Consider the following 56,052-nt stretch of genomic DNA (forward strand, 5'->3'; position numbering starts at 1 on the left):
GGACGTCACCTTGAAGGAGCGTCGCCAGTTGATTCTGGTGCCGCGCGAAGCGCCGTATTCGAGCATTCACCTGGAGCACATGCTCAAGCTGTCGAACATGGGCGTGACCATCCTGCCAGCCTCGCCGGGCTTCTATCACCAGCCGCAGACCATCGATGACCTGATCGATTTCGTGGTGGCGCGGATTCTCAATCTGCTGGGCATTCCCCAGGACATGCTGCCGCGCTGGGGTGAGCACCATCTGAGCAGCGATGAATAAGCTGCTGGCGATCCTGCTGATAGTGCAACTGACCGGCTGCGCCACCGCACGCACGCTGGATGCCGCCAAACCCGGTGCGCCAGTGGTGTATGCCGGCACGAGGCTGGACCTGTACGCCCTGAACGGTGGCTGTTGTGCGATGGACCGGTTCGGCGCCGAGGCCCCGAGCTATCCCGGAGTGGATCTGCCGGCCAGCGCACTGCTCGATACGCTGCTGTTGCCGTTGTCACTGCTGACGGTGATCGGTGTAGGGTTTCAGGCGACTGGCGGACTGTAAGAATCAAAGGCTCGACCCCGCAGGGTCGAGCCTTTGAAACGTCCTACAGCGTGATCGTTTCGGGCGGAAAGACGATGTGGTTGGAGAAAACGTCCTGTCCTGCCGGCAACTCGATAATGCGTTTTCCGGCTGTCGCCACGTCATCGATCAACTCGTCATATTCATTCCGGTTCAATTCCCCTGCCCGTGTGCGTGCCTCGATGGCGTCAACGGCGTTCTGATCCGATCCAGTGGCGCGTGTCAGCGCCTGCAGATGGATGTCTTCCACTGTCGCCGCGCGAGTCATGCTTGAGTTGACCAGCCAGACGCGCCTCGACGTGAAGCCGATCGACGACATCGAAACATGACCCTCCATCTTCATGCTCGGGAACCACGTTGTGCCGTCCGCAGGGCTTCGTTCGAGTCGCGTCGGGTTGTAGACGCGATTGTCTTGCCCCGCTACGACCTCGACATTGCGGGTATCGAGCAGGTAGCAAAACTGGATGCGCTGAGCAGGGGGCGTCGAGGTACCGTTGACTGGCTGGTGCGCTCCCTTGCCTGCTATTCCCATGGTTTCATTCGCAAAGCCCATGGCGGTCTTCAGGCTGAACATTGCACTGACAGGTATCTCGCTTGTGGCACCCCTTGCCGATATTGCCTGTGGGACCATGGCCGCGGGCCGGGCTATTTCGAAAGGTGTCCGGTTATCCACTTTGAACATGGCGGGCGTATCGGTCCTGTACAGGTAGTTGTGCTTGTTGCGTTTAAAGCCGCTGATGCGCAACAGCCCTTGAAAGAAGGGATCGGTCAGGCTGGCCTTCAAGAGGCTGGTGCCTTCTCCCTGATTTCTCAGTCGGATGATTTCTGCATGGATTTCCGGCAGAAACGGATCGAAGAGTTTTTCGTTGGTCACCCGGCGGGTGCGTTCTTGATGAGTCCTGACCCACCCGGGCAGCTCATCATTGATCAGATTCTTGAACTGCCCGGTTGGCGACAACTCCTTGCACAATTTCGCCAGTTGCTGGACGGAGAGGTTGTAGGGCTGGAACCGGGCGAGAACCTGCTCTCGTGATTTGAGCGGTGAGTCAGGATTGGTCCACAGCCTCAGGTAGTCGATCAGTTTTTCGCGCCGGGAAGGGTATTTGCGTTGTTTGACCCAGTCAGGCGGTTTCTGATGAAGCGCAACGTCCCGACGAAAGCGCACGATGTCGGGCCCTTCGATCCTGTAAAGATTCCAGATGTCGACGTCCCGCCAGAAGGGGCGCAGGACGGTTTCTTGATGGATCGAATAATCGGTGGCTTTGACGACGATCAGTCCGGCACCTTCACGAAACGCCAGTTGAGTGAGCGGTCCGTGACTGTCATCCAGGCCAGGTTTGCGCTGCATCTCGACATAACCGTGAAAGTTCGACTTGTCGAGATCCCAGGTGTAGTGGCGCTGATCACCGTACGTCGTCGCAGGGGTGTCCCTCGTCTCGGAAATGTCAGGGTCTGGCTGGCGTGGCAACGGCGATTCCTGGACGTGTGTTTGGGTTGTCGACCGTTGCGGCAACGGGGATTGCTGGTCAGCTGGAGCGCGGTGCAGGGAGACCGATTCAAGGTGTTTCACCCACTCGGCGGGTGTGCGTTTCTGATGCTCCAGAAGCCGGTTGAACATATCGCGATCCATGTCCGGGCCCAGCCAGCGACGAAGCTCGTCATACAGATAAACGTTTTCCATCCGGTCTGGCCGGACTCTGGCCCACTGAGGCTTCTTGCCGGTGCTGTGGGCTTCGGTGCGAAAGCGGGTGATATCGGTGCCTTGCAGTCCGTAGAGATTCCAGATGTCGCGGTCCGTCCAGGCGGACAGCAATCGGGCTGGCTGATCGATGGGATAAGCAGGTCGCTCAACACTGACAAACGATCCGTTATCGTCCCGGAAGGCGTGGTGCGAGCGAGGTCCGACGGAATCGTCCAGCCGCATTTTCCGGTGCATGACCACGTAGCCATGGTGGTGAGTCGTGGCGCTGTCCCACACGTAATGCCGGGTGTCGATGTAAACCGGTGGCGTGTTTGATTGTGTGAGGGGCGCAAGAGCCTGTTGTGACGTGTCCTGCGAGCTGACTGCCGGTCGATGGGCCGCAGATTCGATCAGAACGCCGGTTTCGGGTGGCTCGCCAACTCGCCAGGTATTGCTTTGTGAGTCGAAATGCAGGGCCGGGCCGGAGGGGTGTGCTTCCTTTGGTCGCATGGCTCGATAGGTTCCGGCGCCGTCGTCCCAGCCCACCATGACGGTACCGGTCGAGGTGTATTGAACCTCGGCGTAAATACGCCCCCGGTAGATACGCAATCCTTGTGTCATGACGGCAGGCAAAAGCGTTCGCTCCTGTGGTGGCAGCGCGTACTCAAGAATGTTTTCGGCCGGGCGAAGGCTATCGGAGGACGTACTCTCCCGGACTGCGGGAGCCAGGTCCTGGATCAGTAACCCGGGCAATGATTCGCTTGAGGTCAGCTGTGTCGAATGCTGTTGCCCGGAGGGATTGGCGTCCGGCCCCGCAGGCCGGATCTGGCCTGGACGCTCAAGTCGCGGAGTCGACAGGGGGATCGATGTATCGGCTGGAGTGCCGGGGGCGCGGGTGCCTTTCGGTGTGGTCTTTTTGGGTGCCATCAGGCGTCCTTTCATTGATTACCTGCTGTCGGGGGCCGTCCGATGACGACATGACGGATGCAGGTGTGCTGGAGGGCACGTTATCCATGAAGGGGGAGGGGCGTGTGGTAGATAGATAGGGCGCGGTTGTCGAATCGATTCGGCTCATTTCAGAGAGCAGTTCAACACCGGATCCTCTGACTTCATTGAAAGATGATGGTCTGGATCTGCGTTGAACTGCTTCATGCGCGAACTCACTTGCCGAGTTTGCGCAGCTCATCCGATTCGACGATACGTACTCCGTCCTGCTCTTCCAGTGCAAGGCGCCACATGGCACGGGCCAGTTGGCAGGCTTCGATGCCGCGGTATTTGCCGGGAATCAATTTGGAGAACGGCGCGGCAAGCTGCTCGCCCAGGCGCGGCTCGCTGCGTTCGCCGAGCAGCAGGGAAGGTCGGCAAATGGTCAGTTGCGGCCAGTCCTGCGCGCGCAATGCGTATTCCATTTCGCCTTTGACCCGGTTGTAGAACACCGAGGACCGGCGATCGGCCCCCAGGGCACTGATCACGATCAGGTGGCGTGCACCCATTTCCCGGGCGCGCTTGGCGAATGCCACCACCATGTCCAGATCCACGGCGCGGAACGCCTCTTCGGAGCCGGCCTGTTTGATGGTGGTGCCGAGGCAGCAATAGGCGATATCGACCCGACCGGACAGTTGCGGCAGGAAGGTCTGTGGATCGCCGACCGGATTTTCCAGATGCGGATGTTCAGCCAGCGGCCGGCGTGAGGGGGCAAGGACGCGGCTGATCGTCGGTTCGTTGAGCAGACGGTCGAGCAGATGTTCACCGGTCAGTCCGGTGGCTCCGGCAAGCAGGACATGCTGAGGCGTCAAGTACATAGTGTCTCTCCCTTGATACTGTTCAGCTTAGTTGCTCTTTGTTGCTCCGTCGTTCAACGCAGCACTTTGCAAGGCTTTTCTCGCTTGCTGTTTGCGCAGCAGTTGCCAGTGTGCCAGCACGGTTTTCGGTGCCCAGATCTGCGGTTCAGAGGCCTCGAAGTTGTCCGCCAGTTCGCGCTCGGCGACGGTGGCCTTGGCCAGTTTGAAGGCTTGCTCCAGGTCGTCGGTCTGGTTCAGGGCCTGGGCGAACAGGGCGTCGCCGAAGTAGGTGAAGTTGGCCTCCTCGGAGCAACCGAACGACACGCGGTCGGCGCGCGCGGCGGTCATGATCAGCGTGCGCTCATCCTTCAGCGCCGGAATGAAACCCCCGGAATAGCACGAGGAAATGACGATGATCTTGTCGCGGTTCTTCAGCGGCGCCAGCACGGCGGCAAGTTCATCGGCGGGCAGGTCGGCCAGTTCCATGCGCGGCTGATCGAGCACCAGTTCGTGCTCGGCGGTGCCGTGGCTGCTCAGGTAGATGAAAACCAGATCTTCCGGGCCGCTGCGTTCGGCCAGGGTCTGGGCTGCGCGGCGCAGGTTTTCGCGGGTGGCCATGGGCCGGTCGCCGAGGTGGTCGCGATGATTGACCAGGCGAATCTGGCCAAACGCGCCGAAACGGCTGGTGAGCATGTTGGCCACGTAATCGGATTCGCGCAGGAACACACTTTGTTTGCCGTCGCCGCCGAGGGTCAGGGTGTACAGCTCCACTGCCGGGGTCGAGGCCGGCACATTGGCCAGCGCCTCGTCGAGCAGGCGACCCTGGGCCAGCAGGCCGAGTTCGAGGGTGTCGGGCAGCAACTTGCCGTCGGCATCGCGCACGCGCTGGCCGTTGATCCAGGTGCCGCTGAGCACGCTGCCATCGGTGAGCACCAGGGTGCCGCGTCCCGAATAGCTGTCGCTGTCGAACCCGCCGACGTAGAAACTGCCATCGGCCAGGTTCAGCCGGCCCTGACCGCTGAAGCGCCAGTCATTGAAATAGCCGATGTAGTGGCTGCCGTCGGCGCCGATCAGTTCGCCCTTGCCGGTCAGCGCGCCTTCCTTGAACTGCCCGAGCCAGACATCGCCATCGGCGTTTTCGTAGCGGCCCTTGCCGTGCAGTTGATTGTTTTTGAAGCCGCCGACATAGATGTCGCCGTCGGCACTGTTGAATGTACCGTTGCCTTCGAGCTGGCCGTTGACGAAGTGGCCGGTGAACTGATTGCCGCTGGCATCGCCGCGTTGGCCTTCGCCATTGGGTTTGCCGTGGGCGAACTGGCCCTGATAGGAGCTGCCGTCATCCAGCTCGAGACGGCCGAGCCCGGAATACTGGTCGGCCTTGAATTCGCCGCGATAGGTCATCGCATTTTCTTTGAGGGTGCCTTCGCCGTCGCGCCGGCCCAGCTTGAAACCACCGGTGTAGCTGCCGGCCGTGGTGGTCAGCGTGCCCTGGCCGTCGAACAGCCCTTGCTGGAAGTTGCCGCGATAGACCTCGCCATTGCTGCCGTGCCATTCGCCCTGGCCGTGCCATTGCCCCTTGTCGAACGCCCCGGCGTACCAGCTGCCGTTGGGGTAGTCGACCCGGCCCTGACCTTGCAGCAAGCCATCGACCAGTTCACCGCGATAGCGGCCGCCGTCGGGCAGACGCGCATCCGGCGGCAAGAGTGATTCGCCGTCGCCACACGCGGCCAGCAACAGGGTCAAGGCAAGGGGAGCAAGAGGAGCGAATGAGCGCATGGCGGGATCCGGGCAATTAGGCGACCGAGTATGCCGCAGCTATGTGACCTTATACAGCCGGCGGGGAGGAGCGGATGCGAAACAGCGTGAGCCGCTTCGCATCCAGGCGCTTAAACGAAGCAGAGCGACAGCGGTTCGGCGATGTAGGCCGGTTTGTCCGAGCCTTCGATCTCCAGGGTGGCGGTGGCCTTGAGCAGCCACTGGCCAGGTTTTTTCTCGGTCACTTCACCGAGGTCGACCTTGAGCCGGACCTTCGAGTTGACCTTGACCGGCTGGATGAAACGTACGCTGTCCAGACCGTAGTTGACCACCATCTTCACGCCTTGCGGCAGGACCAGTATGTCTTCCATCAGTTTGGGGATCAGCGACAACGACAGAAAACCGTGTGCAATGGTGCTGCCAAATGGCGTTTGCGCGGCTTTGACCGGATCGACATGGATGAACTGGTAATCCCCGGTGGCTTCGGCGAACAGGTTGATGCGCTCCTGATCGATGGTGAGCCATTCGGAACGTCCGAGTTCCTTGCCGACATAATCTTTGAGCTCTGCAACTGGAACATAGGGCATTGAGACTCTCCTTGGGTTCATCGGTTTTATAGTTTTTCAGGTGGGGGATTTGACCGCCCTGCGAACCACTGTAGATCATCATGGCGATTTGCTCAGGTCAACCGACCATGCTTTTGGCGAATGCCGATCCGTAGCGCAGGCGTGCTTATAATGCCGACGACTTGCAGGTTGGAAAGTAAGACGGAGATGACGGATGTTGCTACGCGGCCTGACGTGGCTGGTGCTGTTTCAATTGCTCGGCACGGCTCTCAATCATTTGCTGTTGCCGGTGCTGCCGGGGCCGATCATCGGCCTTTTGCTGTTGCTGGTATTCCTGATCGTGCGCGGTGAGGTCGGCGAACCGCTGAATCTTGCCGCCGGCAGTCTGTTGCGTTATCTGCCATTGCTGCTGGTGCCGCCAGCGGTGGGCGTGATGGTGTATGCCACGGCGATTGCTGCGGATTTCTGGGCCATCGTCGGGGCGCTGGTGGTCTCGCTGATTCTGTCGATGGCCTTTGCTGGCGTGCTGATGCAGCGCCTGGTCAAGCGTCATGCGCCGCATTCGGAGGAATCCTGATGCTGTTCGACTGGCAAGGTGCCTGGGCGTCGGTGATTCACCACCCGCTGTTCGGCATCGGCATCACCCTGGGCGCTTATCAACTGGTGCTGGCGGCGTTCGAGAAAACCCGCTGGATCTTTCTGCAACCGGTGCTGGTCTCGATGCTGTTGGTGATTGGCGTACTGGTTGGTTGCGGTCTGACTTACGCCGAGTACCGCAAGAGCACGGAAATCCTCAGTATTCTGCTGGGCCCGGCAACCGTCGCGCTGGCGGTGCCGCTGTATCTGAATCTGCGGCGCATCCGCCAATTGTTCTGGCCGATTTTTACTACGCTGGTGATAGGCGGCGTGGTCGCCACGGGCATGGGCGTGGCGCTGGGCTGGTGGTTCGGTGCCGATCACATGATCCTGATGACCATGGCGCCCAAGTCGGTGACCTCGCCGATCGCCATGCTGGTGGCTGAGCAGATCGGCGGTGTCGCGGCACTGGCGGCGGTATTTGTGTTGATCACCGGGGTCATCGGCGCGATCTTCGGTCCGGCGCTGCTGACTCGCCTGGGCGTGCACAGCCCCGAGGCACGCGGCATGGCGCTGGGCATGACGGCACATGCGGTCGGCACCTCGGTGGCGTTGCAGGAAAGCGATGAGTGCGGCGCCTTCGCGGCGCTGGCGATGAGTCTGATGGGCGTGGCCACGGCGGTGTTTCTGCCGTTGGCGGTGTCGATGGTGGTGTAAGGAAATGTCTATGAGTCTGCCGCTTTTTCCGCTGAACACGGTGCTGTTTCCCGGCTGCAATCTGGATTTGCAGATCTTCGAGGCACGCTATCTGGACATGATCGGCCGCTGCATGAAACAGGGCGGCGGGTTCGGTGTGGTGTGCATCCTTGAAGGCAGCGAAGTCGGCGTCGCGCCGGAAGGTTTCGCCATGGTCGGCTGCGAAGCGCGAATTACCGATTTCCAGCAGCAGGACAACGGACTGCTGGGCATCCGGGTGCAGGGCGGACGGCGCTTCATCGTGCAGCGCACCGAAGTCCAGCGCGATCAGTTGATCGTCGCCGAGGTCGAGTGGCTTGACGAAGAGCCCGAGCAACCGTTGCAGGATGAAGACGCCGATCTGGTGGCGCTGCTCAAGGCCCTGGCCGAACACCCGATGGTCGAGGCGCTGAACATGGGCATCGAAGCGGCGGGGCAGCAGTCGCTGGCCAATCAGTTGGCCTATCTGCTGCCCTTCGCCGAGGAAGACAAGATCGACCTGCTGCAACTCGACAACCCGCAGCAGCGACTGGATGCGATCCAGGCGCTGCTCGACGAGTTGCAGGGCGAGTTGTTCGCTTGAGACTCGGCCCGGTTATTCGGGCCAGACGATGTCGTTGGCGAACCACTCCTTGCCCTGATCCAGTATCAATATCGGTTTGCCTGCACGGGCAACCTTGTCGATCAGGGCGTCATACTCATGCCGGTTGAATGCCCCACTGTGGGTGCGCTCTTCAATGGAGTTGCCGAATTCTGCCTGCTCGCCAATGTCATCGACCTTCGCTGCCCGAGTGAACGTTGAATCGAGCAGCCACAGGCGCTGCGAATCGATACCCCGCTTCGAAGTCGATATCAGTGCTTCAAGTTCGTCATCGGGAAACCAGGTGCCTTTCCTCGTTGCTGCGTCATTGAGGAAGTGATTTTCTTCTCGCAGTACGACTTCCATCCTCCGAGTGTCGAGGATATAGGCAAAGACGAATTGCTGGTTGTGCCGGATTGTTGCGTAGTTCCGCTCGTCATCCAGATCCATATCCGAGACGTCGGACCATTCGTTGTCCGACTCACCCGATTCCACATCCGGCTCGCCAGGTTTTTTGCCGGGGTATTTGTTTCTCTGACTGTTGTAGCGCAGGTACTCCGGATCGGGAGATTCGGTTCCCCGGCCGGCGTATCCCTTGACCAGCTTGAGGCTGACCGTGGCGCTGATCGGTTTTTCCGTCGTTGCGCCACGAGGGTGCTTCAGACGGGGCAGCATCCGGCCATCGTTGTAGAACTCGAAGGGCGTACGCTCGTCAGCCCGGAACAGCGCAGGGATATCCGTGCGATACAGACTGTCATTGATGTTGCGTAAATAGCCCAGCTTGCCAAGGAATGCGTCGAGAAACTGGCGGCTGACACTTTCATCGAAATCGTACAGATCGTAAAGTGCGAGCTTGCCGTTTCTCAAGGGCAGGAGCAGCGGTTCGATTTCCCGATGGAGTTCGTCGAAGCGGGTCGGGTCATTGCTATCCAGAGATCGCAGCTTGTGACTTTCCGCCCAGGCGGGAACCTTTAGCGGATTGGCATTCAGGTCGTCGCGCAACCTTACGTGCTGCAGCGGTGAAAGATTATAGGTACGTAGCAGCATGACTCTTTCTCCGTGAGTCATCTGTGGATGCAGCCGCATGAAATGTCCATTCAGCAATTCAGCGGTGGCTGCCCTCCACTGTGCCGGCAGAGGTTCGGGAGAAGATTGTTTGCGCGTTGCTCCCGGATCGCCGGCAGTGTCTGCCGCATGCGGTCGCGCCAGCGGGCTGGACGGGCTCCAGGTCGATTCCCCGGCGTTTCTGTAGAGGGCCGGACCGGGCGCAAGCTTTTTGTACAGATCCATGGCCCGGTAAGTGTTCAGGTCCGTGTCGAACTCCACATACACCGTTCCGCTGTCTTTCACATCGACGAATTTACGGCCGACGATGTAGCGCAGGCCTTCTTCGTTGGCAGGCTGCATGTTACGCAGCATTGCCGGTTTCAACAGGTAACTGCTCAGTCCGCTCGCCGTTGCTCGCGAAAGGTCCGATAAATCCGAGATGTCGATCCGGGGTGGTTCGGGTATTGCCGGACCTGAAGGCGTGTTTGCCGGGTTGATGTTTCGTGAAACGGCCGGGTTGGACGATGAATGTGGCGGGTGCAATTCTGGTGCCGGCGTTCGCAATCGGGGCGCTTGAGTGTCCGGGTCCGAGGACGTGTTGACGCGTGGCGGAGTGGACGAGGAGGGTGATTTTGGTCGCATGGTGTCATTCCTTGACAATAATCAGATGCCCGATCGGAATCGAGCGCGATGGAGCTTCTTCTGTACTCCATATGCGGGTTTCGGGGTTGTAGATAATCTTGCCGGGAGACGTGTCGAGCAGGCGAATGTTGCGGACCTTTACCTGAATGGTTTCAAGTTCGTCACGTTGGTGATGATCCTGAATATCCCGGGCAATCGCTTCAATCGACGGATAGCTCCGGGCGTCGACGGCATACAGACCAATCAGCTCGAACAAGGCATTGACGCGATAACAGTTGCCGGAAGAAATCATGACCTCGATGGTTTCAATTGGCAGTGTCGGATCGTTGCTGTCCGGCAGATGAAAATGAATGCTGCCGATCTTCAGCAGATTGTCCTTGATGACAAGGTCGCGTCGGTTGATCTGTTCCTGAAGATGTTGCGTGTGAATGTGCCAGGTGGAAGACCCCGTGACGCGGGCATCCGCTTGCGCTGTCGACAGGCGAATGGAGGTATGGCTGGCAGGCAACAACTCGTAGGTGGAGGAGCGTCCCTCCAGCCAGTACGTTGCGTTGTGCTCGGCATTCCTGAATTCGACCCGTTGCGCGGTTGTCTTCAGCTGGCGCTTTTCGACCGAGGGCCTGACGAAAATGTAGCGGCCCGCTCGTTCACGCAAGGAGGTCGGGCTTTGCACGCTGGTATAGCCAGGATGGCGGGCGTCATTGAAGTATGAGTTGTAGGGGTAGTCGAGCCGATAGGACGTGCTGTCACGCATGACCAGCGTCAGAGAATGGTTCAGTTGCCAGCCGGAGGCCATGATCCCGGCGCCTCTGTCGGTTTTGCGGCCGGGACTTTCTCTGACGGCTCCGTGCAGTGAAAGTATGCCGCCGCCCTGTTTGAACGTGAGGTCGAAGTGCATGTTTGTATAGGAAAGAAACGTGAAGGCTCCGTGCGTCGTTTTTGTAACCGTATAGATGGCGCGGACTTCGTTGATTTCAGTGCTGTCGTAGTCGACATACAACGTACTGTGGGCGGGTTTGTCATTCTGTGGCGCCATCAGAATGGTGTGTCGGTTCTGGCGGCTGACGAAGTAGTTCGAGAGCGGTTTGTCCGAAAGGCGATAAGGGCGATCGTTGACCTGTACCGGCGAGGCTTTGGCGGTGCCGGCGCTGAGGATGACGACGCTCAGGGGCAGATCGCCCGACTCCTCTATCATCTCTGGCCAGATCGGCTGCAGGTGGTAGCCGTCCTGAGTGATGAACACCCATTTGTCATTTTGCAACGCGCGTTTGCCGTCGAGGTTCCGGTAGACCGCCTCGCATGTCAGCTCACGCAGGGGCGTTCGGAAATCATCGGCGCGCAGTGATTCGATGACCATGCTTTCATCGCGGATGAACCAGCGCTGGATGGCTTCAAGAGTCACGCCCAGATAAACGTTGCTCGGTTCCTTGCCGTCTTCGCGTATGGATACCTTGAGACTGCTCGGGTCCAGATAGTAGACGTCGTTGCCGCTGCCTCCATCGACGACCGCACGCAGACCGCGCACGGAAACAAGGTCGTCCCCGGCGCCGGCTTCGATGTGATCATTGCCGTTGGCAGCGATGGTGTCGGCCTGATCGGAGCCCGTCACGCGATTGATCGCGCCGGCAAGGGTCTCGACTTTTTCGATGGAGCTGAGTGTCGAGTGCAGTACGGGTTCTTGCGCCGGGTTCATGGGCAGCAGGGACAGCGTGCCGTTTTTCAGGTCGACGTCATAGCCCTTGTGTCGTGGTGGCTCTGCTACATGGTCTTCGTATCGGTGCTTGCCTTGAAGCCACAGCAGGTCGATGCCCTCACCACCCGACAATTCGCTGGCTCTGATCGGATCGCTTGAAAGATTTTCCGATGCCGACTGAAAAAGAAACGAGTCATTCTTGTCGCCGCCGCTCAGGGCTTTTCTGCCGGTGGAGTAACTGAAAAAGTTCGGCTTGTCCTTCACGCCCTGCACCGTGTCGTGACCACCGCCCAAACTCCAGAAAACACCTTTGTCAGGATGGCTGACGCCCTTGGTGATGAGATTGTCAGCGACCGGCAGTCCTTTCCTTGCGTCGTAGGTGTCGTCGATTTCCTGAGTAACCGGCAGGTTCTCGATCTTGTAGGGCGCTTCGCCCTTGCTGGTGTCCCACTGGTAGCGATAGACGCGGGTGGGTTGCAGCTTGACTTCGTAGCGGCCATCGACGATGGCATCGACACTCTCCTTCAACTCATTGTCGAGCCAGCTGAGACTGCGTGTTTTCAGGGCTTTGGCGTAGTCGCTGGTGGTCTTGGCGATCAGGTAGCGATCCATCATCGCCTGATCCTGCTGCTGGCCGGTGAATGCGAACCAGCCGGCGCGCCAGCGCTCGTTCACGGTCAGTTCGATGTAGTCGTCGATGTCGTCGACCATCCTGGCGGCGCCATAGACTCTGGCGCCGACAATCATCAATGCGGCTGCGGCGATTCCCACCGGGCCGGCAGCCTGGAAGCCCATCAGTGCTGCGCAGCCAAGAGCGAGCGACAACGCGCCACTGAACACGCTCAACCCGCCGGCGACGTAAAGATCCTGTGCCTCCTTGCCTTTGGCCTTGGCGGCATCGTTGAACGACTTGATGGCGGTATAGATATCGAAGGGCAGTGTGATCGCGCTGGCGATCAGCCCCGCCCCGCGGCTGAGCCACTTGCCTGTGGAGGTCTTGGCGAATTTCTCGAATGTCTCATAGCCAAGGCGGATCATTTTTTCGCCGCTTTTGCCAAGTGCGTATTCGACTCCAAGGGAGAGAATTTCTGACACGCCGCCGCCGACATTGAGCCAAAACTCACCCATCTCTCCTTTTTTGACTGCCTCAAGGGCACCCATGTAAGCGCTGTACAGCCCGTAAGCCTGCATTCCGACGCCCATGCCGGTCATTCCGCGACTTTTGCCTTTGTCGATCCAGGTCGGCAGGTTTTCCGTCAACGGGCTTCTTCGGATGTCCAGGCGCTGGGTGGCGGTCAGCAATCGATTGATCCGGTTCATCGGATCTGCTGCATCGCCCGCTGGCATTTCGCGCATCAGCGGTGGGGCGTCGGGTGAGCGCTGCGTGACGATTTCATAGAGCAGCTCCGGTACGTGCTGGCGCTCCTGGCTGTCGACCGATCTGATTCGCTGCTCAACCTGTAACGGGTCAAAAGCCAGTCCGTCGGTAAAGGACTGGTCAGGCGCGGGGAAGTAGGTGTTGGCCGCGCTGATGGCGTGGCCGTTGATCTGCGCTCCCAAGGACGCCAGTGTCTGGCGACTGGCCGTTATTTCACCAAAACGCAGTGGTCCGAACAGCTGGTCCACGTCTCGCAGGGTGGGGGATTTTCCCGATGTTTTGAGTGAGGCTTCGGGAGATGAAAGAGAAGTATCAGTAATGTCGGAAATTGTAAGTTGGGCTGTAAGAATAGTTTCTGTGCTGGATATGAAAGGTTTGGCCAAGATCAATGCTCTTCAGTGAAATGTCAGAAAGAATCTGACATGAAGTGCAGTGCTGTTCAGTTGTTAATGTTTTGCGGATTGTGTTGTTGTTTTTTGTATTGTGTTGAAAGTGGCTGCAGGTTGTTTGTCAGTCGCTATTCATCTAGTTTTTAATTTTTCCGCCAGGGCGGGTAGATCGCAAAGGAGAGCGAAATGACAATTTACGAAGATGAGTGGGCCTTCTGGGACGATATCGCCGGAAAGTATATTTTCAAGCACGCTGGTGTTGATCAGAACACCGATACCATCATCAGGAACGCAGGTTATTACGCGGATTCGATGATCCTTGAGCGGCGCAAGCGCAAACGTGTCAAAAGTGTGTTGAGTGCCACTATGTCTACCGCAGTCAAATGACTTGCTGACGTTATTTGATTTACTTTTTATGGTGAGAGAGTTGCTATATGTCTGATTCGGAAAGTATCAAGTTTACGGGGCATCTTTTTTCGGGTGGTCTTCCTCTGGTTATTAATTATCAGGTGATGGAAAGTCGTTTGAGGTATTCGCGAATTACCACGGGGCAGCGACTGGAAGCAGAAATTTCTCTGGGTGATGAAGTTGCATCACGCATTGTGACGCTCGCGGACCATGATGATGTCGAACCGCTATTGTTCGAGTTTGTACCGGAATCTCGGGGGCGCTACTCCCTCAACGTCAAGACGGCCGGTCGTTATTTCGATTGGCGGGTACGCCTGGACCAGAAAAACCGGCATCTTGTTCTGGACAAGGATGTCGGCAGTTACTTCGAAGTGGAGACCTATGCGGGAAAGTTGAAAGACCTTGGTGACTTTCCTTCCAATCCTGTTTCTGTGGCGTTGTTCAGTGTCGAGAAACAGAAAAGACTTTTTCAACATGCAACGAAGCAAGGTCTGCGGTACTTCCTCGATCAGAATCCGAACGACACCGGCCACAATGCGTATGACGCCGAAAACGTGTCGTTCGTCCTGAGGATCAACCCTTCGCCGGTTTCTTCTGCTGCCTAGTACGAATAGCGCAGCAATGTATGCGGCAAGTGTCGCAGCACGAAGAAACCGAACAGGGCGACCAGCGCCGGCAGCACCAGCCACCAGACTTTTTGTGGCATGGCGCCGAGCGGCGTTTGCCGTTGACTGAGCCAGAGCCCGGCGGCGCATACGCAGGCTGCGAGCATGGCGCCGGCCAGCACATCCGTCGGCCAGTGGGCGCCCAGATACACCCGCGACAGGGCAATCGCCAGTGCCGGAATGCAGCCGATCAGCAGCCAGGTCAGTCGCAGCCTTGGCGGTTGCCCGCGTCCGGCGAGTACGGCCAGGGCCAGGAACAGCGCGAACGAGCCGGACGCATGGCCGCTGGGCATGCTGTAGCTGGTAAGCGGATCGGTCAGTACTTCCGGGCGTACCCGGGCGAAAAACAGTTTGGTTCCGGTGTTGGCCAGGGCCGTGACGAGCAGGGTGCCGCCCACGAAAATGGCATGGCGCCACTGACGGCACAGCAACAGCAGCGCAGTCAGCAGGGCGCTGAACAGCAACATGTTGCGGAATTCACCGATCAGGGTGAACACCACCGCCACTTCATCCAGCGCCGGGCGGCGATGTTCCTGCACCAGGGTCATGACGCCCTGATCGAGGGCGCTCAGATACGGGTAGCCGATGAACAGGCCGATCAGGATCAGCAGGCTCATGCTGCTGATCCAGATCGTCGCCCGGCGATGACGGCGCAGGCTGCTGTTGGCGCTCAGGCCGACCATGACGGCGATGCTGCCGGCGACGATCCCGGCCTGTAGCCAGAAACCTTCCGGCAAGGGCAGGCGAATCGCCGCCCCGGTGGCCCAGCCCGGCAACAGGTACGCGAGGCTCCAGCCTGCTGCTGCCAGCAGACTGACGGCGGCGAAGCGTGGGAAGGGCATGTCGCACATGCCGGCGACCATCGGCAACATCGGGCGTAACGGGCCGATGAAGCGCCCGACCAACAGGCTGGCGATGCCGTAGCGCTGGAAATAGGTTTCCGCGCCGGCCATCCATTCCGGGTGATGGCGCAGGCCCGGCAGACGCCGGATGTTCTGGTGGAAGTGACGGCCGAGGAAATACGAAATCACGTCGCCGAGAATCCCGCCGAGAAAGCCCAGCAACAGGGTCTCGCTCAAAGACAGTGCACCGCTGCCGGCCAGCACTGCCACGGCGAACAGCAGCACTGTGCCGGGCACGATCAGTCCGGCAATCGCCAGACATTCCACAAACGCCACAATGAGCACCGCGGCCGCCAGCCATTGTGGGTTGGCGGCCAGCCATCCGGTCACGCTATCGAGCCATGGGCCCATACAAACCACTCCATTTCATTGATGTCCCTGGCCGGCGTGCCGCAGGGGTGTGCAATCACAGCAGAAAATAATCGCGACCTTCGACCTGACCCCGACGCAGCGGGTTCCGCGTGCACCACTGGGCATAGGCAGCATCGACGAAGCGATACATCAAGTGCTCGTCACGGCCATGGGGAATGCCCAGGCGGGTGGTCTGAATCACATGAGTGGGCGCAGGGCCGGTGTTTTCCACCAGGAGGATTTCGTGGTCGAAGCGCTTGGCATCCCACACCGGCACTTTCAGCCCCAGCGCCTTGCACAGCAGCGTCTGCCCGGCACACAGTTTCTGGGAGGGGCGCGGGCGACCCTGAGCATCGGGATTGTTCAGCAGCATCTGCGCCAGACTGGCCGGGCCGCTGATCTCGTCGACCCACGGATAGGCCGATTTGATCAGCACCGCATTGCCCGGACCCTGCGCACTGAAGTTCAGTGAGTCGCCGCCACGGGCGTAGTACATATAGATGTGGCCGCCATCCAGAAACAAAGCCTTACGCTTTTCTGTGTAGCCGAGGGACGCATGGCTGCCTTTTTCCTCGCAGTAATACGCTTCGGTTTCGATGATTCGGGCGCTCAGCCACAAATCGCCAACGCGGTGGCGGATGACTTTGCCGAGCAGATCACGGGCCAGCGTCTGGGCGTCACGGTCGAAAAAGGCATCCGCAAGGCCGACAGGCTGGCGCGCGGAGGTGGCGCGAACGGTCAGGTTGGACATGGCAAACAGGGTTTATCCAGGCGGAGGAGGCCGTGATGATAACAATTCGCGGCTTAATCTCTGCTGAACGTCGGCAAATCGCCGTCCATTTCGACCATCCGCCCGTCACCGCTGTTAGTCCCGGGACGCGACAGCTATAATCTGCCGCTTTCCTCTTTGCCAAGACCCCAGCAGACCATGACTGAGTCCGTTCTTGACTACATGACCCGATTGGGTCGCGCCGCCCGCGAAGCTTCCCGCGTCATCGGCCGTGCCAGCACCGCGCAGAAAAACCGCGCTTTGCTGGCTGCCGCCAATGCCCTGGACGCCGCCCGCGCCGAGCTTGCGGCAGCCAATGAGCAGGACCTGGCCGCCGGTCGCGCCAACGGTCTGGAGCCGGCACTGCTGGAGCGTCTGGAGCTCACCCCGGCGCGCATCGACGGCATGATCGTCGGCCTGCGTCAGGTTGCAGCGCTGCCGGATCCGGTCGGGGCGATCCGTGACATGAGCTTCCGTCCGTCGGGCATTCAGGTCGGCAAGATACGCGTGCCGCTGGGCGTGATCGGGATCATCTACGAATCCCGTCCCAACGTGACCATCGATGCTGCGAGCCTGTGCCTGAAGTCCGGCAACGCGACCATCCTGCGCGGCGGTTCCGAGGCGATTCATTCCAACCGCGCGATTGCCGCCTGCATCCAGCGCGGTCTGGCCGAAGCCGAGCTGCCGGCCGCCGTGGTGCAAGTGGTGGAAACCACCGACCGCGCTGCCGTTGGCGCGCTGATCACCATGCCGGAGTACGTCGATGTGATCGTACCGCGCGGTGGCCGTGGCCTGATCGAACGCATCAGCCGCGACGCCCGCGTGCCGGTGATCAAGCACCTGGACGGTATCTGCCACGTCTATGTCAGCGAACACGCCGACCTGCCGAAAGCCCAGCGCATCGCCTTCAATGCCAAGACCTACCGCTATGGCATCTGCGGTGCGATGGAGACCTTGCTGGTCGATCAAAGTGTTGCGAAGGATTTCCTGCCGCCGATGGCGAAGCAGTTCCGCGAAAAGGGCGTCGAACTGCGCGGTTGCGAGCGTACCCGGGCGATCATCGAAGCCGTAGCGGCGACCGAAGAAGACTGGAGCACCGAGTACCTGGCGCCAATTCTGTCGATCCGTGTGGTGGACGGCCTGGATCAGGCCATCGAACACATCAACCATTTCGGCTCCCACCACACCGACTCGATCGTCAGCGAAAACCTCGCCGACACCCGGCAGTTCGTGGCCGAAGTCGACTCGGCATCGGTGATGATCAACACCCCGACCTGCTTCGCCGACGGATTCGAATACGGATTGGGTGCCGAGATCGGCATTTCTACTGATAAGCTGCACGCCCGTGGCCCGGTGGGCCTGGAAGGACTGACCTGCGAGAAGTACATCGTGGTCGGTGATGGCCAGTTGCGCGGCCAGGCGACGGTCTGACTTGTCCGACCTCGATCTGAAAGCGCCGAAAACCGGCAAGAAATCCCGTCCCCGGCGCATTGGCGTACTGGGCGGGACGTTCGATCCGGTGCACGTCGGCCATTTGCGTGGCGCGCTGGAAGTCGCCGAAGCGCTGGGGCTCGATGAGCTGCGCATGATGCCCAGCGCCCGGCCGCCGCACCGCGATACGCCGCAAGTGTCGGCGCAGGACCGGCTGGCAATGGTTGAATGTGCGGTAGCCGGTGTGCCGCCGCTGGTGGTGGACGCCCGCGAATTGCAGCGGGACAAACCGTCCTGGACCATCGATACCCTGGAGTCGCTGCGCGCCGAAATGGCCGCCGAGACCCAGGTTTTTCTGCTTCTGGGCTGGGACGCATTTTGCGGCCTGCCCACTTGGCACCGCTGGGAAGAGTTGCTCCAGCATTGCCACATCCTGGTGCTACAGCGCCCGGACGCCGACAGCGAACCGCCGGATGCCTTGCGCAACCTGCTGGCAGCGCGTTCGGTGAGCGACCCGCTGGCCCTGAAGGGGCCGAGCGGACAGATTGCATTCGTCTGGCAGACACCGCTCGCGGTTTCCGCCACCCAGATCCGTCAACTGCTGGCCAGCGGTAAGTCGGTACGTTTCCTGGTGCCCGACGCGGTCCTGGCCTACATCGATGCGCACGGTCTGTACCGTGCGTCGAACTGAACAAGGCGTGCTTCACTGATACGAATCCACGTGTCGCCAAGCCGCCGAAAATATGAGCAAAACGAGTTTTATATGACTGACAAAGACCAAACCAAAGTAAAGCGCAAAGGCACATTCAAGAGCGCCCCGCTGCCAGAGCCGGTCAACACCAACGAGCCACTTAAGGGCGACGAGCTGGTCAAGGTGGCCGTTGCAGCCCTGGAAGACGTCAAGGCCCAGGACATCCAGATCATCGATGTGCGCGACAAGCAGAGCATCACTGACTACATGATCATCGCCACCGGTACTTCCAACCGCCAGATCAACGCGATGCTGGACAAGGTTCGCGAAGAGGTCAAAAAGCAGGGCGCCAAGCCGCTGGGCGAAGAAGGCAAGGGCGACAGCGACTGGGTGCTGCTGGACCTGGATCTGGTGATCGTGCACATGATGACCGCCTCGGCCCGTCAGTTCTACGACCTGGAGCGCCTGTGGGCCGGTGCCGAGCAAAGCCGTGCGGCGGACGCCAAGCACCACAGCCCGGAAAACACCCACGAGCATTTCACCAAGCTCAACAAAGACCAGCTGTAAGGGATTGCTGTGCGACTGCGCCTGATCGCCGTCGGTTCACGCATGCCCAAGTGGGTGGAAGAAGGCTGGCATGAATATGCCAAGCGTCTTCCGTCCGAGCTGGCGCTGGAACTGGTGGAAATTCCGCTCAATACCCGTGGCAAGAACGCCGACGTGGCCCGCTTCATCCGTCAGGAAGGCGAAGCCATGCTGGCCAAGGTCGGGCCGAACGAGCGGATTGTCACCCTCGAAGTTCATGGCAAACCGTGGAGCACCGAGCAATTGGCGGTCGAACTCGATCGCTGGCGCCTGGACTCGCGCACGGTCAACTTCATGGTCGGTGGCCCGGAAGGGCTGGCGCCGGAAGTCTGTGCCCGCGCGGATCAGCGCTGGTCGTTGTCGCCGCTGACGCTGCCGCACCCGCTGGTGCGCATCCTCATCGGCGAGCAGTTGTATCGTGCCTGGACCGTGCTGTCCGGCCACCCTTACCACAAGTAATCCGCCCTCATGTCTCAGCCGATCCGCATCAAGGACCACGAAAAAGACGCCCGTCTGGTGCGTGGTCGCGTCGTGTTCGGCGCAATTGCGGTGGTGGCGCTGATCTGCGTGCTGATTGCGCGGCTGTATTACCTGCAGGTGATTCAGTACGACTATCACTCGACGCTGTCGGAAAACAATCGGGTTCACGTTCAGCCGATCCCGCCGACCCGTGGCCTGATTTTCGACCGCAACGGCGTGGTGGTGGCGGACAACCGTCCGAGCTTCAGCCTGAGCATGACCCGCGAGCGTTCCGGCGACTGGCAGCAGGTGCTCGACGTGATCGTCGAGGTACTGGAGCTGACGCCGGAAGACCGGGTGATCTTCGAAAAGCGCATGCGCCAGGGCCGCCGGCCGTTCGAGCCGGTGCCGATCCTGTTCGAGCTGACCGAAGAGCAGATCGCCCGGATCGCGGTGAATCAGTTCCGCCTGCCGGGCGTCGAAGTGGTCGCGCAACTGGTGCGTCACTACCCGCAGGGCGCGCATTTTGCGCACTCGGTGGGTTATATGGGGCGGATCAACGAGAAAGAGCTGAAGACCCTCGATCCGGTCAATTACAGCGGCACCCACCACATCGGCAAGACCGGCATCGAGCGCTTCTACGAAGCCGAGCTGCACGGTCAGGTGGGCTACGAAGAGGTCGAGACCAACGCCCGTGGCCGGGTCCTGCGTGTGCTCAAGCGTACCGATCCGGTGCCGGGCAAGGACATTGTCCTGAGCCTCGACATCAAATTGCAGGAAGCCGCCGAGGCCGCGCTGGGCGGTCGACGTGGTGCGGTGGTGGCACTCGATCCGAAAACCGGCGAAGTGCTGGCGATGGTCAGTCAACCGAGCTTCGACCCGAACCTGTTCGTCACCGGCATCAGCTTCAAGGCTTACGCCGAGCTGCGCGATTCGATTGACCGGCCGCTGTTCAACCGCGTGCTGCGCGGTCTTTACCCGCCGGGCTCGACGATCAAACCGGCAGTGGCGATTGCCGGTCTCGACGCGGGCGTGGTGACGGCGTCGAGCCGGGTGTTCGACCCCGGTTATTACATGCTGCCCAACTACGACCACAAGTACCGCAACTGGAACCGCACCGGGGACGGCTTCGTCGACCTCGACACGGCGATCATGCGGTCCAACGACACCTACTTCTATGATCTGGCGCACAAGCTGGGCATCGACCGGTTGTCGGCCTACATGAACAAGTTCGGGATCGGCCAGAAGGTCTCGCTGGACATGTTCGAAGAATCCCCCGGCCTGATGCCGTCCCGCGAGTGGAAGCGCGCGACCCGGCGTCAGGCGTGGTTCCCCGGCGAAACCCTGATTCTCGGGATCGGCCAGGGCTACATGCAATCGACCCCGCTGCAACTGGCCCAGGCCACGGCGCTGGTGGCCAACAAAGGCGTATGGAACCGCCCGCATCTGGCCAAGACCATCGAAGGCGAGAAGCCGAAGGATGAAAATCCGATGCCGGACATCATCCTGCGCGACCCGTCGGACTGGAACAAGGTCAACCACGGCATGCAGCAGGTAATGCACGGTGCCCGAGGCACCGCGCGCAAGGCCTCGATCGGCGCGCAATACCGGATCGCCGGCAAGTCGGGTACGGCCCAGGTCGTGGCGATCAAGCAGGGTGAGAAATACGACCGCTCCAAGGTTCAGGAGCGCCACCGCGACCACGCCCTGTTCGTCGGTTTCGCGCCGGCGGATGACCCGAAAATCGTGGTGTCGGTGATGGTCGAGAACGGTGAGTCCGGTTCCGGCGTCGCGGCACCGGTGGTGCGGCAGGTCATGGATGCCTGGCTGCTGGATCAGGACGGACGGTTGAAAGCCGAATACGCCAGCCCTATCAGTGCGGAGGCTACGGCCCGTGATGAATAATTTCGATCGCATGCTCTCCAGCGAGGATGTGATGCGTCGCCGGGCGACGCTGTTGCAACGTTTGCATATCGACGGCCCGTTGCTGGTGCTGTTGTTGATCCTGGCGGCCGGCAGCCTGTTCGTGCTGTATTCGGCCAGTGGCAAGAGCTGGGATCTGCTGGCCAAACAGGCCACGTCGTTCGGCATCGGTCTGGTGTCGATGATCATCATTGCCCAGTTCGAGCCGCGGTTCATGGCACGCTGGGTGCCGCTCGGCTATGTGATCGGGGTGGTGCTGTTGCTGGTGGTGGACATCATGGGTCACAACGCCATGGGCGCGACCCGATGGATCAACATCCCCGGGGTGATCCGCTTCCAGCCCTCGGAATTCATGAAGATCCTGATGCCGGCAACGATCGCCTGGTACCTGTCCAAGCGCACGCTGCCGCCGCAGCTCAAGCATGTCGGCATCAGCCTGTTGCTGATCGGTGTGCCGTTCGCCCTGATCGTGCGTCAGCCGGACCTCGGCACTTCGCTGCTGATTCTGGCCGGCGGCGCCTTCGTACTTTTCATGGGCGGGTTGCGCTGGCGCTGGATTCTCAGTGTATTGGCGGCGGCGATTCCGGTGTCGGTCGCGATGTGGTTCTTCATCATGCACGACTACCAGAAGCAACGGATCCTGACGTTCCTCGACCCGGAAAGCGATCCGCTGGGCACCGGCTGGAACATCATCCAGTCGAAAGCCGCCATCGGTTCCGGCGGTGTATTCGGCAAGGGCTGGCTGTTGGGCACCCAGTCGCACCTGGACTTCCTGCCGGAAAGCCACACCGACTTCATCATCGCCGTGCTCGGTGAAGAGTTCGGGCTGGTGGGTATCTGCGCACTGTTGCTGATCTATCTGTTGCTGATCGGTCGTGGCCTGGTGATTACCGCCCAGGCGCAGACGCTGTTCGGCAAATTGCTGGCCGGCGCTTTGACCATGACGTTTTTTGTTTACGTTTTCGTCAACATCGGTATGGTCAGTGGCCTGTTGCCGGTGGTGGGGGTGCCGTTGCCGTTCATTAGCTACGGCGGAACTTCGCTGGTGACGCTGCTGTCAGCGTTTGGGGTTTTGATGTCGATCCATACCCATCGCAAGTGGATCGCACAGGTTTGAATAAGGTGAAGAGTTCAATGCAAGTAATGCGTGACTGGGCGACACGATACGCACCGTGGCTCGGCCTGGTAGGCATCCTTGGCAGCGCGCAGGAAGCGTTGGCCGGCGATTACGAAGGCTCGCCCCAGGTGGCCGAATTCGTCGGTGAAATGACCCGCGACTACGGTTTCGCCGGCGAACAGCTGATGGCCGTGTTCCGCGAAGCCCAACGCAAGCAGGCGATTCTCGACGCCATTTCCAAACCCGCCGAACGGGTCAAACAGTGGAAAGAATACCGGCCGATGTTCATCACCGACGCGCGCATTGCCCGCGGTGTGGACTTCTGGCGTCAGCACGAGGCCGCCCTGGCCCGCGCCGAGCAGGAATACGGCGTTCCGGCCCAGGTAATTGTGTCGATCATCGGCGTTGAGACCTTTTTCGGACGTAATACCGGCAATTACCGGGTGATCGATGCCTTGTCCACGCTGGGTTTCGACTATCCTCCCCGTGCCGAATTTTTCCGCAAGGAGCTGCGTGAGTTCCTGCTGCTGGCACGCGAAGAGCAGGTCGACCCGCTGACCCTCAAGGGGTCCTACGCCGGGGCGATGGGCTTGCCGCAGTTCATGCCGAGCAGTTTCCGCGCCTACGCGGTGGATTTCGACGGCGACGGCCACATCAATATCTGGAACAACCCGGATGACGCGATCGGCAGTGTCGCCAGCTATTTCAAGCGTCACGGCTGGGTCGCCGGCGAGCCGGTGGTCAGTCGCGCGGATGTGCGCGGCGAGCAGGTGGATGAAGGCCTGACCACCGGCATCGAGCCGACGAAAACCGTCGGGGAGTTGCGAGCGCTGGGCTGGTCGAGTCATGATGCGCTGCGCGATGACATGCCGGTCACCGCGTTCCGCCTGGAAGGCGACAACGGTCCGGAATACTGGATGGGCCTGAAGAATTTCTACGCGATCACGCGTTATAACCGCAGCGTGATGTACGCCATGGCCGTACATCAACTGTCTGAACAGCTGGTACAAGCACGGGGCGTCAAGTAATGCGGGCATTGCCTATCAATAAACCCCTGAAACTGGTGGCCTTCGCTGCGTTGGCGGTGTTGGTCGCCAGTTGTTCGACCAGCCGTTCGCCGAGCCAGAAGCCGACCACCGCCGTGCGTTCGCAGCCGGGCCTGGACATCAACCGGGCCCACAAGGACGGCGCGCCGTGGTGGGACGTCGATGTGTCGCGCATCCCGGACGCCACGCCGACCCTGCACACCGGACCGTACAAGGCCAACCCTTACACCGTGCTGGGCAAGACCTACTTCCCGTTGCAGGAATCCAAGACTTACGTGGCCTCCGGCACCGCGTCCTGGTACGGGACCAAGTTCCATGGTCAGAACACCGCCAACGGCGAGGTCTACGATCTGTACGGCATGAGCGCCGCCCACAAGACACTACCGCTGCCGAGTTACGTTCGGGTGACCAACCTGGACAACAACAGGAGCGTGATCCTGCGGGTCAATGACCGTGGGCCGTTCTATTCGGACCGGATCATCGACCTGTCCTACGCCGCCGCCAAGAAGCTCGGTTATGCCGAAATCGGCACCGCGCGGGTCAAGGTCGAAGGCATCGACCCGCAGCAGTGGTGGGCCGCGAAGGGCCGTCCGGCGCCCTTGATGCTCAACGAGCCGCAAGTCGCGCAGAATAGCGCCCCGGTGATCACGGCTTCGGCGGGCACCGTCGAACAATGGACTCCGCCGCCGCAGCAGCACGCCGCGGCCGTCGTACCAGTCCAGCTCGATGCAAAAAAAAACGCTTCTGCACCAGCGTCTGGCCAGTATCTGCAGGTGGGCGCGTTCGCCAACCCGGACGCTGCAGAACTCCTGAGGTCGAAGCTCAGCGGGATGGTGAGCGCTCCGGTGTTCATCAGCTCGATCGTGCGCAATCAGCAGACCCTGCACCGGGTTCGCCTGGGACCGATCGGTTCGCCGGGTGAAATTGCCCAGGTACAGAACAGCGTGCGCCTGGCCAACCTGGGTTCGCCAAGTGTGGTCACCGAGTAAACGTAGGACTTGATTGACGGTTCACCAGCGATTGGGGGGTGAACCAGGTTGTTGGCTCGTCGAAGAACAAAAGCCCGGCAAGGGTGACTGGAGTGAGCAACTGAACACGCGATGCTCGCAGGGTTTGCTCGAAAGCTCGCCGAGCGGCGATCAGGCAAGGCAAAAACAGGTGAGGAAGCGGATTGTAGGGGACCTACATGAGCACTCCGAATCTGTTTTTAACGCAGCATGATCGTCGCGCAGGCAGGTTTCGGGCAAAGCCTGAAAGACATCTGATTAAATTCTGCCCTTGGGCAGTTTCCATTAGCGATTTCGAGAGACGGATGAACATCACCACCTTTGCCAAACGCCTGTGTCTGCTAGTCCCGCTGCTCCTCTCGCCTGCCGCGTTCGCGGCCGAGATGATGCCGTCGCCACCACAACTGGCCGCCAAATCCTACGTGCTCATGGATGCCAACAGCGGCAACGTGCTGGTGGAGAACAACGGTGACCAGCGTCTGCCACCGGCCAGCCTGACCAAACTGATGACCGCGTACATTGCCACGCTGGAAATCCGTCGCGGCCAGATCGGTGAAAACGACCCGGTGACCGTCAGCGAAAACGCCTGGCGCACCGGCGGTTCGCGGATGTTCATCAAGGTCGGCTCGCAGGTCACGGTCAGCGACCTGCTGCACGGCATCATCATTCAGTCCGGCAACGACGCCAGCGTCGCGGTGGCTGAACACATCGCCGGCAGCGAAGACGCCTTCGCCGACCTGATGAACAAGACCGTCGCCGATCTGGGCATGACCAATACCCACTTCATGAACCCGACCGGTCTGCCGAACCCTGAGCACTATTCGTCGGCTCACGACATGGCGATCCTGGCTCGCGCGATCATCCACGAAGACCCGGCTCACTACGCGATCTACTCGCAGAAAGAGTTCTTCTGGAACGGCATCAAACAGCCTAACCGCAACCTGCTGCTGTGGCGCGACAAGACCGTCGACGGTCTGAAAACCGGCCACACCGAAGAAGCCGGCTACTGCATGGTGTCCTCGGCCGTACGCGACGGCATGCGCCTGATCGCCGTGGTGTTCGGCACCAACAGCGAAGCGGCCCGTGCCGCCGAGACCCAGAAGCTGCTGACCTACGGTTTCCGCTTCTTCGAAACCCAGACCTTCTACCAGAAGGGCACCGAACTGGCTCAGGCTCCGGTGTGGAAAGGCACCACCAGCCAGGTCAAGGCCGGCCTGGCTGAAGACCTGACCATGACCCTGCCGAAAGGCCAGCTGAAGAAGCTTGCTGCCAGCATGACCATGAACCCGCAACTGACCGCGCCAATCGCCAAGGGCGACGTGATCGGTAAAGTCGAAGTGAAACTGGACGACAAGGTGGTGCACAGCGCCGACCTGATCGCTCTGGACGCTGTCGAGGAGGGTGGTATCTTCCGCCGCATGTGGGATAGCATCCGTCTATTCTTCTACGGCTTGTTCAACTGATTTGAGTTGACCTGCATGGCCCCGTTCCTGTCCGGAGCGGGGCCTTGTTCGTTACCGGGCTTACGATTACGAGGCCGTTACGCCATGACCGATACCGAAGTAAAGGCGCCAAAGATCGAATTTCCCCAGGTTGATTATCCGGTTAAGGTGATCAGCGATACGGGCGTCGGCAACAAAGACAAGATCATCGACATCGTCAAGAAACACGCCAGCATCAATGATGAGCGTGTCGACGAGCGTCAAAGCAGCAACGGCAAGTACACCACCATCCAGTTGCACATCGTCGCGACCGACCAGGATCAGCTGTACAACATCAACAGCGAACTGCGGGCGACCGGCTTCGTACACATGGTGTTGTGATGCCGGGCACGCTGGGCTTTCGCGAACTCGGCCAGATGGCTTACGAGCCGGTCTGGCAGGCCATGCAACGTTTTACCAACGAGCGTGGCACCACGGCCCCGGATGAAATCTGGCTGGTTGAACACCCGCCGGTGTTCACCCAGGGTCAGGCCGGCAAGGCCGAGCACCTGTTGCTGCCGGGAGATATTCCGGTGGTGCAGGTCGACCGCGGCGGTCAGGTGACCTACCATGGCCCCGGTCAACTGGTGGCGTACCTGCTGCTGGATGTGCGCCGACTCGGTTTCGGCGTGCGCGATCTGGTCAGCCGCATGGAGCGCTGCCTGATCGAACTGCTGTCCAGTTACGGTGTGACCGCCGTGGCCAAGCCGGATGCTCCCGGCGTCTACGTCGACGGAGCGAAGATCGCTTCTCTGGGTTTGCGGATTCGCCACGGTTGTTCCTTTCATGGCCTGGCCCTGAACGTGGACATGAACCTGGAGCCGTTTCGACGGATTAATCCCTGCGGCTATGCCGGGCTGGCGATGACCCAGCTGAGCGAGCACGCAGGATCGATTGAATTTGCCGAGGTAAGTGCCCGGCTGCGCGCGCAGCTCGTCAAACACCTCGACTATGCTGAGCAGACGACCCTGACGGGCGGAATCGACTGATATGACTACTGATGCAGTGCAAACCATGATCCCGACGCTCGACGTGACCGAGCGCCCGGCCCCGCGTCCCAAGGTTGAAGCCGGCGTCAAGCTGCGCGGCGCCGAGAAGGTTGCACGCATCCCGGTGAAGATCATTCCGACCACCGAACTGCCGAAGAAACCCGACTGGATCCGCGTGCGCATCCCGGTTTCGCCGGAAGTCGACCGCATCAAGAGCCTGCTGCGCAAACACAAGCTGCACAGCGTCTGCGAAGAGGCGTCCTGCCCGAACCTGGGCGAATGCTTCTCCGGCGGCACCGCGACCTTCATGATCATGGGTGACATCTGCACCCGTCGCTGCCCGTTCTGCGACGTTGGCCACGGTCGTCCGAAGCCACTGGACGTCAACGAGCCGGAAAGCCTGGCCATCGCCATCGCCGACCTGAAACTCAAGTACGTGGTGATCACCTCGGTTGACCGCGACGACCTGCGTGACGGCGGTGCCCAGCACTTTGCCGACTGCATCCGCGAAATCCGCAAACTGTCGCCGAACGTGCAGCTCGAGACCCTGGTCCCGGACTACCGTGGCCGCATGGACATCGCCCTGGAAATCACCGCCGCCGAGCCGCCGGATGTGTTCAACCACAACCTGGAAACCGTGCCGCGCCTGTACAAGGCTGCGCGCCCGGGTTCGGACTACCAGTGGTCGCTGACCCTGCTGCAACGCTTCAAGCAGATGATGCCGCACATCCCGACCAAATCCGGCCTGATGCTGGGTCTGGGCGAGACCGACGACGAAGTCATCGAAGTCATGAAGCGCATGCGCGAACACGACATCGACATGCTGACCCTGGGCCAGTACCTGCAACCGTCCCGCAGCCACTTGCCGGTGCAGCGTTTCGTACACCCGGACACCTTCGCCTGGTTCGCCGAGGAAGGTTACAAGATGGGCTTCAAAAACGTTGCGTCCGGCCCATTGGTGCGTTCTTCGTACCACGCCGACGAACAGGCGAAACTGGTCAAGGCCGAGCTGCTCGGTTCCTGATTCAGCGCTGAATGAGAAAATGCCCGCCGGGGTTTATCGCCCGGCGGGCATTTTTTTGTCTGGCTTACACTCGTTACTGACTTTTCCTGCAATCTGCGGCGCGGCCGGGCCTCTTCTGTTTGTCGCCGTTCCTGACTACTGTGTGAGCATGACTTCACACAGGGAGATCCATGGATGACCGTTCGACCGACCCATACCCTTTTTCCGCACAAGCCTGTGCCCGCGCTGCCGTCGGAAGGGCTGATAGGCGTAATTGCGCCCGCCGGCCCCGGCACGCTCGATACCGAAAAGGCCGTTCAGTGGATGCGCGCCCGGGGTTACGGTTTGCGGGTGTTCCCCGGCGTCTACGAGAAGGACGGTTATCTGGCCGGCAGCGACGAGGTGCGGCTCAATGATCTGCATGCGGCGTTTGCTGACAAAGAGGTCGATGCAATCATTTGCCTGCGCGGTGGGTACGGCACGCCAAGGTTGCTGGACCGGATCGACTACGATCTGTTGAGCCGTCATGCCAAGCCCTTCGTCGGTTACAGCGACATCACCGCGCTGCACTTGGCCATCAGTCGCTACGCCGGGTTCGTGACCTTTCACGGGCCGTTGTTGAATGCCGATCTGCTGGGGGACAAGAAACCGCCGACGGTGACGTCGTTCTTCGCCATGCTGCGCGGTCAGTTGAAGGCCGGCAGTGTACTGAGTCACCCGGCGGCTTATCCATTGACCACCGTGGAGCCGGGCATTGCCCACGGACGTTTGCAGGGCGGCAATCTGGCGATGATCGCCGCGACCCTGGGCACGCCTTACGAAATCGACGTCGAAGGGGTGATTCTGCTCATCGAGGACATCAACGAGCCGTTGTACCGGATCGACCGTTTGCTGACGCAAATGCGTCTGGCAGGCAAGTTGGCCAGATTGCGTGGCGTGCTGGTCGGGGACGTGGCGGGCGTGGATGTCGAGGCCTTGAACCGCTTGCTCAAGCAGACTTTTGAACCACTGCGGATTCCGGTGCTGTCCGGCTGGCGTAGCGGGCACTGCGATCCGAACCTGACGTTGCCACTGGGGGCGCTGGTTCGACTGGATGCCGGGAAGAAGGAGTTGATGCTGGAGCAGGATGTGGTGATCAATGCGTAGGGATTAATCGCCTGATAGTCAGTCATCGCGGGCAAGCCCGTTCCCACAGTTTTCAGGTCGTACGCAGATACTGCGAACCCCTCTAAACCTGTGGGAGCGGGCTTGCCCGCGATGCTTTTACTGGTTGCGCAGGCTTTCCAGCAGCTTGTGCGTCGGGTAACCATCCGCCGGCCAGCCGAATGACTGCTGCGCACTGCGGATAGCCTTGCGCGTATTGGCGCCGATGATCCCGTCCGCCGCACCGGCGTCGTAGTTGCGCGCGGTCAGCAGGTTTTGCAGTTCGATCCGCTCGGTGCGGCTCAACGGCAGGTCATCTTTTGGCCAGGTGCCATTGATCAGGCCGGCGCCGTTGAAGCGCTCGGACAACAGACTGACGGCCAAGGCATAGGACGACGAATTGTTGTACTTGAGGATCGCCCGGAAGTTATCGAGGATCAGGAACGCCGGGCCACGATAGCCGGCCGGCAGCAGCAGGGCAGCGGACAGTTGCTCGGCGCCGGCCGGCACCTGGCCGCCGTTCGGCAGGATCACGCCCAGTTGCCGCCATTCGGCGACGCTTTTACGAATCGCGCCGTCGGCCAGGGTGTAGTTGAAACCGCTCGGCAGTTGCACTTCGAAGCCCCACGGCTGGCCACGCTGCCAGCCGGAGCTTTGCAGGTAATGCGCGGTGGAGGCCAGGGCGTCGGCCGGGCTGCCCCAGATATCGCGGCGACCGTCACCGTCGAAATCCACGGCGTGGGTGTTGTAGGTGGTCGGGATGAACTGGGTCTGGCCCATGGCACCAGCCCAAGAACCGAGCATTTTCTCGGGGGTGATGTCGCCCTGCTGCAGGATCTGCAGTGCCGCGATCAGCTGCGCATGGGCAAAGCCCGGACGGCGACCTTCATAGGCCAGGGTGGCCAGCGAGTTGATCACCGATTTGCTGCCCTGGAACTGGCCGAAATTACTTTCCATCCCCCACACCGACACCAGCGCCTGACGATCGACGCCATAGCGCTGTTCGATGCTTTGCAGGATGTCGGCGTACTGGCTGATCAGCGCCTGGCCTTTGCGTACGCGCAAGGGCGAAAGCGCGCCATCCAGGTACTCCCAGACCGGCCGGGCGAATTCCGGCTGGCTGCGGTCGGCACGAATCACGCTGGCGTCGAAGCTGACATTGGCGAAGGCGCGGTCGAACAGGTCTGGACGGATGCCGGCGGCCAGCGCGTCCTTGCGGAAACCCGCTTGCCATTCGGCAAAGGTCTGGGTCGGTTGCAGGTCGAGGTTGTCACCGGACGGCACTACCGGCGGGATGACCGCTGGGGCTGTGGCAACGGGAGCGGTCTGAAGCGGTTGAGCGTCGGCGGCGGTAGGTTTTTCCGCGCAGGCGACAAGCAGTACGAAGCTGGAGGCAGCGATCAGTTGGCGCAAGGGCCAACGACGGGAAAGACTGAGGGGCATGCACAGGTCCAGGGAATACGAATCAGGTGCAGACCTTAACATGAGGAAGGGGTGCTGCGCTTCAAGCGGCCAGAAAGTAAGAAGCCTCCCAGCTGTCAGACTGGAAGGCTTCGCGGCGGTAGCTGCCTTTACCCTTGGTGGGTCGTTCCTGGCGGCTGCGGAACAGGGGTTGGGCGACGATGGATTTGGCCTTGTTGTGGCCATGTTTCGATGGCTTTTTGCTCATGAGGATGCTCTCGATTGAGTGAGGTTATGCGCGGCAGATAATCTGCCGATCTCGGGCGTCTGTCTATAGGACCGAGGGCGTAATGTTCTGTAGGAAACGGACTTGATAAAAAACGGGATCGCAGCGCGATCCCGAATTTCATTCGGCAGGCAATGTCAGGCGCTGACCGGCCATCAGCAGTGCCAACCGGCTCAGGCTCATCCACGGCGAACCGGCTGCCTGCCCCTTGATCTGCGCATCGATGCGCTGTGCTTCGAGCAGCAATTGCGCCCAGCGTTGCGCCGAATAGCGTTGCAGGGCCTTGCTCATCAGCGGTTTGCGCTTGTCCCAGACGGGCGGCTTGGCCTGGCTGAAGCACTTGTCCAGCGGCGTTCCCTGGCTGTATTGCAACGAGATGTTGGCCAGCAGGCGCAATTCCCGGGCCAGAGCCCAAAGGATCACCGGCGGCTCGACCCCTTCACCGCGCAGCCCTTCGAGCATGCGCAGGGCGTGAGCCGGTTCGCCGTTGAGCACTGCGTCGGTCAGGCCGAACACGTCGAAGCGCGCACTGTCGGCGACGGCCGCCTGCACGGTTTCGACGGTGATTTGCCCGCCCTCGGCCATCAGCTTGAGCTTTTCGATCTCTTGCGCAGCGGCCAGCAGGTTGCCTTCGACCCGCGCGGCAATCAGTTCCACCGCATCCTGGCTGGCAGACAAGCCGGCCTGAGACAGACGCTGACGAATCCAGCTCGGCAGCTGGTTGGCGTCCACCGGCCAGATCTGCACGAACTGGGTCTGCTGACCTTCCACCAGCGCCTTGCCCCACTTGGTCTTCTGCGCGCTGCCGTCCAGCTTGGGCAAGCTGATCAACAGCACCGTGTCCTCTGCGGGGCGCGAGCAGTATTCGATCAGTGCGGCGGCGCCCTTGTCACCAGGCTTGCCAGAAGGCAAGCGCAGTTCCAGCAAGCGTTTTTCGGCGAACAGCGACATGCTGGCGCCGGCCTGCAGCAGCGTCCCCCAATCAAAATTGGCGTCGGCGGCGAAGACCTGACGTTCGTCGAATCCTTGCTGGCGGGCAGCGGAACGAATGGCGTCGGCAGCTTCCTGGCACAGCAGCGGGTCATCGCCGCTGATGATGTAGACCGGCGCAAGGGCGCCTTGCAGGTGTTTGCCGAGTTGGGCGGGAGCGAGTTTCATAAGAGAGGGCGAACGGGGCGCCTGAGCGCCCCGAACGTCTTACTGCTGCGGCAGTTCGAGCGGCGACTGACGCGGGGTTTCCGCTTCAGCCTTCTGCGCCGCTTCGAGGGCGTCGGCTTCGGCCTTGGCCCGCGCGTTGGCGGTTTGCTGCAGAGCGTCGAGCTGAGCCGGCGTCAGTTGTTGCAGACGCAGCATCATGCGCTGTACCAGCTCGCGACGGGTTTCACGGCGGGCATCGTTGGCTTCCTGGTCGGAACCCACGAGGTTGTTGCCGTCGTGAATGAACACTTTCTGCACTTCAAGCTTGTCGCTTTTGAGCAGCAGGTTGTTTTCGCCACGGATGTCGTATGAGAGCACGGTACTCACCTGGTACTCACCAGTACGACCGGCACCGGCGTAGCTGAGGATGCGCTGGTTTTCCTGCTCATCGGCCAGGAACAGCTTGTACGGTGCGCCGGAAACGATCTTGACGCCGCTGGCCTCCAGCACCTGACGCAGTTGCGTCACGGTTTCGCCGTAGGCGTTGCGGGCGCTCAGATCGAGCTCCTTGATCGACAGTTCGTTGGTGCCGGTACCACGCAGCTGGAAACCGCAGGCGCTCAACAGGACGGCGAGGCCCATCACCAGCAGATTGCGTTTGATCATTGTGTTGCTCCCCTTGAAACCATGTGGGCCGACTCTGTGGCCCGAAAGGTTTTACTGGGCGTCAGGCTTACCTGACGCCCGATCCAATTAGCTGGCGACGATATTGACCAGTTTCCCGGGCACTACGATCACTTTGCGAATCGTCAGGCCGTCAACGAAACGCAGCACGTTTTCGTTGGCGCGGGCTGCCGCTTCGACTTCTTCACGGGTGGCGGCGGCCGGCATTTCGATCTGGCCACGCAGCTTGCCGTTGACCTGGATCACCAGAGTCAGGCTGTCCTGCACCAGCGCACTTTCGTCCAGCACCGGCCAGGCGGCGTCGATCACCGGATCGGCGTGGCCCAGGCGGTTCCACAACTCGTGGCTGATATGCGGTGTGATCGGAGCCAGCAGCAGCGTCACGGTTTCCAGACCTTCCTGAACCAGTGCGCGATCCTGCTCGGTCGCTTGCGCGGCTTTTTCCAGCACGTTCATCAGCGTCATCACCTGAGCGATGGCGGTGTTGAATTTGTGGTTCTGGCCGACGTCATGGCTGGCCTGCTTGATCGCCTGGTGGATCGCGCGACGAATGACTTTCTGCTCGTCATTCAGGCTGGCGATATCCAGTTTGCCCGGCAGGCCCTGAGTGACGTGGGCCTGAGCCAGACGCCATACGCGCTTGAGGAAACGGTGCGAACCTTCCACGCCGGAGTCGGACCATTCAGCGCTCATGTCAGGTGGCGAGGCGAACATCATGAACAGACGGCAGGTATCGGCACCGAACTGATCGATCATCGACTGAGGGTCGACGCCGTTGTTCTTCGACTTGGCCATCTTCTCGGTGCCGCCGATTTCCACCGGCAGGCCGTCGGCAATCAGCCTGGCGCTGATGACCTTGGCCTTGCTGTCGCGCTCGAGTTCCACGTCAGCCGGGTTGAACCAGGTGTAGGCGCCGTTGGCTTCGCGACGATAGTAAGTCTCGGCGACCACCATGCCCTGGGTCAGCAGGTTCTTGAACGGCTCGTTGGAGCTCACCAGGCCTTCGTCGCGCATCAGCTTGTGGAAGAAACGCGCGTAGAGCAGGTGAAGAATGGCGTGCTCGATACCGCCGATGTACTGATCTACCGGCAGCCAGTGGTCGGCCGCGGATTTTTCCACCAGACCGCCTTCGAAGTGCGGCGAGGCGTAACGGGCGTAATACCAGGACGACTCGACGAAGGTGTCCATGGTGTCGGTTTCACGCTTGGCAGGCTGGCCGCATTTCGGGCAGGTGCACTCGTAGAATTCGGGCATGCGCGCCAGCGGCGAACCGGCGCCGTCCGGCACCACGTCCTCCGGCAGGACGACCGGCAGTTGATCTTCCGGCACCGGCACGTCACCGCAGGCATCGCAGTGGATGATCGGGATCGGGCAGCCCCAGTAGCGTTGACGGCTGATGCCCCAGTCGCGCAGGCGGAACTGGGTGCGCGAGGCGCCGAGGTTTTTCTTGATCAGGGCGACTTCCATGGCGTCGAACGCGCCAGCGAAGTCCAGACCGTCGAATTCGCCGGAGTTGATCAGCGTGCCGTGCTCGCCGTAGGCGTCTTGCCATGGCGCCGGGTTGGTTTCACCGGAGCTGGTGCGGACCACGGATTTGACCGGCAGGTTGTACTTGTGGGCGAATTCGAAATCGCGCTCGTCGTGCGCCGGCACAGCCATGACCGCGCCATCGCCGTAGTGCATCAGCACGTAGTTGGCGACCCACACCGGCAGTTTTTCGCCCGTCAGCGGGTGCTCGACGAACAGGCCGGTCGGCAGGCCTTTCTTCTCTTGAGTGGCGACGTCGGCTTCAGCGACGCTGCCGCCCTTGCATTCGGCGATGAACGCTTGCAGCTCAGGGTTGTTCTTCGCGGCGAGAGCAGCCAGGTGGTGTTCGGCTGCCACGGCAACGTAGGTTGCGCCCATCAGGGTGTCCGGACGGGTGGTGAAGACTTTCAGGGTGCCGCTTTCGCCGATCGATTCGACGTTGTACGGGAACTGCACTTCCATACCGCGCGACTTGCCGATCCAGTTGCGCTGCATGGTCTTGACCTGCTCGGGCCAGCCGGTCAGTTCGTCGAGACTCTCCAGCAGCTCATCCGCGTAGGCGGTGATCTTGAAGTAGTACATCGGGATTTCGCGCTTTTCGATCAGCGCGCCGGAACGCCAGCCGCGACCGTCGATCACCTGCTCGTTGGCCAGAACGGTCTGGTCGATCGGGTCCCAGTTCACGGTGCCGTTCTTGCGGTAGATCACGCCTTTTTCGAACAGGCGAGTGAACAGCCATTGTTCCCAGCGGTAGTAATCCGGTTTGCAGGTGGTGACTTCGCGCGACCAGTCCACCGCCAGGCCCAGGCTGCGCAGCTGGGATTTCATGTAGGCGATGTTTTCGTAGGTCCACTTGGCCGGGGCCACGTTGTTCTTCATCGCGGCGTTTTCCGCCGGCATGCCGAAGGCGTCCCAACCCATCGGTTGCAGAACGTTCTTGCCGAGCATGCGCTGGTAGCGGGAGATCACGTCGCCGATGGTGTAGTTGCGCACGTGCCCCATGTGTAGCTTGCCGCTGGGGTAAGGGAACATCGACAGGCAGTAGTAAGTCTCCTTGCCTGGCTGTTCACTGACTTCAAAGGACTTTTGCTCGTCCCAGAACGACTGGGCGGCGGCTTCGATTTCACGGGGTTGATATTGTTCGTGCATGGCTACTTTTGTACTGGATAGGGGTGGCCTAATCCTCTTCAATGCGACGTTCGGGGCGTGCCGGACGAGCTGGAAGTGGAGTTACAGGAAGCGCCGTAGCATACATGACCGCGCTTGGCCTAGGGAAACCCTGATTGCAGCCGTTTGACCGGCTCAAATCGCGGCGAGGGCCGTTGGTCGCGGCGTGCAGCCGGTTTGTGCAGCGAAGCTAAGCTCTAACTGGGGAGTGAGTCTTATCTTCAATGAGGTGAGGGATGGTGGAGTCACAGCAAAAAAACGTTACCAAACCCGAGTTGTACGAGCGGTTGATCGATCGTCTGGGGATGGCCCTGGACGCAGCAAAAACCGCAGGAAGGCTGCGCGACGAGCGCCCCCTGGAGCTGGAATTGCGTGGCTTGAGTCCCGCCGAGTTCAAACTGGTCAAGGCCTATCTGGATCGCAGTGAGCGTGAAACCCACGGATACCTGTCACAAGCAGTGAAACAACTCGATGCAGCCCATACGGCCAAAGTCATCTGGCTCAAGGACAAGGCGCCCGGCAGAGACGCCGTCAAGGTTCGGACTCTGCAGGCCAAGTAAACGCATGGCAGGTCAAAAAGCGGATCTTTTTCAACAGGATCCGACCCTACTGGTTGTCGCGCTGTATCAACCCACTTAGGCTTCGGGCATCTTTGGAGATGCTCGATGCCTTTTCGTTATTTCATTAAACAACTGCTGTTGCCGCCCGGCCTTCTTTTGCTGCTGTTGCTGGCGGCCTGGTGGCTGCGACGTTCGCGGCCGCGACTGGCCGGGCTGTGTTTTGCCCTGGGTTTTGGCGGGTTTTTGCTGATGAGTCTGCCGGTGGTCGTGCAATGGGGCGCCAAGGCTCTGGAGCGCGAGCCGCCGCTGGCCCGCGAAGCATGGGCAGATCTGGCACAGCGCGCCGATGCGATTGTGGTGCTGGGTTCCGGTCGCGAGCGCGGCGATGTGGCCTGGGGCGAAGATCAGCCGACCGGTGTCGGGCTTGAACGGCAGCGTTACGCGGCGCGACTGGCCAAGGCGTCCGGACTTCCGATTCTGACCAGCGGTGGCCTGCATTACGGTACGCCGCCGACCGAAGCGAAATTGATGGCCGATTCGTTGCGCGATGATTTCGGTGTGACAGTGCGCTGGCAGGAAGGGGAGAGCCGCACTACGTGGGAAAACGCCGAATTCAGCGCCAGGATGCTGTTGCCGGAAGGCGTCAAACGTATCGTGCTGGTGACCCAGGCCTGGCACATGCCGCGAGCGGTGTGGAGTTATCAACAGGCTGGATTTGAAGTGGTACCGGCGCCGGTCGGTTTCCTTGGCACTGACAATGCGCGACCGTTTGGCGGCTGGCTGCCGGAATTCAAGTCGATCTGGCAGAGCGGGCAGTTGATGAACGAGGCGGTGGGGCAGATCGGTTACTCGCTGTTCTACCGAGGGCGTGGCGCCGCCGATTGATGGGGTGTCCTTGACGGCGCCTTCGCGAGCAAGCCCGCCCCCACAGCGTTCACCTGTGGGAGCGGGGGGATCTCTCAGAGAGTCTTGGACATCCGGTTGGTCATCAGCGCCCAGCCGAACAGCACCACGCACAGGACGATCAGCGGCCACGAGCGCCATTGCAGATACGGCGTCAGGTTGTGCATCGGCACCACTTCGCCGTAGAGCACGCCCTGTTCGAATTGCGGAATGCGTTCGGTGATCTGTCCGAACGGGTTGATCAGCCCGGTCACGCCGTTGTTGGTCGCGCGGATCATCCAGCGTCCGGCTTCAAGCGCGCGCATCTGCGCCATTTGCAGATGCTGCAACGGGCCGATCGACGTACCGAACCAGGTGTCGTTGCTGATCGTCAGCAGCAAGTCGCTGCGTGCCGCCAGGCCCGCGGCGAATTCCGGATACACCACTTCGTAGCAGATGAACGGTGCGACCTGATATCCCTTGGCTTGCAACAGGGCCTGATCGGCAGGGCCGCGGGCGAAGTCGGACATCGGCAGGTCGAAGAACGCGATCAGCCCGCGCAGGATGTCCTGCAACGGTACGTATTCGCCGAACGGCACCAGTTTCTGTTTCAGATAAGTGCCATCGCCTTCGCCGACCACGGTGATGCCGTTGAAGAAGCGTTTTTCGTGACGGACCGTTTCGCGGATCGGTACGCCGGTGATCAGCGCCGATTTACGCTCGGCGGCGAAGGTGCCCATCATGTTCAGGTAGCCCTCGGCGGACTCCTTGAGCACTGGCACGGCGGTTTCCGGCCAGATCAGCAGGTCCACCGGTTTGGAGCGGAAACTCAGGTCGCGGTACAGCGCCAGTTGCGCGTTGAGCTCGGCCGGATCCCATTTCATGCTTTGCGCGACGTTGCCCTGAATGGCGGCAACGCTCAGCGGTGCGCCTGACGGACTGGTCCAGGCGTGGCCTTTCAAGGCAATGCCCACCACCCATGGCCCGATCAGCAATACCACGCCGGCAGCAATGAAGGCTTTGCGGCGGGTTTGCAGCAGGCGCGGTGCGTTGTAGATCAGTGCAGCGGTCAGCGCCAGGACAAACGATACCAGCCATATGCCGCCCACCGGCGCGAGCCCGGCCAGCGGACCATTGAGCTGGCTGTAACCGGAGTACAGCCACGGGAAACCGGTGAGGAACCAGCCACGAAACGCTTCCTGACCCACCCACAGCGCCGCAAAGGCCAGGGCATCGGCCACCGGGGCTTCGTTACGCCGCAGCCAGCGCGCCCAGAGCCAGGCGGGCAGGGCGAAGAACCAGGCAATGGCCGCCGTGAAGATCAGCATCAGGAACCCGGCCAGCAGCACCGAAGCGCCGCCGAAGTGGTGGATGCTGTAGTAGATCCAGCTGGTACCGGCGCCGAACAGGCCGAAACCGAAGCACCAGCCGCGACCCAAGGCCTGGCGCGGGCTCAGCTCTCGCAGCCCTGCATAGAACAGGCCGACCGCCAGCAGGGCCAGCGGCCAGAGATCGAACGGGGCCAGCGCGAAGGTGGTGATTGCACCGGCCGCCACGGCCAGCAGGTTACCGGGCCAGCCGGGGCGGGTTGTCCAGCGCATTTCAGTCCTTAGAATTAACGAGCGATTGGCGTCAGTCGCAGCAAATGAATCCGGCGACTGTCGGCATTCAGGATGCGGAAACGATAGGCGCCGATTTCAGTGATTTCGTTGCGTTTTGGCAAGTGCCCGAACGCGCTCATCACCAGCCCGCCGACGGTGTCGAACTCGTCGTCGGAGAATTCGCTATCGAAGAACTCGTTGAAGTTCTCGATCGGCGTCAGGGCCTTGATCAGGAAATCACCGCTGGGCAGCGGCTTGATGTAGCTGTCTTCTTCGACGTCGTGCTCGTCTTCGATGTCGCCGACGATTTGCTCCAGCACGTCTTCGATGGTCACCAGACCGGCCACGCCGCCGTACTCGTCGATGACGATGGCCATGTGGTTGTGGTTGGCGCGGAATTCACGCAGCAACACGTTCAGACGCTTGGACTCCGGCACGAACGTGGCCGGGCGCAGCAGATCCTTGATGTTGAAGCTGTCGCCATTCTCCTTGAGGATCAGCGGCAGCAGATCCTTGGCCAGCAGCACGCCCATCACGTCGTCATGGCTTTCGCCGATGACCGGGTAGCGCGAGTGGGCCGAGTCGACCACGGCAGGGAGAAATTCGCGGGGTGTCTGGGTCGCCTTGATGCTGATCATCTGCGAGCGCGGCACCATGATGTCGCGTACCTGCAGGTCAGCCACCTGGATGGCGCCTTCGACGATGGCCAGCGCTTCGCTGTCCAGCAGTTTGTTCTGATGTGCATCGCGCAGCAGCTCAAGCAGCTCCTGGCGGTTCTTCGGCTCGTGAGCAAAAGCCTGGGTCAGTTTACCCAGCCATGACTTTTGCCCGTTGCTCGATCGATCTTCGCTCATAGCGATTACTCTGAATCCTTTGTTGTAACAGTAGGGGATGTTTCGGTTTCGTCGTCCGCGTACGGATCGGGATAACCCAATTCGGCAAGCAACTCGCGTTCCAGTGCTTCCATTTCCTCGGCTTCCTCGTCATCTATATGGTCGTAACCCAGCAGATGCAAGCAGCCGTGAATGACCAGATGTGCCCAGTGGGCCTTCAGTTCCTTGCCTTGCTCGGCGGCTTCGCGTTCGACCACCGCCACGCAGATCACCAGATCGCCCAGCAGCGGCATGTCGAGAAACTCGTCGGGCACTTCGGCGGGGAAGGACAGGACGTTGGTCGCGTAATCCTTGTGGCGCCAGGTGTGATTCAGCTCGCGACCTTCTTCTTCGTCGACCAGACGAATGGTCATTTCCGAGTCGGCAGTGCGCTGGCGCAGGGCCAGTTCGCACCATTGGCGGAATTCTTCTTCGGTCGGCGCAGACGCTTGGGTCGCGATTTGCAGATCAAGCTCAAGCATCGTGGCGAGTGTCCTTTGGCGCTTCATCGGCCAGTCGCGTCTCGAATCGCTCGTAGGCTTCGACGATGCGTTGCACCAACGGATGGCGCACCACGTCTTTGGGCTGGAAGTGGGTGAAGCTGATGCCCGGCACATCTTTCAGGACTTCGATGACGTGATGAAGTCCGGACTTGGTGCCGCGTGGCAGGTCGACCTGGGTAATGTCGCCGGTGATCACGGCCGTGGAGCCGAAACCGATCCGGGTCAGGAACATCTTCATCTGTTCGACGGTGGTGTTCTGACTTTCGTCGAGGATGATGAAGCTGTTGTTCAGCGTGCGACCGCGCATGTAGGCCAGCGGTGCGACTTCGATCACCTGACGTTCGATCAGCTTGGCCACGTATTCGAAGCCGAGCATTTCGTAGAGTGCGTCGTAGAGCGGGCGCAGGTACGGGTCGATCTTCTGCGACAGGTCGCCGGGCAGGAAGCCGAGTTTTTCACCCGCTTCGACCGCCGGACGCACCAGCAGGATGCGGCGGATCTGCTCGCGCTCCAGCGCATCAACGGCGCAGGCGACGGCAAGATAGGTCTTGCCGGTACCGGCCGGGCCGATGCCGAAGTTGATGTCGTTGCCGAGGATTTCCTTCACGTAGCGCAGCTGATTCAAGCCGCGTGGGCGAATCATGCCTTTCTTGGTACGCAGGGCGACGGAGGCTTCGGCGGGGGCGGGGTTGTCCAGTTGCTCGACGGCCGATTCCTGGAGGAACAGGTGAACCATATCCGGCGACAGCTCTGAACCCTTGGTTTCACGGTACAGGCGGCGAATCAGGTTTTCCGCGGAAGTGGTGTGCTTGGGTTCGCCGATCAGCTCGAACTGATTGCCGCGGTTGCGGATCTCGATGGCCAGGCGCTGTTCGATCAGCCGCAGGTGCTCGTCGAACTGCCCGCACAGATTGGCGAAGCGGCGAGCCTCAAAGGGCTCGAGGATGAAACGATGAGGTTCTATGGGTGCGTTCAAGGTCGTATTTAGCCGCCCTGGGGCAATTGGGATGAAATCAAGGATAACGCCAGCGGCGTGGGTGCGAAAGCTCTTAAAAAGCCTGGCACCGATTCAGCCCTCTGGCGCGGTCTCCTTGCGCTGTTACTGGATCAGCGAGCCGCGCAGCGAGTGCGGTTGCGCCGCGTCGATGTGGACGTCGGCGAACTGGCCGATCAGGGTCGGATTATCGCAGCGGAAGTTGACGATACGGTTATTCTCGGTGCGCCCTTGCAGCTCGCCGGGGTCTTTCTTCGAATAGTCGGTTACCAGAATCCGCTGGACCGAACCGACCATTTGTCGGCTGATCTCGAAGCCTTGCTGATTTAAACGGTGCTGCAAGGCGTTCAGGCGTTCTTTCTTCAGTTCTTCCGGGGTGTCGTCGGGCAGATCGGCGGCCGGGGTGCCTGGGCGCTGGCTGTAGACGAACGAGTAGGAAAAATCGAAACCGACGTCGGCAATCAGCTTCATGGTCTGTTCGAAATCTTTCTCGGTTTCCCCCGGGAAACCGACGATGAAGTCCGAGCTGATGCAGATGCCCGGCACGGCGGCGCGCAGTTTGCGCAGCTTGGATTTGTACTCAAGCGCGGTGTGGTTGCGTTTCATCGCGGCCAGGATCCGGTCCGAGCCCGACTGCACCGGCAAGTGCAGGTGCTTCACCAGTTCCGGCACTTCGGCGTGTGCCTGGATCAGGCTGTCGGAGAATTCCAGCGGGTGCGAGGTGGTGTAGCGGATGCGGTCGATACCGTCGACTGCAGCGACCACGCGGATCAGTTCGGCCAGGTCGGCCAGGCGACCGTCGTGGGTCAGCCCGCGATAACCGTTGACGTTTTGGCCCAGCAGGGTCACTTCACGCACGCCGTTTTCGGCCAAATGAATGATCTCGGCGATCACGTCGTCGAACGGCCGGCTGACTTCTTCGCCGCGGGTGTAAGGCACTACGCAGAACGTGCAGTACTTGCTGCAGCCTTCCATCACCGACACGTAGGCGCTCGGACCGTCGATGCGCGGCTCGGGCAGGTGGTCGAACTTTTCGATTTCCGGGAACGAGACGTCGACTTGCGGCAGCTTGCTGATACGCGCGGCGTCGATCATTTCCGGCAGACGGTGCAGGGTCTGCGGACCGAAAACCACGTCGACGTACGGGGCGCGATCACGGATCGCCGCGCCTTCCTGGCTGGCCACGCAACCGCCGACGGCAATCACCATGTCCGGGTTGGCCAGTTTCAGTTCGCGCCAGCGGCCGAGCTGAGAATACACCCGGTCCTGGGCGCGTTCGCGGATCGAGCAGGTGTTGAGCAGAATCACGTCGGCATCTTCGGCGCGCGCCGTGACTTCCAGGGCCTGGTGTTCGCCCAGCAGATCGACCATGCGCGAGCTGTCGTACTCGTTCATCTGGCAACCGTGGGTTTCGATGTAAAGCTTCTTGGCCATGGAATAGGGTCGTCACGTGGTTCAAAGAACCGCGCATTATAGGGAACATGTCCCCAGGTTCCTACCGCTGTGCGTCCGGTGGCTATGCTATAGTTCGCGCCCTCATTTTTACCCCGATGTTGTCCGCCCGCCATGACCAAACGCGAAGCTCCAATCTACAAGGTGATTTTCCTCAACCAGGGCCAGGTGTTCGAAATGTACGCCAAGCAGATCTATCAAAGTGATCTGTGGGGTTTCCTGGAAGTGGAAGAGTTCGTCTTTGGCGAGCGCACGCAAGTGGTCGTCGACCCGAGCGAAGAAAAGCTCAAGGCGCAGTTCGAAGGCGTGGTGCGCAGCTTTGTGCCGATGCATTCGATCGTGCGCATCGATGAAGTGGAGCGGCTGGGGACACCGAAGATCACCGAAGCCCGTGGCGGCGTCGGCAACGTGATGCCGTTCCCGGTGCCGATGCCCGAGAAGTAAACCGTAAGATCGAGTCGCCTCATTCGCGAGCAAGCTCGCTCCCACAGGGGAATGCATTCCAATGTGGGAGCGAGCTTGCTCGCGAAGAGGCCAGAAAAATCTATAGAGAAATCAGGGAAGGGGCGAGAACGGCGTACGCCCGTCGGCGCTCTGCAGTTCCATCAAGTATTTACGGAAAATTTGCCCGAGCACCTGGGTTGCGGTTTCCAGTTCTTCGCGGGACATTTTTTCGGACACTTCGTCGGCGGTGTCGAGCGCGTCTTCAGCGCCATTGACCGCCGCCATCTTCAGCACGATGTACGCCTGAATGTTGTTGGCCTGCACGCCTTCGCCGTGGAAGAACATGGTGCCGAGCTTGAATTGCGCCTGGGCGTGGCCTTGCAGCGAGGCCTTTTCGAAATAGCTCAGGGCTTGATTGAGGTCGCGCGGCGCGTTCTTGCCGTCGTAGTAGAACTCACCCAACTCGTATTGCGCTTGCGCATCCCCTTCATCCGCTGCCTTTTGGCAGGCGGCGAGGGCCTGCGTGACATCTTGCGGCTGAGTATTGAGGGTGCAGCGACCCATCGCCGGGATCAACAACGAGTTGCCGCCTGCTTGTGCATGTGCGAGCAGCGGCTGAAGGAGCAACAGGCAGCCCAAGGCAAGGGTGCGGCCGGTGCGGTTCATGGGAATCGACTTACCTCTGAAGGGCGCGCGGACCCGTCTAGGGATCCAATAAGCGCGCATTATGAAATAAGCAGGGCCATCCTTACAAAGTCTTTACTCGATTTTCTGCTGCGCGGGAAATATATCGCCCACTTTATGGGAGATTTTTGGCAGGAGTGTCGGAAAAGGCGCGCGGATGTAGGAGAACGCTGACGCTGGCAATGGCCAACGTCAGCGGCGAAGCGTTTTACTTCAACTTGGCGAAGGCGCGTTCGGCGGCGTCGAGGGTGATTTTCAGCTCGGCCTCGCCATGGGCGATCGAGGTGAAGCCGGCTTCGAAGGCGCTCGGCGCCAGGTACACGCCACCTTCCAGCATCAAGTGGAAGAAGCGGCCGAACAGCGCTGCATCGCTGGCCATCACGTCTTCAAAAGTAACAATGTCGTCGGCACCACTGAAGTACAGACCGAACATGCCGCCCGCCTGGGTGGTCACGAACGGAATGCCGGCGGCATCGGCGCGCTGTTGCAGGCCGTCGAGCAGGCGCGTGGTGTAGTCGGTCAGCTCGGCGTGGAAACCCGGACGGCTGATCAGGCGCAGGGTGGTCAGGCCGGCGGCCATCGCCAGCGGGTTACCGGACAAGGTGCCCGCCTGATAGACCGGGCCCAGCGGTGCGATGCGCTCCATGATCGAGCGCTTGCCGCCGAAGCAGCCGACCGGCATGCCGCCACCGATGATCTTGCCGAAGGTGGTCAGATCCGGGGTCACGCCGTAGTAAGCCTGGGCACCGCCGAGGGCGACGCGGAAACCGGTCATCACTTCGTCGAAAATCAGCACCACGCCGTGCTTGTCGCACAGGCTGCGCAGGCCTTCGAGGAAACCCGGCGCCGGCGGTACGCAGTTCATGTTGCCGGCCACTGGCTCGACGATGATGCACGCGACGTCCTGACCGACTTCAGCGAGCATTTTTTCAACCGCGTCGATGTCGTTGAACGGCAGGGTCAAAGTGTGTTTGGCGAATGCTGCCGGCACGCCGGCCGAGCTCGGTACGCCTTGGGTCAGTGCACCGGAACCGGCCTTGACCAGCAGGCTGTCGGAGTGACCGTGGTAGCAGCCTTCGAACTTGATGATGCTGTCGCGGCCGGTGAAACCACGGGCCAGACGGATCGCGCTCATGGTCGCTTCGGTGCCGGAGCTGACCATGCGCACCATCTCCATCGATGGCACCAGCGAGCAGACCAGATCGGCCATCTCGGTTTCCATCGCGGTCGGCGCGCCGTAGGACAGGCCGTGCTGCAACTGGTTGCGCACCGCGTCCAGTACGTCCGGGTGGCTGTGGCCAAGGATCATCGGGCCCCAGGAACCCACGTAATCCACATAACGCTTGTTATCTTCGTCAGTGACGTAGGCGCCTTCGGCGTGCTTGAAGAACAGTGGCGTGCCACCAACGCTCTTGAACGCGCGCACCGGCGAGTTCACGCCACCGGGAATGTGTTTCTGGGCGTTGGCAAACAGGGTTTCGGAACGAGACATGATCGGGCTCTCAGACTTTTAATAATTCATTGAAGGCGCGGGCGCGGCGGGTCACTTCGGCGGTGCTGTCGGCGCCGAACAGGCCATGGACCACGGCCAGCAGATCGACGCCGTGGGCCACCAGCGGCGCAGCGTTGTCGAGGGTGATGCCGCCGATCGCGCAGATCGGCAGGTGCAGGGTGCGTTTGGCCTCGTCGAGCAGATCGAGGCTGCAACTCGGTGCACCGGGTTTGGTACTGGAATTGAAGAAGCGACCGAAGGCGACGTAACTCGCACCCTCTTTGGCGGCTTGTTCGGCGAGTTCAAGTTGCGCGTGGCAGGTCGAACCGATGATGGCCCTGGAACCGAGCAGGGCGCGGGTCGGCGACAGCGGGCCGTCGGTCTGGCCCAGGTGCACGCCGACGTTCAGGCGTGCGGCCAGTTCGGCGTCATCGTTGATGATCAGTTGCGTCTTGTAGCGTTCGCACAGATCGCGCAGGGCTTCGGCCTCACGCAGGCGGCGGGCCTCGTCGCTGCTTTTGTCGCGGTATTGCAGCAGGGTGACGCCGCCTTCCAGCGCCGCCTCCACGTAGGACAGAAACTTGCCGGCCAGCAACTGGCTGTCGGTGATGGCATACAGGCCACGTAGTTTCATCGCGCAGACCTCAGGCTCGAAACATCAGGAACAGAAATCCAGCGGCAGGCGACGCGGCACGAACTGGCCTTTGCCCAGCTGTTCGGCATCGCGCAGGGTGCGCCAGGTGTAATCCAGCGCAGTACGCACGGCGCTGGCAAGGTTTTCGCCCTGAGCCAGTCGGCCGGCGAGGGTGCTGGCCAAGGTGCAGCCGGAGCCGTGATAGCTGCCCGGCAGACGCTGGCACTTGAAGGTTTCGCGCAGGCCGTCGCGGCTGTACAGGCGATTGTGGATTTCGGTTTCGTCGCCGTGACCGCCGGTGATCAGCAGGTTCTTGATGTATGGCAACAGTTTTTCAGCGCACTCGTCCGCGGTGCCTTCTGGCAGTTCGGCGAGGATCCGGGCTTCGGGAAGGTTGGGGGTGGCGATGATCGACAGCGGCAGCAGGCGTTCGCGCATGGCGTAGCCGACTTCGTCCTTGCCCAGGCGTCCACCGCCGCCGGCGCGCAGCACCGGGTCGCAGACCACCGGCAAGTGCGGGTGCGCCTGGAGCAGTTCGACGACGGTGTCGACCATTTCCAGGGAACCGAGCATGCCCAGTTTCACTGCCGCGACTTCGGAATCGTTGAGCACGGCATTGGCCTGGGCCAGTACCCACTCACGGTCGAGGACGCGAAAGTCAGTGACGTTGACGGTGTCTTGCACGGTCAGGGCGGTGACGGCCGGAGCCGCATGGCAACCCTGAGCGAGCAGGGCTTCGATATCTGCCTGCAAGCCGGCGCCACCACTGGGGTCGTGGCCGGAGAGACAGAGGACAACGGGGCGTGAGTTGTAGATATTCATGGTGCGCGAGCTTACCACCAAACCTGTTTTTCGGGTGTTGTGGCGCAGCGCCCGGCCGATAACACGGGTAGCGGGATCGGTAACGTTTGGCGCAATCTGACCGAGCAAACAGCTCTAGCCCGGCGCTCTGCTCTGGAACGCCCGTTCTAGAGCCTTTGTAGGAAAAATTTCCATGGTGCTCAATGGCCATCAACGGCTATGCTAGAGTGGATCCAAACCAATAACAGGTAATACCGGTTTTACGTCATCTCAAAGGGAATGGGGGGCTTCCTGACACAACCGGACAAGCCACGCTGGGGCTTCAATGCGCTATTTGTTGATGTTGCTGTTCTGCTTGCCCCTCCTGGCAAGCGCCGTCGAGTTCGATGAGTTCACCCAGAGCCTCCCGCTGGGTCGATCCCTGCAAGTGTTCGAAGACCCGAGCGGTCAGGCGAGCATTGCCGACGTCCGCGCGCAAGCCGCCGCCGGAAACTTCAAACCTCATGACAAAGCCACGCTCAATGCCGGTTATTCGCGCTCGGCGTTCTGGCTGAAGATCGACCTGCATTACCGCCCGACCAATGCGTCGGCGCAGCGCAGCTGGTTGCTGGAGCTGGCGTATCCGCCGCTCGATCATCTTGATCTGTATTTGCCCGATGCGGCCGGTGACTATCGTCTGGTGCGGCAGACCGGCGACGCCTTGCCGTTCGCCAGTCGCGAGATCCGCCAGAACAATTACCTGTTCGACCTGTCATTCAAGCCGGATCAGCAACGCACCGTTTATCTGCGGTTGTCCAGCGAAGGCTCGATCCAGGCGCCGGTGACATTGTGGTCGAGCACCGCGTACCTCGAAGATCAGCCAGTGCGCCTGTACGTGTTGGGGATCATTTATGGCGTGCTGCTGGGGATGCTGGTCTACAACCTGTTCATCTATCTCAGCGTGCGCGACACCAGTTACCTCTATTACATCTTCTACATCGCCTCGTTCGGCCTCTATCAGCTGTCGGTCAACGGTGCGGCGGTCGAGTATTTCTGGCCGGACAACCCTTGGTGGGCCAACGCTGCCACGCCGTTCTTCATTGGTTGCGCGGGGCTGTTCGGCAGCCAGTTCGCCCGCAGTTTCCTGCAGACGAAGAACCACAGCCGCTGGCTCGATCGCCTGCTGATCGCCCTGATCGCGTTCGGTGCCGTAGTGATCGGTCTGTCGTTGATGACCAGTTATGGCCTGGCCCTGCGTCTGGCGACGACCCTGGCCCTGACCTTTACCGTGGTGATCTTCGCCGCCGGGATCCTCGCCTGGTGGCGCGGCCTGCGGGTGGCGCGTTATTTCATCATTGCCTGGTCGGCGTTCCTGATCGGCGGCATCGTCAACACCATGATGGTCCTGGGCCTGCTGCCGAATGTGTTCCTGACCATGTACGCCAGTCAGATCGGTTCGGCCATTGAAGTGGCGCTGCTGTCGCTGGCCCTGGCCGACCGCATCAACGCGATGCGCGAACAACAGGCGCAGACCCTGTTCGACGCCGGCCAGAAGCTCGAAGTGCTGAACCAGCAACTGGCCCACAGCAACAAGCTCAAGGACGAATTTCTCGCCACCCTGACCCACGAACTCCGCACACCGATGAACGGGGTGATCGGTTCGCTGGAGCTGATGCAGACCGTCGAGCTCGATCCGGAACTGGAGCAATACCAGCAGACTGCCGCCGGTTCCGCGCGGGACATGATGCGCATGGTCAACGGCATCCTCACCCTGACCGAATTGCAGGCCGGCAAGCTCAAGGCGACGCCGGGCAGTTTCAGCCTGCGCGGGGTGGTCGAGGCGTTGCGGATTCAGTTCGATGGCAACGCGGCGAGCAAGTCGCTGGACTTCAAGGTCGACGTGCTGCCGACACTGCCGGACCGCCTGCACGGCGACAGTGCCAAACTCGCGCAATGCCTGGAGTGCCTGCTGGACAACGCGATCAAGTTCACCCGCGTCGGCGGGCTGGCCTTGCGGGTCACCGGCAAACCGTCGACGGACAATCGCCTGGCGCTGTCCTTCGCGGTGATCGACACCGGTATCGGTTTTACCGATCTGGGCGAGGCCACGCTGTATCAGCGATTCTTCCAGCTCGATGGTTCGATGACCCGCGAATACGGCGGGCTGGGCGTCGGTCTGGCGATTTGCCGTCAATTGGTGGAATTGCTCGGTGGCAAGCTCACACACCGCTCCGAGCCGGGGCGCGGCAGCCGCTTTCAACTGGATGTCGAGTTTGAGTTGCCGGAAATTGCAGCCGTGCCTGCGTTCAGCCGTGACGCCGAGCGCGCGCCGCAGGATTGCACCGTGCTGCTGGTGGACGACAACAGTGTCAACCAATTGGTGATGCGCGGCATGTTGCTCAAGCTCGGTTTCCGGGTGCGCACTGCCGACCACGGCGCGGCGGCGCTCGACTGTTTGCAGCGCGAGCGCTTCGATGCAGTGTTGATCGATTGCCAGCTACCGCCGCTCGACGGAGCATCGCTGTGCTGCCAGATTCGTGACCTGCCGGGATGCGCCCATCTGCCGGTATTCATGATCGCGCTGGGGGCGGATCGAGAGCATTGCGCGTCGGGTGGCACCATCGATTATCTGAGCAAACCGGTGAAATTCGAGGATCTGCAGGTCGCAATGCAGCGACGGGTATTGAGTTGCTGATAGGGTGAAAGCGCCGGCATTTAGGCCGATATGACACTTTGATCGATTCGGGGGCGGTGCTTAACTGAAGCTCTGGCCGATAAAGGAGCCCCGTCATGAACCTGCATCAGTTCGCCGAAACCCACGAAGTCACCAACCAGCCACCGTCGCTGGACGGCACCAACCTGTACCGCATCGACCTGCCGTTGCAGGAATGGTCGCGGCGGTTCGGCGCCGGCTGGGCCGAGTCGCGGATCGACGCCTACGGCGCGCTGGCGGGCGGGCCGCTGATGGAGGCCGGGTTCCTCGCCAATCAGAACAAACCGGTGTTCGCCAGCCATGACCGCTACGGTCATCGCATCGATCTGGTGGAATTTCATCCGGCGTATCACGAGCTGATGCGCACCGCCATCGAACATGGCCTGACGTCGTTGCCCTGGGCTCATCCACAGGACGGCGCCCATGTTGCCCGCGCTTCCATGACCTACCTGCACAGCCAGGCCGAAGCCGGCAGTGGCTGTCCGTTGACCATGACTTTCGCCAGCGTGCCGGCGATGCGTTTACAACCGAATCTGGCCGAGCAATGGCTGCCGAAAATCCTCGCCACCGAATACGATCCGCGCAATGTCGGCATGGCCCACAAGGCCGGTGTCACCATCGGCATGGCGATGACCGAGAAACAGGGTGGCACCGATGTGCGGGCCAACACCACCAAGGCTTATCCAGTAGGCGCCAGCGGCCCCGGTCAGGCTTATGAACTGGTGGGCCACAAGTGGTTCTGTTCGGCGCCGATGTGCGATGCATTCCTCACGCTGGCGCAGACCGACAAGGGCCTGACCTGCTTCCTGCTGCCGCGCCATCGCCCGGATGACACGCGCAATCAGTTCTATATCCAGCGCCTGAAAAACAAGCTCGGCAACCAGTCCAACGCCTCCAGCGAAGTGGAATTCCGAGGCGCACTGGCGTGGATGGTCGGTGAGGAAGGGCGCGGCGTGCCGACGATCATCGAGATGGTGGCGATGACCCGTTTTGACTGCATGGTCGGCTCCAGCTCGCTGATGCGGCAGGCGCTGACCCAGGCCAGCCATCACTGCGCCCACCGCAAAGTCGGCGGCAAGCTGCTCAGCGAGCAACCGCTGATGCAGAACGTGCTGGCCGATCTGGCGCTGGAAAGCGAAGCCGCGCTGGCGTTGAGCCTGCGCATGGGCAAGGCGCTGGATCATCTGAATGATCGCCATGAAGCGCAGTTCGCCCGGCTGGTGACGGCGGTGGGCAAATACTGGATCTGCAAACGTGCGCCGGGAATGATCAACGAAGCCGCCGAATGCATGGGGGGCGCCGGGTATGTCGAGGAGAGCATCCTGCCGCGGCTGTACCGCGAGGCGCCGGTGAACTCGACGTGGGAAGGCTCTGGCAACGTGCAATGCCTCGATGTGCTGCGGGCGTTGTCGAAAGAGCCGGGCGTGCTTGATGTGTTGTTCAGCGAGTTGGGCGACGGCCATGGCGACAAGCGACTGGCTGCGCACATTCAGCAATTGCAGGCGCAGTTCAAGGACACCAGCGACATTCAGTACCGCGCGCGGCAACTGACCGAAGACATTGCCCTCGGGCTGCAAGCTAAGCTGCTGCTGGAGGCCGGGAATTCGGCGGTCAGTGATGCCTTTATCGCCAGTCGCCTGAGTGGGGGCGGTCGGGTCTACGGCGCGTTGCCCCGTGGGCTGGATGTCGAAGCCATTGTTGCCCGCTCGACGCCACAAGGTTTCTGAAACACCCTGTGGGAGCGGGCTTGCTCGCGAAGGAACCGGTACATTCAACATCAATGCTGGCTGTGCTGACGCCTTCGCGGGCAAGCCCGCTCCCACAGGGAACGCCTCTACCGGTCAGATTGATGAATTGCCACAACGCCACTGTTTCCGTGACGCCACGATGCAGGCAAGATGAAGCTCTGCAAGTCAGAACACAGGAAGCTGATCGTGACCGAAGCGTTTATTGTCGTTCAAACCGCCGAACAGGCCGTGGATCGTCTCGCCGAGCTGCATGAGCGGGCCACCACGGCGCTGAACTCGGCGCTCAAGCGTTACCTCAAGGATCGCGTCGAGCCCGACGCCGAGCAACGTGCCCTGTTCCGTTATCCCGAACTGCGTCTGACCTACCACTGCCAGGGCGAAGTCCCGCAGACCACCCGCGCCTACGCCAAGGTGCAATTGCCGGGCACCTACAGCGTGACCGTCACCCACCCTGCGGCGTTTCGCAAATACCTGCTGGAACAGCTCACGCCGCTGATGCACGACTTCACCGTGACGGTGGAAGTCGGGGTCAGCGAGCAGAACATTCCCTATCCGTACGTGGTCGAGCAGGGCGATGAGCTGGCCGGCTCCGGTGTCACCGCTGCCGTGCTGGCGCGAGTGTTCCCGAGTACCGACCTGTCTGCCGCCACCGATGGCATCGCCGACGGGCTCTACGACTGGGAAAACACCGATCCGTTGCCATTGGCGCTGTTCGATGCGGCCCGCGTCGACTTCTCGCTGCGTCGTCTGGTGCACTACACCGGCAGCGACTGGCGCCATGTGCAGCCGTGGATCCTGCTGACCAACTACCACCGTTATGTCGACCAGTTCATCGTCCACGGTCTGGAGCAACTGCGCCGTGACCCGCGTTTTGTACGCATGGTGTTGCCGGGCAACGTGATCATCGAAAAAGGCATGGATCATGGCGAAGCCTCGGCCATTGCCGCCGGTGTGGTCTGGCACCGCTACCAGATGCCGGCCTATCACCTGATCGCCAGCGATGGCCACGGCGTGACCCTGGTCAACATCGGCGTCGGTCCGTCCAACGCCAAGAACATCACCGACCATCTGGCCGTGCTGCGCCCGCATTGCTGGCTGATGATCGGGCATTGCGGCGGCCTGCGTCAGTCGCAGACCATCGGCGACTATGTGCTGGCTCACGCCTACATGCGTCGCGACGGGATTCTCGACCGGGTGGTGCCGCCGAACATTCCGATCCCGGCCCTGGCCGAGGTGCAGCTGGCGTTGCAGCAAGCGGCGGCCAACATCACCGGCGAAAAAGGCGAAGAGCTGAAAAAGCGTCTGCGCACCGGCACCGTGCTGACTTACGACGACCGTAACTGGGAATTGCGCTGGGCCCAGGAGCGACCGCTGATCAACCTGTCCCGCGCCGTGGCGGTGGACATGGAAAGCGGCACCATTGCCGCCCAGGGTTATCGTCTGCGGGTGCCGTACGGCACGTTGCTGTGCGTTTCGGACAAACCGCTGCACAGTGAAATCAAGCTGCCGGGTTCGGCCAACGCGTTCTACGAGCGTGCGGTCAGCCAGCACTTGAAGATCGGCATCGAAGCGGTGGACCTGCTACGCACCGAACTCAACTCGCTGCACTCGCGCAAACTGCGCAGCTTCGACGAGCCGCCGTTCCGCTAACGGTTTGTCGTGGTCATTTGGCGGTCGGGGCACTAGCATTGTCAGCCCTGATCGCTAAATGTCTTCTCACTTATGTCCCGTCCCCCGCGTCCACCTTCCCGCCGTCCCGGCGCGAAGCCGTCCTATTCAGCCCCGCGCCGTGTCGCCAAGGCGCCGCCGGCCGAGCCGAAGCTGATCCTGTTCAACAAACCGTTCGATGTGCTGACGCAATTCAGCGACGCAGATGGGCGGGCGACGCTCAAGGATTACATCGACATTCCGGGCATTTACCCGGCAGGACGGCTGGATCGTGACAGCGAAGGTTTGCTGCTGTTGACCAACGACGGCCAGTTGCAGGCGCGGATCGCCGACCCCAAGCACAAACTGGCGAAAACCTATTGGGTGCAAGTCGAAGGCGTGCCGACGGCCGAGCAGTTGCAGCGCCTGCGTGACGGCGTCGAATTGAATGACGGCATGACCTTGCCCGCCGAAGCGCGACAACTGGATGAGCCTGAGCTGTGGCCGCGCAACCCACCGGTACGCTTTCGCGCGACCATCCCCACAACGTGGCTGGAACTGGTGATTCGCGAAGGGCGCAACCGCCAGGTGCGGCGGATGACGGCGGCGGTCGGGTTGCCGACGTTGCGGCTGGTGCGGGTCAGGATTGGTGACTGGACGATCGAAGGGCTCGATCAGGGCCAATGGAAAGAAGTGCCGGCGCGCTTATAAGGCGCCGGATTCGATCAGGCCGATCACCACGCTCTTGATGATGAACGCGGCCACGCCCAGGCCCAGCACGAAGAACAGAATGAACGAGCCGAAACGCCCGGCCTTGGACTTCTTCGCCAGATCCCAGACGATGAAACCCATGAAAATGATCAGGATGCTGACCAGTCCGGTCATCATCCACTCTTCAAATACTGCTGGATCCATCAGGCATCTCCGGCACGCATGCGGCTAAAAGGGCGGCCGGGAGTATACGTCAGCGGCGAACGACGCAGCATTGACCTGCGTCGGTGTGCCGCAGTCATTCGTCGCCTGCACCGGCTTCTTCGCGAGCAAGCTCGCTCCCACAGGGAAATGCATTTTAAATGTGGGAGCGAGCTTGCTCGCGAAGGCGATTTCAGCTGCGCAGATGAGTCAGCGGCAATTCGGTACTGTTGAGCACCTGATTCAGCACAAAACTCGACCGAACACTGGTCACGCCCTCAATCCGTGTCAGGTGCCCCAGCAGCAGTTTCTGATAGTGATCCATGTCCGGCACTACCACTTTCAGCTGATAGTCGGCATCCACGCCAGTCACCAGGCTGCATTCCAGCACTTGCGGCAAGGTGCGGATCGCCGCTTCGAAGTTCTCGAAACGCTCCGGCGTGTGCCGGTCCATGCCGATCAGCACGTAGGCGGTCAGGCTCAAGCCGAGCATCTTGCGATCGAGCAGAGCGACCTGACGGGAGATGTAGCCGTCGTCCTCCAGTTGCTTGACCCGGCGCGAGCACGGGGAGGGCGACAGACCGATGCGCTCGGCCAGTTCCTGGTTGGAGATGCGGGCGTCGCGCTGCAATTCCGCCAAAATACTGAGGTCGTAACGGTCGAGTTTGCTCATCAAACGGTCCTTTGTCTTAACTATTGCGGCGGATTATCTATCCAGGGTTAAAAATTGCGCAAGTGGTGTTTATTTGAGCAATCTTCGCAATCATCTGTCGCGGCTCCGCGCCTATCCTTATCACCAGAATCACTGCTCGGTAACACAGTCCACTGCGGCCCGCCCAATCCGGCCCGCCGCGGCCGCCACCCCCACCGGGGTTGTGCCGGCCCCCGAGCTGCACACTGTCCAGAAGACGGCGTGAGGTGAGCCGACGTCAAAAGCGTCGAGCCAGGACGAAGTTCTCTGAAAGGGAGGCCGACGGGTCTCCCTTTTTTCTTGCCCGCGATTTGGCCCGTCTCGCTCAATAAATAAATGACGTGACTGATAACCTGTAGCAGAACCCGGTGTGCTCGTCCCCGGTCTTAGCTACAAGACCTTCTATTACAGGCTCTGGCCCGCAGTGAGGAATTTCATGAAGTCGCGCATCTGGCGTCTGGCCAGTGTTGGTTTGCTGTGTGTGAGTGTCGGTGCGCAAGCGCTGGCGGATGAGCCGCAGAATCGCGGCCCCGACGGCGGCGGACGCGGGCCGGAGCATCAGGGCAATTATCAGGGACATGGCGGCGGCAATCAGCCGCACGGTCAGAACAATCCGCAGCGGCAGAACAACGACATTATTCGTGGCGACAACAGCCGCCAGTTCGAGCACAACGGCCAGCAGAACCACGGCCAACCGAACAATGGCCAGTGGCAGAATCAGAATCAGCCACGTCCGGCCTACAATCCCAACCCAGTACGCCAGCCGCCACCGCCGCCGCAACTGCCGGCCAATGACCTGCCGATCCAGCCGCGTCCCGACACCGTGCGCCAGACTCAGGAACCCCGTCAGGGCTACTACCGCGACGAGCGCCCGCAGAGCGGCTATCACCAGAACTGGCAAACCGGCCGCCCCAATGACAATCGCTGGCCGGGTCGCCCCGACGGGCATGGCAATGGCTGGGGTCCGGGCCCGCAATACCGGCCGGGCCATGTGATCGACCGTTTCCCGGATCGTGAATACCGCGTGCCGTATCGCGGCCAGGACTATTTCTACTCCGGCGGCTACTGGTATCGCCCGCAAGGTCCGCGCTACATCGTGGTTCAGCCGCCGCGCGGGATTCGCATTCAGTACCTGCCGGATTACGCCCGTGAGGTATGGATCGGCGGTTCGCTGCTGTTCCTCGCTGCCGGCTCGTACTATGCCTATCAGGAAGCGACCCAGGATTACGTGGTGGTCGAGCCGCCGGTACAGCAGCCACCGCAGCCGACCGGCAATGGTTATGACGTGGAGGCGTATCCGGCCAACGGTCAGTCACCGGAGCAGGTTCAGCGCGATGGCTACGAGTGTTATCAATACGCGGTGCAGCAGAGCGGCTTCAACCCGCGCACCGCGACTTATCAACCGGCGCCCGAAGTGGTGCAGGCCTACCGCCAGGCCCAGGGCAATTGCCTGAGCAGTCGTGGTTATCAGGTCAACTACTGAGCCCGGGCGGCCTTGACCACTTCCTGCGGGTCGGCGTGCACCAGCACTTCGGCCTTTGGGTAGGCTTTGTGAATGGCATCTGCGGCCTGATCGCTGATGCCATGGGCGACTGACAGCGTCAGCTCCCCCGGCAATTCCAGGTGCAACTGCACGAACCAGTGATTGCCGGAAATCCGCGTGCGCAAATCGTGCGCACCCAACACGCCCGGCACGCCGCACGCCAGTTCGAGCATGTGCTGACTGACATCCGTCGGCAGCTCTTCATCCATCAGCACCGAAAAACTTTCCCGGGCGATCTGGATCGCGCTCCACAAAATGTACCCCGCGATTCCCAGACCGAACCACGCATCCAGTTGCTCGAACCCCAATCCGGCCATCACCAGCGCAATCAGAATGCTGCCGTTGAGTAAC

The 56,052-nt window shown here is 61.1% G+C and carries 53 protein-coding genes (2 of these 53 only partly in view); 28 read left to right on the forward strand and 25 right to left on the reverse strand.

The annotated features are described in order from the left end of the window. On the forward strand, positions 1–259 hold the 3' portion of the coding sequence (gene ubiX / locus MKZ87_RS08785; protein WP_266200632.1) for a flavin prenyltransferase UbiX. 389 nt of this gene lie to the left of the window's left edge; the window shows 259 of its 648 coding nt (coding positions 390–648); its start codon lies beyond the left edge, outside the window; its stop codon occupies positions 257–259. Then, on the forward strand, positions 252–536 hold the full coding sequence (locus MKZ87_RS08790; RefSeq protein ID WP_266200634.1) for a YceK/YidQ family lipoprotein: 285 nt from the start codon (positions 252–254) through the stop codon (positions 534–536). The genes ubiX and MKZ87_RS08790 overlap by 8 nt, the downstream gene beginning before the upstream one ends. A 43-nt stretch (positions 537–579) precedes the next feature. Here MKZ87_RS08790 and MKZ87_RS08795 read toward each other — a convergent pair whose 3' ends face one another. The 4 genes from MKZ87_RS08795 to MKZ87_RS08810 form a co-directional block, all read right to left on the reverse strand. Next, positions 580–3,177 carry a hypothetical protein gene (locus tag MKZ87_RS08795; RefSeq protein ID WP_266200636.1) on the reverse strand — a complete coding sequence of 866 codons (2,598 nt, stop codon included), beginning with the start codon at positions 3,175–3,177 and terminating at the stop codon, positions 580–582. A gap of 218 nt (positions 3,178–3,395) precedes the next feature. After that, complete coding sequence (locus tag MKZ87_RS08800) at positions 3,396–4,037, reverse strand: oxidoreductase (RefSeq protein ID WP_085697622.1); 642 nt, start codon at positions 4,035–4,037, stop codon at positions 3,396–3,398. 27 nt (positions 4,038–4,064) lie between these two features. After that, complete coding sequence (locus tag MKZ87_RS08805; RefSeq protein ID WP_085703104.1) at positions 4,065–5,792, reverse strand: C13 family peptidase; 1,728 nt, start codon at positions 5,790–5,792, stop codon at positions 4,065–4,067. A 110-nt stretch (positions 5,793–5,902) separates the two neighbouring features. Beyond that, on the reverse strand, positions 5,903–6,358 hold the full coding sequence (locus MKZ87_RS08810; RefSeq protein WP_034153755.1) for a MaoC family dehydratase: 456 nt from the start codon (positions 6,356–6,358) through the stop codon (positions 5,903–5,905). Positions 6,359–6,551: 193 nt separating this feature from the next. Here MKZ87_RS08810 and MKZ87_RS08815 point away from each other — a divergent pair, with 193 nt between their 5' ends. The 3 genes from MKZ87_RS08815 to MKZ87_RS08825 are packed head-to-tail and all read left to right on the forward strand — an operon-like array spanning position 6,552 to position 8,231. Beyond that, the gene (locus tag MKZ87_RS08815; RefSeq protein WP_085697620.1) at positions 6,552–6,914 is read left to right on the forward strand and encodes a CidA/LrgA family protein; all 363 of its coding nucleotides are present in this window, start codon (positions 6,552–6,554) and stop codon (positions 6,912–6,914) included. Continuing rightward, positions 6,914–7,630: an LrgB family protein gene (locus MKZ87_RS08820; RefSeq protein WP_007958637.1), complete on the forward strand. Its 717-nt coding sequence runs from the start codon at positions 6,914–6,916 to the stop codon at positions 7,628–7,630. The genes MKZ87_RS08815 and MKZ87_RS08820 overlap by 1 nt, the downstream gene beginning before the upstream one ends. A gap of 10 nt (positions 7,631–7,640) precedes the next feature. Further along, a complete protein-coding gene (locus tag MKZ87_RS08825; RefSeq protein WP_085697619.1) occupies positions 7,641–8,231 on the forward strand; it encodes an LON peptidase substrate-binding domain-containing protein in 591 nt (196 codons plus the stop codon). 12 nt (positions 8,232–8,243) lie between these two features. Here MKZ87_RS08825 and MKZ87_RS08830 read toward each other — a convergent pair whose 3' ends face one another. Both MKZ87_RS08830 and MKZ87_RS08835 read right to left on the reverse strand, forming a co-directional pair. Continuing rightward, positions 8,244–9,647 (reverse strand): hypothetical protein, encoded by a 1,404-nt coding sequence (locus MKZ87_RS08830; protein WP_227233638.1) that lies wholly within the window; start codon positions 9,645–9,647, stop codon positions 8,244–8,246. A 274-nt stretch (positions 9,648–9,921) separates the two neighbouring features. Beyond that, the gene (locus MKZ87_RS08835) at positions 9,922–13,371 is read right to left on the reverse strand and encodes a calcium-binding protein (RefSeq protein ID WP_266200637.1); all 3,450 of its coding nucleotides are present in this window, start codon (positions 13,369–13,371) and stop codon (positions 9,922–9,924) included. 192 nt (positions 13,372–13,563) lie between these two features. On the opposite strand from MKZ87_RS08835, the gene MKZ87_RS08840 reads away from it, so the two are divergent. Next, entirely contained in the window at positions 13,564–13,764 is a 201-nt protein-coding gene (locus MKZ87_RS08840; RefSeq protein WP_085697617.1) for a hypothetical protein, read from the forward strand. A gap of 47 nt (positions 13,765–13,811) precedes the next feature. After that, positions 13,812–14,390, forward strand: a complete 579-nt coding sequence (locus MKZ87_RS08845; protein WP_266200639.1) for a hypothetical protein — start codon at positions 13,812–13,814, stop codon at positions 14,388–14,390. Here the strand turns inward: MKZ87_RS08845 and MKZ87_RS08850 are convergent. Together MKZ87_RS08850 and MKZ87_RS08855 are read right to left on the reverse strand one after the other, a co-directional pair. Further along, complete coding sequence (locus MKZ87_RS08850) at positions 14,387–15,703, reverse strand: bifunctional DedA family/phosphatase PAP2 family protein (protein ID WP_085703107.1); 1,317 nt, start codon at positions 15,701–15,703, stop codon at positions 14,387–14,389. The two genes, MKZ87_RS08845 and MKZ87_RS08850, sit on opposite strands and share 4 nt — an antisense overlap. A gap of 55 nt (positions 15,704–15,758) precedes the next feature. Further along, complete coding sequence (locus MKZ87_RS08855; protein WP_085697614.1) at positions 15,759–16,454, reverse strand: DNA-3-methyladenine glycosylase; 696 nt, start codon at positions 16,452–16,454, stop codon at positions 15,759–15,761. 177 nt (positions 16,455–16,631) lie between these two features. Between MKZ87_RS08855 and MKZ87_RS08860 the strand changes: the two genes are divergently transcribed. The 13 genes from MKZ87_RS08860 to MKZ87_RS08920 all read left to right on the forward strand — a co-directional run bounded on the left by MKZ87_RS08860 (position 16,632) and on the right by MKZ87_RS08920 (position 29,350). Then, positions 16,632–17,903 carry a glutamate-5-semialdehyde dehydrogenase gene (locus MKZ87_RS08860; protein WP_266200641.1) on the forward strand — a complete coding sequence of 424 codons (1,272 nt, stop codon included), beginning with the start codon at positions 16,632–16,634 and terminating at the stop codon, positions 17,901–17,903. Continuing rightward, positions 17,872–18,594 (forward strand): nicotinate-nucleotide adenylyltransferase, encoded by a 723-nt coding sequence (nadD, locus tag MKZ87_RS08865; protein WP_266200643.1) that lies wholly within the window; start codon positions 17,872–17,874, stop codon positions 18,592–18,594. Before MKZ87_RS08860 ends, nadD begins: the two co-directional genes overlap by 32 nt. A 72-nt stretch (positions 18,595–18,666) precedes the next feature. Then, positions 18,667–19,161 (forward strand): ribosome silencing factor, encoded by a 495-nt coding sequence (gene rsfS, locus MKZ87_RS08870; protein ID WP_039771864.1) that lies wholly within the window; start codon positions 18,667–18,669, stop codon positions 19,159–19,161. A gap of 9 nt (positions 19,162–19,170) precedes the next feature. Next, positions 19,171–19,638, forward strand: a complete 468-nt coding sequence (rlmH, locus tag MKZ87_RS08875; RefSeq protein WP_003185785.1) for a 23S rRNA (pseudouridine(1915)-N(3))-methyltransferase RlmH — start codon at positions 19,171–19,173, stop codon at positions 19,636–19,638. Between the two features lie 9 nt (positions 19,639–19,647). Next, complete coding sequence (mrdA, locus tag MKZ87_RS08880; RefSeq protein WP_085687946.1) at positions 19,648–21,543, forward strand: penicillin-binding protein 2; 1,896 nt, start codon at positions 19,648–19,650, stop codon at positions 21,541–21,543. Positions 21,544–21,574: 31 nt separating this feature from the next. Further along, positions 21,575–22,678, forward strand: a complete 1,104-nt coding sequence (gene rodA, locus MKZ87_RS08885) for a rod shape-determining protein RodA (RefSeq protein ID WP_085688090.1) — start codon at positions 21,575–21,577, stop codon at positions 22,676–22,678. A 17-nt stretch (positions 22,679–22,695) separates the two neighbouring features. After that, a complete protein-coding gene (gene mltB, locus MKZ87_RS08890; protein ID WP_085687944.1) occupies positions 22,696–23,706 on the forward strand; it encodes a lytic murein transglycosylase B in 1,011 nt (336 codons plus the stop codon). Then, positions 23,706–24,713 carry a septal ring lytic transglycosylase RlpA family protein gene (locus tag MKZ87_RS08895; protein ID WP_064382179.1) on the forward strand — a complete coding sequence of 336 codons (1,008 nt, stop codon included), beginning with the start codon at positions 23,706–23,708 and terminating at the stop codon, positions 24,711–24,713. The genes mltB and MKZ87_RS08895 overlap by 1 nt, the downstream gene beginning before the upstream one ends. Before the next feature lie 323 nt (positions 24,714–25,036). Further along, entirely contained in the window at positions 25,037–26,194 is a 1,158-nt protein-coding gene (locus tag MKZ87_RS08900; RefSeq protein WP_085697611.1) for a D-alanyl-D-alanine carboxypeptidase family protein, read from the forward strand. Between the two features lie 84 nt (positions 26,195–26,278). Further along, entirely contained in the window at positions 26,279–26,554 is a 276-nt protein-coding gene (locus MKZ87_RS08905; protein ID WP_064382178.1) for a DUF493 domain-containing protein, read from the forward strand. Further along, positions 26,554–27,201, forward strand: a complete 648-nt coding sequence (gene lipB / locus MKZ87_RS08910; RefSeq protein ID WP_266200649.1) for a lipoyl(octanoyl) transferase LipB — start codon at positions 26,554–26,556, stop codon at positions 27,199–27,201. Before MKZ87_RS08905 ends, lipB begins: the two co-directional genes overlap by 1 nt. 25 nt (positions 27,202–27,226) lie before the next feature. Then, positions 27,227–28,225 carry a lipoyl synthase gene (gene lipA / locus MKZ87_RS08915; RefSeq protein ID WP_162130488.1) on the forward strand — a complete coding sequence of 333 codons (999 nt, stop codon included), beginning with the start codon at positions 27,227–27,229 and terminating at the stop codon, positions 28,223–28,225. Between the two features lie 174 nt (positions 28,226–28,399). After that, positions 28,400–29,350 (forward strand): S66 peptidase family protein, encoded by a 951-nt coding sequence (locus MKZ87_RS08920; protein WP_266200650.1) that lies wholly within the window; start codon positions 28,400–28,402, stop codon positions 29,348–29,350. Positions 29,351–29,467: 117 nt separating this feature from the next. On the opposite strand, the gene MKZ87_RS08925 is transcribed toward MKZ87_RS08920, so the two are convergent. The 5 genes from MKZ87_RS08925 to leuS all read right to left on the reverse strand — a co-directional run bounded on the left by MKZ87_RS08925 (position 29,468) and on the right by leuS (position 35,531). Beyond that, the gene (locus MKZ87_RS08925) at positions 29,468–30,790 is read right to left on the reverse strand and encodes a lytic murein transglycosylase (RefSeq protein WP_085697609.1); all 1,323 of its coding nucleotides are present in this window, start codon (positions 30,788–30,790) and stop codon (positions 29,468–29,470) included. A 61-nt stretch (positions 30,791–30,851) separates the two neighbouring features. Continuing rightward, entirely contained in the window at positions 30,852–31,016 is a 165-nt protein-coding gene (gene arfA / locus MKZ87_RS08930; protein ID WP_007958672.1) for an alternative ribosome rescue factor ArfA, read from the reverse strand. A 138-nt stretch (positions 31,017–31,154) separates the two neighbouring features. Then, the gene (gene holA / locus MKZ87_RS08935; protein WP_007958673.1) at positions 31,155–32,192 is read right to left on the reverse strand and encodes a DNA polymerase III subunit delta; all 1,038 of its coding nucleotides are present in this window, start codon (positions 32,190–32,192) and stop codon (positions 31,155–31,157) included. A gap of 39 nt (positions 32,193–32,231) precedes the next feature. After that, positions 32,232–32,837, reverse strand: a complete 606-nt coding sequence (gene lptE, locus MKZ87_RS08940; RefSeq protein WP_085697608.1) for an LPS assembly lipoprotein LptE — start codon at positions 32,835–32,837, stop codon at positions 32,232–32,234. A gap of 87 nt (positions 32,838–32,924) precedes the next feature. Next, positions 32,925–35,531 carry a leucine--tRNA ligase gene (gene leuS / locus MKZ87_RS08945; RefSeq protein ID WP_085697607.1) on the reverse strand — a complete coding sequence of 869 codons (2,607 nt, stop codon included), beginning with the start codon at positions 35,529–35,531 and terminating at the stop codon, positions 32,925–32,927. Between the two features lie 254 nt (positions 35,532–35,785). On the opposite strand from leuS, the gene MKZ87_RS08950 reads away from it, so the two are divergent. Both MKZ87_RS08950 and MKZ87_RS08955 read left to right on the forward strand, forming a co-directional pair. Then, complete coding sequence (locus MKZ87_RS08950) at positions 35,786–36,109, forward strand: hypothetical protein (RefSeq protein ID WP_011336088.1); 324 nt, start codon at positions 35,786–35,788, stop codon at positions 36,107–36,109. A gap of 105 nt (positions 36,110–36,214) precedes the next feature. Then, positions 36,215–36,994, forward strand: a complete 780-nt coding sequence (locus MKZ87_RS08955) for a YdcF family protein (RefSeq protein ID WP_085697606.1) — start codon at positions 36,215–36,217, stop codon at positions 36,992–36,994. 74 nt (positions 36,995–37,068) lie between these two features. Here MKZ87_RS08955 and lnt read toward each other — a convergent pair whose 3' ends face one another. The 5 genes from lnt to miaB form a co-directional block, all read right to left on the reverse strand. After that, on the reverse strand, positions 37,069–38,592 hold the full coding sequence (gene lnt, locus MKZ87_RS08960) for an apolipoprotein N-acyltransferase (RefSeq protein ID WP_266200651.1): 1,524 nt from the start codon (positions 38,590–38,592) through the stop codon (positions 37,069–37,071). Positions 38,593–38,606: 14 nt separating this feature from the next. Further along, complete coding sequence (locus MKZ87_RS08965; RefSeq protein WP_007909641.1) at positions 38,607–39,446, reverse strand: HlyC/CorC family transporter; 840 nt, start codon at positions 39,444–39,446, stop codon at positions 38,607–38,609. Positions 39,447–39,451: 5 nt separating this feature from the next. Next, on the reverse strand, positions 39,452–39,946 hold the full coding sequence (ybeY, locus tag MKZ87_RS08970) for an rRNA maturation RNase YbeY (protein WP_266200654.1): 495 nt from the start codon (positions 39,944–39,946) through the stop codon (positions 39,452–39,454). Beyond that, positions 39,939–40,943: a PhoH family protein gene (locus MKZ87_RS08975; protein ID WP_085703114.1), complete on the reverse strand. Its 1,005-nt coding sequence runs from the start codon at positions 40,941–40,943 to the stop codon at positions 39,939–39,941. The genes ybeY and MKZ87_RS08975 overlap by 8 nt, the downstream gene beginning before the upstream one ends. 123 nt (positions 40,944–41,066) lie before the next feature. After that, the gene (gene miaB, locus MKZ87_RS08980; RefSeq protein WP_085697602.1) at positions 41,067–42,395 is read right to left on the reverse strand and encodes a tRNA (N6-isopentenyl adenosine(37)-C2)-methylthiotransferase MiaB; all 1,329 of its coding nucleotides are present in this window, start codon (positions 42,393–42,395) and stop codon (positions 41,067–41,069) included. 132 nt (positions 42,396–42,527) lie between these two features. Between miaB and MKZ87_RS08985 the strand changes: the two genes are divergently transcribed. After that, on the forward strand, positions 42,528–42,857 hold the full coding sequence (locus tag MKZ87_RS08985) for a DUF1820 family protein (RefSeq protein WP_085697601.1): 330 nt from the start codon (positions 42,528–42,530) through the stop codon (positions 42,855–42,857). Positions 42,858–42,968: 111 nt separating this feature from the next. Here MKZ87_RS08985 and MKZ87_RS08990 read toward each other — a convergent pair whose 3' ends face one another. The 4 genes from MKZ87_RS08990 to MKZ87_RS09005 all read right to left on the reverse strand — a co-directional run bounded on the left by MKZ87_RS08990 (position 42,969) and on the right by MKZ87_RS09005 (position 46,489). Next, a complete protein-coding gene (locus MKZ87_RS08990) occupies positions 42,969–43,523 on the reverse strand; it encodes a tetratricopeptide repeat protein (RefSeq protein ID WP_085697600.1) in 555 nt (184 codons plus the stop codon). Positions 43,524–43,749: 226 nt separating this feature from the next. After that, the gene (hemL, locus tag MKZ87_RS08995; protein WP_234206026.1) at positions 43,750–45,033 is read right to left on the reverse strand and encodes a glutamate-1-semialdehyde 2,1-aminomutase; all 1,284 of its coding nucleotides are present in this window, start codon (positions 45,031–45,033) and stop codon (positions 43,750–43,752) included. A gap of 10 nt (positions 45,034–45,043) precedes the next feature. Beyond that, positions 45,044–45,667 (reverse strand): thiamine phosphate synthase, encoded by a 624-nt coding sequence (thiE, locus tag MKZ87_RS09000; RefSeq protein WP_085697598.1) that lies wholly within the window; start codon positions 45,665–45,667, stop codon positions 45,044–45,046. A 24-nt stretch (positions 45,668–45,691) separates the two neighbouring features. Beyond that, the gene (locus tag MKZ87_RS09005; protein WP_266200655.1) at positions 45,692–46,489 is read right to left on the reverse strand and encodes a hydroxymethylpyrimidine/phosphomethylpyrimidine kinase; all 798 of its coding nucleotides are present in this window, start codon (positions 46,487–46,489) and stop codon (positions 45,692–45,694) included. A gap of 304 nt (positions 46,490–46,793) precedes the next feature. On the opposite strand from MKZ87_RS09005, the gene MKZ87_RS09010 reads away from it, so the two are divergent. From MKZ87_RS09010 to MKZ87_RS09025, 4 genes are all read left to right on the forward strand, one after another. Further along, positions 46,794–49,142 carry a 7TM diverse intracellular signaling domain-containing protein gene (locus tag MKZ87_RS09010; protein WP_266200657.1) on the forward strand — a complete coding sequence of 783 codons (2,349 nt, stop codon included), beginning with the start codon at positions 46,794–46,796 and terminating at the stop codon, positions 49,140–49,142. A 95-nt stretch (positions 49,143–49,237) separates the two neighbouring features. Further along, positions 49,238–50,887 (forward strand): acyl-CoA dehydrogenase family protein, encoded by a 1,650-nt coding sequence (locus MKZ87_RS09015; protein WP_085697595.1) that lies wholly within the window; start codon positions 49,238–49,240, stop codon positions 50,885–50,887. A gap of 171 nt (positions 50,888–51,058) precedes the next feature. Further along, entirely contained in the window at positions 51,059–52,558 is a 1,500-nt protein-coding gene (gene amn / locus MKZ87_RS09020) for an AMP nucleosidase (RefSeq protein ID WP_162130486.1), read from the forward strand. A 72-nt stretch (positions 52,559–52,630) separates the two neighbouring features. Then, the gene (locus MKZ87_RS09025) at positions 52,631–53,266 is read left to right on the forward strand and encodes a pseudouridine synthase (protein WP_266200660.1); all 636 of its coding nucleotides are present in this window, start codon (positions 52,631–52,633) and stop codon (positions 53,264–53,266) included. Here the strand turns inward: MKZ87_RS09025 and MKZ87_RS09030 are convergent. Both MKZ87_RS09030 and MKZ87_RS09035 read right to left on the reverse strand, forming a co-directional pair. Then, positions 53,261–53,470: a DUF2788 domain-containing protein gene (locus MKZ87_RS09030; RefSeq protein WP_003228500.1), complete on the reverse strand. Its 210-nt coding sequence runs from the start codon at positions 53,468–53,470 to the stop codon at positions 53,261–53,263. The two genes, MKZ87_RS09025 and MKZ87_RS09030, sit on opposite strands and share 6 nt — an antisense overlap. Before the next feature lie 190 nt (positions 53,471–53,660). Then, entirely contained in the window at positions 53,661–54,140 is a 480-nt protein-coding gene (locus tag MKZ87_RS09035) for an Lrp/AsnC family transcriptional regulator (protein WP_007909658.1), read from the reverse strand. 454 nt (positions 54,141–54,594) lie between these two features. Here MKZ87_RS09035 and MKZ87_RS09040 point away from each other — a divergent pair, with 454 nt between their 5' ends. Next, positions 54,595–55,641, forward strand: a complete 1,047-nt coding sequence (locus MKZ87_RS09040) for a DUF6515 family protein (RefSeq protein ID WP_266200670.1) — start codon at positions 54,595–54,597, stop codon at positions 55,639–55,641. Here the strand turns inward: MKZ87_RS09040 and MKZ87_RS09045 are convergent. Further along, positions 55,635–56,052, reverse strand: partial view of a cation diffusion facilitator family transporter gene (locus MKZ87_RS09045; protein ID WP_266200671.1) — the end only. The gene runs 479 nt beyond the window's last position; 418 of the gene's 897 nt are visible here — the last part of the coding sequence; its start codon lies off the right edge, out of view; it ends in the stop codon at positions 55,635–55,637. The genes MKZ87_RS09040 and MKZ87_RS09045 overlap by 7 nt on opposite strands.

Origin of the sequence: Pseudomonas sp. MCal1 (assembly GCF_026341415.1) — a bacterium.
Taxonomy (GTDB): domain Bacteria; phylum Pseudomonadota; class Gammaproteobacteria; order Pseudomonadales; family Pseudomonadaceae; genus Aquipseudomonas.

Bases quoted from the DNA above. Each gene is read 5' to 3' on its own strand.
- MKZ87_RS08790 (WP_266200634.1), top strand. From the start codon at position 252: ATGAATAAGCTGCTGGCGATCCTGCTGATAGTGCAACTGACCGGCTGC.
- MKZ87_RS08795 (WP_266200636.1), bottom strand. From the start codon at position 3,177: ATGAAAGGACGCCTGATGGCACCCAAAAAGACCACACCGAAAGGCACC.
- MKZ87_RS08800 (WP_085697622.1), bottom strand. From the start codon at position 4,037: ATGTACTTGACGCCTCAGCATGTCCTGCTTGCCGGAGCCACCGGACTG.
- MKZ87_RS08805 (WP_085703104.1), bottom strand. From the start codon at position 5,792: ATGCGCTCATTCGCTCCTCTTGCTCCCCTTGCCTTGACCCTGTTGCTG.
- MKZ87_RS08810 (WP_034153755.1), bottom strand. From the start codon at position 6,358: ATGCCCTATGTTCCAGTTGCAGAGCTCAAAGATTATGTCGGCAAGGAA.
- MKZ87_RS08815 (WP_085697620.1), top strand. From the start codon at position 6,552: ATGTTGCTACGCGGCCTGACGTGGCTGGTGCTGTTTCAATTGCTCGGC.
- MKZ87_RS08820 (WP_007958637.1), top strand. From the start codon at position 6,914: ATGCTGTTCGACTGGCAAGGTGCCTGGGCGTCGGTGATTCACCACCCG.
- MKZ87_RS08825 (WP_085697619.1), top strand. From the start codon at position 7,641: ATGAGTCTGCCGCTTTTTCCGCTGAACACGGTGCTGTTTCCCGGCTGC.
- MKZ87_RS08830 (WP_227233638.1), bottom strand. From the start codon at position 9,647: ATGCTGCGTAACATGCAGCCTGCCAACGAAGAAGGCCTGCGCTACATC.
- MKZ87_RS08840 (WP_085697617.1), top strand. From the start codon at position 13,564: ATGACAATTTACGAAGATGAGTGGGCCTTCTGGGACGATATCGCCGGA.
- MKZ87_RS08845 (WP_266200639.1), top strand. From the start codon at position 13,812: ATGTCTGATTCGGAAAGTATCAAGTTTACGGGGCATCTTTTTTCGGGT.
- MKZ87_RS08850 (WP_085703107.1), bottom strand. From the start codon at position 15,703: ATGGGCCCATGGCTCGATAGCGTGACCGGATGGCTGGCCGCCAACCCA.
- MKZ87_RS08855 (WP_085697614.1), bottom strand. From the start codon at position 16,454: ATGTCCAACCTGACCGTTCGCGCCACCTCCGCGCGCCAGCCTGTCGGC.
- MKZ87_RS08860 (WP_266200641.1), top strand. From the start codon at position 16,632: ATGACTGAGTCCGTTCTTGACTACATGACCCGATTGGGTCGCGCCGCC.
- nadD (WP_266200643.1), top strand. From the start codon at position 17,872: ATGGCCAGTTGCGCGGCCAGGCGACGGTCTGACTTGTCCGACCTCGAT.
- rsfS (WP_039771864.1), top strand. From the start codon at position 18,667: ATGACTGACAAAGACCAAACCAAAGTAAAGCGCAAAGGCACATTCAAG.
- mrdA (WP_085687946.1), top strand. From the start codon at position 19,648: ATGTCTCAGCCGATCCGCATCAAGGACCACGAAAAAGACGCCCGTCTG.
- rodA (WP_085688090.1), top strand. From the start codon at position 21,575: ATGCGTCGCCGGGCGACGCTGTTGCAACGTTTGCATATCGACGGCCCG.
- mltB (WP_085687944.1), top strand. From the start codon at position 22,696: ATGCAAGTAATGCGTGACTGGGCGACACGATACGCACCGTGGCTCGGC.
- MKZ87_RS08895 (WP_064382179.1), top strand. From the start codon at position 23,706: ATGCGGGCATTGCCTATCAATAAACCCCTGAAACTGGTGGCCTTCGCT.
- MKZ87_RS08900 (WP_085697611.1), top strand. From the start codon at position 25,037: ATGAACATCACCACCTTTGCCAAACGCCTGTGTCTGCTAGTCCCGCTG.
- MKZ87_RS08905 (WP_064382178.1), top strand. From the start codon at position 26,279: ATGACCGATACCGAAGTAAAGGCGCCAAAGATCGAATTTCCCCAGGTT.
- lipB (WP_266200649.1), top strand. From the start codon at position 26,554: ATGCCGGGCACGCTGGGCTTTCGCGAACTCGGCCAGATGGCTTACGAG.
- lipA (WP_162130488.1), top strand. From the start codon at position 27,227: ATGATCCCGACGCTCGACGTGACCGAGCGCCCGGCCCCGCGTCCCAAG.
- MKZ87_RS08920 (WP_266200650.1), top strand. From the start codon at position 28,400: ATGACCGTTCGACCGACCCATACCCTTTTTCCGCACAAGCCTGTGCCC.
- MKZ87_RS08925 (WP_085697609.1), bottom strand. From the start codon at position 30,790: ATGCCCCTCAGTCTTTCCCGTCGTTGGCCCTTGCGCCAACTGATCGCT.
- arfA (WP_007958672.1), bottom strand. From the start codon at position 31,016: ATGAGCAAAAAGCCATCGAAACATGGCCACAACAAGGCCAAATCCATC.
- holA (WP_007958673.1), bottom strand. From the start codon at position 32,192: ATGAAACTCGCTCCCGCCCAACTCGGCAAACACCTGCAAGGCGCCCTT.
- lptE (WP_085697608.1), bottom strand. From the start codon at position 32,837: ATGATCAAACGCAATCTGCTGGTGATGGGCCTCGCCGTCCTGTTGAGC.
- leuS (WP_085697607.1), bottom strand. From the start codon at position 35,531: ATGCACGAACAATATCAACCCCGTGAAATCGAAGCCGCCGCCCAGTCG.
- MKZ87_RS08950 (WP_011336088.1), top strand. From the start codon at position 35,786: ATGGTGGAGTCACAGCAAAAAAACGTTACCAAACCCGAGTTGTACGAG.
- MKZ87_RS08955 (WP_085697606.1), top strand. From the start codon at position 36,215: ATGCCTTTTCGTTATTTCATTAAACAACTGCTGTTGCCGCCCGGCCTT.
- lnt (WP_266200651.1), bottom strand. From the start codon at position 38,592: ATGCGCTGGACAACCCGCCCCGGCTGGCCCGGTAACCTGCTGGCCGTG.
- MKZ87_RS08965 (WP_007909641.1), bottom strand. From the start codon at position 39,446: ATGAGCGAAGATCGATCGAGCAACGGGCAAAAGTCATGGCTGGGTAAA.
- ybeY (WP_266200654.1), bottom strand. From the start codon at position 39,946: ATGCTTGAGCTTGATCTGCAAATCGCGACCCAAGCGTCTGCGCCGACC.
- miaB (WP_085697602.1), bottom strand. From the start codon at position 42,395: ATGGCCAAGAAGCTTTACATCGAAACCCACGGTTGCCAGATGAACGAG.
- MKZ87_RS08985 (WP_085697601.1), top strand. From the start codon at position 42,528: ATGACCAAACGCGAAGCTCCAATCTACAAGGTGATTTTCCTCAACCAG.
- MKZ87_RS08990 (WP_085697600.1), bottom strand. From the start codon at position 43,523: ATGAACCGCACCGGCCGCACCCTTGCCTTGGGCTGCCTGTTGCTCCTT.
- hemL (WP_234206026.1), bottom strand. From the start codon at position 45,033: ATGTCTCGTTCCGAAACCCTGTTTGCCAACGCCCAGAAACACATTCCC.
- thiE (WP_085697598.1), bottom strand. From the start codon at position 45,667: ATGAAACTACGTGGCCTGTATGCCATCACCGACAGCCAGTTGCTGGCC.
- MKZ87_RS09005 (WP_266200655.1), bottom strand. From the start codon at position 46,489: ATGAATATCTACAACTCACGCCCCGTTGTCCTCTGTCTCTCCGGCCAC.
- MKZ87_RS09010 (WP_266200657.1), top strand. From the start codon at position 46,794: ATGCGCTATTTGTTGATGTTGCTGTTCTGCTTGCCCCTCCTGGCAAGC.
- MKZ87_RS09015 (WP_085697595.1), top strand. From the start codon at position 49,238: ATGAACCTGCATCAGTTCGCCGAAACCCACGAAGTCACCAACCAGCCA.
- amn (WP_162130486.1), top strand. From the start codon at position 51,059: ATGAAGCTCTGCAAGTCAGAACACAGGAAGCTGATCGTGACCGAAGCG.
- MKZ87_RS09025 (WP_266200660.1), top strand. From the start codon at position 52,631: ATGTCCCGTCCCCCGCGTCCACCTTCCCGCCGTCCCGGCGCGAAGCCG.
- MKZ87_RS09030 (WP_003228500.1), bottom strand. From the start codon at position 53,470: ATGGATCCAGCAGTATTTGAAGAGTGGATGATGACCGGACTGGTCAGC.
- MKZ87_RS09035 (WP_007909658.1), bottom strand. From the start codon at position 54,140: ATGAGCAAACTCGACCGTTACGACCTCAGTATTTTGGCGGAATTGCAG.
- MKZ87_RS09040 (WP_266200670.1), top strand. From the start codon at position 54,595: ATGAAGTCGCGCATCTGGCGTCTGGCCAGTGTTGGTTTGCTGTGTGTG.